Genomic DNA, 57,671 nt, shown 5'->3' on the forward strand with positions numbered 1-57,671 from the left:
TCGGTGTGATAACCAAACCACCCGGCTGGCCCCACCCCCTGTAGGAGCGTCGCCCCCGGCGCGATTGAACCTTCCGGCTACTCCGAGCTGCCGGCAGTATTCGCCCCCGGGGCGGGGGCTCCCACACTATTCCGAGCGATGACCGAACCAGGCTCAGACCACTCAGCGCTCGGGTACCGCCTCTGCCACCTCGGTTTCCGGGCCGCGGGCGTAACGCTCGGCCAGCACCGCACAGACCATCAGCTGGATCTGGTGGAACACCATCAGCGGCAGGATCATCGCCCCCATGCTGCCCCCGGCAAACAGCACCTGGGCCATGGGCACACCGGTCGCCAGGCTCTTCTTCGAGCCGGCGAAAAGGATGGTGATGCGGTCCTCGGTATTGAAACCCAGCCGCCGCGCCAGCTGCTCCACCAGTACCAGCACCACGGCCAGCAGGATGCAGCACGCCAGGATCAGCCCACCCAGCTGCAGCAGCGGAATGGTCTGCCACAGGCCTTCGACTACCGCCGCACTGAAGGCACCGAATACCACCAGCAGAATCGAGCCCTGATCCACATTCTTCAGCCAGTTCTTGTTATCGGCCACCCAGCCACCGATCCAGCGCCGGGCAATCTGGCCGGCAATGAAAGGCAGCAGCAACTGCACGGTGATCTTGCCGATGGCGTCCAGGGTATCGCCGCTGCCCGCATCGGCCCCCAGCAACAGCATCACCAGCAGCGGCGTGACGAAGATACCCAGCAGGCTCGAGGTGGCAGCGCTGCACACCGCAGCGGCGACATTACCCCGGGCCAGTGAGGTGAAGGCGATTGCGGACTGCACCGTAGCCGGCAGGGCGCAGAGAAACAGCATGCCCAGATACAGCTCGTGCCCCATCAGCGGCGCGAGAATCGGCTTGAGCAGCAGCCCCAGTACCGGAAACAGGATGAAGGTGCAGGAAAACACCAGCAGATGCAGTCGCCAGTGGGTCGCCCCGGCCCAGATCGCCTCCCGGGACAGCTTGGCCCCGTGCATGAAGAACAGCAGACCGATGGCCAGGTTGGTGATCCAGCCGAAGACCACCGCCGTCTGGCCCTGCACCGGCAGCACACTGGCAGTGGCCATGGCGCCAACCAGGCACAGCGTGAAGTTGTCGGGCAGGAAACGGGGTCTGGCCATGCGGACTCTCTCCGGATTGCAGCGTTAGCGGAAACCGGAGAGTCTACTGGGATGTGCCGCGCCTGACCAATCGGCGGCAACCAGATGAAAAGCGAAGGCCGGGGGAACCGGCCTTCGCATGCTCAGGGCTTGATGGCGATCTTGAGCACGCCGTCACGCTGGTGGGCGAACAGGTCGTAGGCCGCGACTATGTCATCCAATGCATACTCGTGGGTGACCAGTACGCCCAGATCCAGCCGGTTCGACGCCACCACGTTCATCAGCCGGCGCATGCGTTCCTTGCCACCCGGGCACAGTGCGGTATTGATCCTGTGGTCGCCCAGACCGGCGGCGAAGGCATCCAGCGGCAGCACCAGATCCTCGGAGTAGACCCCCAGGCTGGACAGGGTGCCACCGGGCTTGAGCACCTTGAGTGCCTGGGCGAAGGTCATCTGGGTGCCCAGCGCTTCGATCGAGGCATCGGCGCCGCGGCCTCCGGTCAGCCGCATGACCTCGTCCACCACATCACAGTTGCGGAAGTTCAGCGTGACATCGGCGCCCATCTGCCGGGCGATATCCAGCCGGTGGTCGTTGCCGTCCACGGCAATGATGGTGGTTGCCCCGAGCAACCGGGCACCGGCGGTGGCGCACAGGCCAATCGGCCCCTGGGCGAAGACCACCACGGTATCGCCGATGCGGATATTGGCATTCTCCGCACCCTTGAATCCGGTGGACATGATGTCCGGGCACATCAGCACCTGCTCGTCGGTCAGACCATCGGGAATCGGCGCCAGGTTGGCCTCGGCATCGGGCACCAGCACATACTCGGCCTGGGTGCCGTCGATCAGGTTGCCGAAGCGCCAGCCGGCGGTGGCCTTGTAGCCGTGGCAACCGCAGCGGCCATCGGCGGTCAGATAGCTGCCATCCTGGGACGGTACTCCGTCCTGGGCCGCGTAGGAGTTGAAGTTCGGGCAGATGGCCCCGGCAATTACGCGCTGCCCTTCGCGATAACCCTTGACCGCGCTGCCCAGCTTCTCGATCACCCCCACCGGCTCGTGGCCCACGGTCAACCCCGGGGCAACCGGGTATTCGCCCTTGAGGATATGCACATCGGTGCCGCAGATGGTCGTGGTGGTAATGCGGATCAGGGCATCATTGGGCCCGACATCGGGGATGGGCTTGTCCGCCAGCTCGATACGTCCGGGCTCGACAAACACTGCCGCCCTCATCATCTCAGCCATGGAACACCTCCTGACAGGAAACAGGGAACAGCCTTCTGCAGAGAAGCAGAATCCTCTCCACTGTACTCCCCGCCCGCAGCGGGGTACTGATCAGGATCAATAACGGACGACCGATCAGGGCCGCCCATCGCCACCGGTCAGAGTGCCTGCAACTTGGCGTAGGCCACCATCAGCCACTTGCTGCCTTCATCGTCGAAGTTGACCTGGATGCGCGCCTGGGCGCCGTGGCCTTCGTAGTTGAGCACCACCCCTTCACCGAACAGCGAGTGCACCACCCGCTGGCCGAGGGCGAAGCCGGTGCTCTCGGTGGCTTCCTGGCTGAACATGGCGCCCTTGCCCCGGCCGGGGCCGAAGGGACGGCTGACCTGGTTGCCCAGACGCACTTCGCGGATCAGCTCTGAGGGAATCTCGCGGACGAAGCGCGACAGCTTGTTGAAGGTCTCGCTGCCGTACAGCCGGCGGGTTTCCGCCCAGGTGATGACCAGCTGCTGCATGGCCCGGGTGATGCCGACATAGGCCAGCCGGCGCTCCTCCTCCAGCCGGCCCGGCTCCTCCAGACTCATCTTGTGCGGGAACAGGCCTTCTTCCATGCCGCTGAGGAACACCAGCGGGAATTCCAGCCCCTTGGCGCTGTGCAAGGTCATCAGCTGCACGCTGTCCTCGAAGCGGTCGGCCTGGGTTTCCCCGGCCTCCAGCGAGGCATGGGCGAGGAAGGCCAGCAGCACGTCGCCCTCCTCCTCGAACTCGACCATCTCGTTCTCGAAGGCGCGGGCGGCGGACACCAGCTCCTCGAGGTTTTCCACCCGACCCTGGGCCTTCTCGCCCTTTTCGTTGCGGTGGAATTCCAGCAGTCCGCTGTGCTCGATTACCTGCTGGGCCATGCTGTACAGCGGCACGCCCTCGACCCGCTCAGCCAGCTCCTCGATCATCTGCATGAAGCCCTGTACCGCATTGGCGGCGCGGCCCGGCAGCCCCTTGTGGTCGATCAGGTCGCAGGCCGCCTGCCACATGGACACATCCTGTTCCCGGGCGTGCTGGCGCAGGATCTCCACGGTGCGCTCGCCGATGCCCCGTGCCGGCACGTTGATGATGCGCTCCAGCGCCCCGTCATCGCCGCGGCTGGCGATCAGACGCATGTAGGCCATGGCGTTCTTGATCTCGGCGCGCTCGAAGAAGCGCTGGCCGCCGTAGATACGATAGGGAATGGCCGCGCGCAGCAGCGCCTCCTCCAGCACCCGGGACTGGGCGTTGGAACGGTACAGGATGGCGATCTCGCTGCGCGCCAGCCCCTGACCTATCGCCTCGCTGATGCGGTCGGTGATGTAGCGCGCCTCGTCCTGCTCGTTGAAACCGGCGTACAGGGCAATCGGCTCGCCCTCGTCACCCTCGGTCCACAGCTCCTTGCCCATGCGCCCGGCGTTGTTGGTGATCAGCGCGTTGGCCGCCTTGAGGATGGTCGCGGTGGAGCGGTAATTCTGCTCCAGGCGGATCAACTCGGCGTTCGGGTAGTCCTGATGGAACTGCTGGATGTTCTCGATCCGCGCGCCGCGCCAGCCGTAGATGGACTGGTCGTCATCACCCACCACCATCAGGCTGGGATTGCTGCCGGCGATCAGGCGCAGCCAGGCGTACTGCACGGCGTTGGTGTCCTGGAACTCGTCCACCAGCAGATGCCGGAAGCGCGCCTGATACTGCTCGCGCAGCGAAGGGTTGTCGCGCCACAGCTCCAGCGAACGCAGCAGCAGCTCGGCGAAATCGATCACCCCGGTGCGGGCGCAGGCCTGTTCGTAGGCACTGTAGATGCGCAGCATGGTGGTCAGGTAGAGGTCACCGGCGGGCTGGATGTGCTGCGGACGCAGGCCCTCGTCCTTCTGCCCGTTGATCCACCACTGGGCCTGGCGCGGCGCCCACTGGTTCTCGTCCAGCCCCAGCTCGCGGATCACCCGCTTGACCAGCCGCAGCTGATCGTCACTGTCGAGAATCTGGAACTGCTCGACCAGCCCGGCCTCGCGCCAGTGGGCGCGCAACAGCCGGTGGGCCAGGCCGTGGAAGGTGCCCACCCACATGCCCCGGGGCGAGATGCCGAGCAACTGCTCGATGCGCTCGCGCATCTCGGCCGCGGCCTTGTTGGTGAAGGTGACCGAGAGGATGCTCCAGGGCGAGGCCTTCTCGACCTCCACCAGCCAGGCGATGCGGTGCACCAGTACCCGGGTCTTGCCGGAGCCGGCCCCGGCCAGCACCAGCTGTTGGCCCGGAGCGGCGGTAACCGCCTGGCGCTGGGCATCATTGAGGGAGTTGAGCAGATGTGAAATGTCCATTGGCGGGATTCTACGCCAGTAGCGGGGGAGGTTCGAGGGTCAACCGGCGTTGCCGGGAGAGCCCTCCTCCTACTCCCCACGATACGACAAAGAAACACCGAGCATCCGTTGAGAGAAACGGGAGGTCGGGCATTTGCCCGACCATCCTCGGACTAGTCTATGATGACGCCCTGCTCTACCCACAGGGTCGCTCCTCCCCCCTCGTAGACATTAAAGGTTTTACCCTCCTCTGTTTCCTCCCCTGTATGAGTCCACGCACTCGGATCATCGAGGCTCACCGCGTCCTCTGAATCGCCGAAGATCTTCAGAGTATCGCGGTCGTCGGTCATGGCGAGCACATCCTCGACCTTCAGTCCTTCGATACGGTTTTCTCCCTCGATACTCAGGTCAATCATCTCGATATTGCGCAGGTGGGCTGCCAGGTCAGAACCCTCCAGGCTCTCGCCAAAACGCAGCTGGACGGTATCGTCACCGCCACGCCCGTTAAGGATTCCCTGGCCGGTCCAGAGCAGTTCATCAGCGCCCGAGGTACCGAACTGGGCAGTGATATTGGTGGAGACTGGTGCTCCGGCCCAGACATCATCAGTGCCATGCGTCCAATCCGATGGTTCGACGCCGGCAACAGGCTGGCCTGTGCTTTCATCATACTCCTCGGTCCGCGCACGCACCTGCAGGTTGTTGATATCACCCGCTGCCTGGACGAAGCCCAACTGGTCGAGTTCATCCTGGGTCAGGCCAGTGATGGTGTAGACATCGTTCACCTCATCGTAAGTGACCCGGTCCATGATCAGGTTTCCACCGATATAGATGGCGGCGTGCTCACCCAGCCCTTTGAGCTCAACCGTTGCCCGCTCTACCGACTCATCCGTGGTGCCGGCCTGGCGCAGGTCCTCGAAGCGGGCATTGAGGTTGAGACCGATGATCTCCCCTTCCCTGCCGAAGCTGGGCGTCGGGTTGATGGCAAGCCCATTGGCCACCGGGTTCACCTCCAGGTTGAAGGTACGGGTATCCGTCGCACGGTCGGAGCGACTGCCTTCACCACTGATGACCGTCAACTCCAGATCCTCAAGGGTACCATTCCAGTTCTTCGGCGGCAGGATGGCAATGTACGGCGGCAGGTTGCCATCGGCGCCCGGCTCCAGCACCCAGGTATTGGTTCCCGAGCCACCGGCGTTATTGGCCATCTCCACCTGAATTGCCGAAGCGGCATCCTCACCCACGAAGACCAGGAAGTCATTGGGCAGGTTCTTCAGCAGGATGGCAGTGATACTTTCCGAACCATCATCATCCACCAGCCCGTTGCCCGTGATATTCAACCGGATGGCATGCTCCTTATCCGCTGCTACTGGCGCTTCATCCCCGCTACTGGTGTTGACGTCGAAGTCATAGCCATTGTTGATCGGGTTGACATCACCCTGCTGGGATACCGTGGTCTCAAGCAAGCCGGCAGCCCCGTTTTCCTGCCCGGTGACACTGGCCTCCAGGCTGATACTGCCACTGACGTAAGGACCGGATGGCCGATAAGTCAGGTTGATGGGAGTACCGGGTGTCACATTCTCGATAATGTAACGTCCGTCGGGAGCCGGAATCAGTGGATTGCCGGATGCATCCAGCAACATACCGCCACCGGCACTCATCCCCGACTCGTCCAGCTCCAGGTACAGGTTGCCGTCGATCAGTTCCCAGTCGGGATCATCCGACGGGTTGCTGACATTGATGCTGATGGCCAGGTCATTACCCTCATCCACCGCTGGCATATCAATACTGATGGCAGCGTGATCGGTGACCGGTATCACCGTCTGATCAACCGCCAACTCTGCCTGGGCCAGGCCACCTGTGGGCGTATGGGTTGTCAGTCTGGCGTTATATTCAAATGGCCCTTTATTGCTGTTCCAGTCCAATGGTGGGGTCACCGTTATGCTACTCAGCAGAGACTGCAGTTCAGCGTCGCCCCCTTGCCCGGACACACTCCACACCTCCTCGCCATTAACCATGGTGCGGGTCATGCCGGTCACCTGGGTACCTGGCGGCAGGTCAGTCAAGGTGATGGTGAAGCCACTGTTGGTAACGCCAGTCGCATCGATTTTGGCATCAATGGCCTGGCCAAGATTAAAGGCGACATCCTCGGTCGGCTCGAAAGAGGTCTGCTCCCAGCGCTCGATAATGGCGGGGGCATCTGGACCACCCCCGGCGAAGTTGGTGGTCAGCCCCACCTCCGTACTGGCACGGGACTCCGCACCGTTACCGGCATCCTCGGTCACCACGGTGACCCTGATCTGGTGATCGTTCAGCTCACCAGCCCGACCATACACCTGCAGCGCGATACTGGTCGTCAACAAGCCGGTAAAGCTGCCGCCAGAGGGTATCAGCACCCAGGTGCCATCACCGACAAAATCGACATCGTAGTCGGCCGTCCCCACGACCACCACGCCTTCCGGCACGTGTTCCAGGATGATGCGGGTCAGTTGCTCACTGCCGTCATAGTCAGCGCCGGTATTGCCGATCTCCAGCGTAATACCGGTATTGCCCGGACTGTCCAGGCTGATATCAGCAGGATCCACCAACGTCACCTGGTCGGTTATCGGGTTGACAGTCACTTCATAGGTGCCATCGAAGCCCTCACTGACATCGCTGACTGAACTGTCGAGGGCCGGGTCCCTGATCACATAGTGCACGCCAAAGCTGGCGTCACCATGCCAGTTCTCCCTGCCCTGGGCGTAGACATGGTCGATGGCCACGCCGGTCAGCTTGTACCAGCCATTGTCCAGCACAACGCTCGTGTTACCTGCATCCGCCGCCGCAGCGGCAAGGGATGGCCCATTCTGGCCATAGGTCAGGTTCAGATCACCCAGGGCAGCAAGGGCAGCAAGGTCAGCGGCACTGATCCATACTTCTTCCAACACCTCATCGTTATCACCATTGCGGTGCTGGATGCTGAAGTCCAGCCGAGTGCTGACATCCTCATCGATGCTGGCTTCCAGGTTGATGGTCGCCTCCGGCGAGGGGCTGACCCGCAGTTCCACGCTGTGCTGTTCGGTCAGCGAGTGGTTGTCATCCTCCGTGGTGACCGAGTAGAAGTCGAAGGTCTGGCTACCATTGAAGTTGGGCGGCGTTACCAGCTTGGCGCCAGCCAGCTGCGCCTTGGTCAGCGACCATTCGCGGGCGGTACCGCTGCCACCCATAAAGGTGGCACCCTCGATGCTGAAGCCATCCGGCAGGCCGCTGATCTTGAAGGTCAGGGTCTCGGAGCCGTCATTATCCTTCAGCTCCGCATTGACGATCAGAGCGCTCAGCATGACCCCGCCCGCCGCATCCACATCCGCCTCGGTGAAGGGATCAACACCCGTTATCGGGTCGTCATAATCAATCAGATCAATGATCGCTTCGTCCGCAATCCCCTTGGGTGCGACTGTGATGGTCAGGGGATAATCACTGGAAACATCCCTGTGGGTGATGGGATCCGGCGTACCACCCGGATTGGGGATATGCAGTTCGTCCACCGAGCGAATAGCTATATCCAGGTCGAAAGGCTCGTTGGAATCCTGCGGCGCCCGGATCTCCATTGCAGCGCCCTTGGACGGATCGAAGTCTGTGAACTCGACTTTCCAGGTACCATCCCCATTGTCGGTAATGCTGATGTTCGGCCATGCCGAGGTATCCGCATCGGACGTCAGCTCCACACCGTCATACCAGAGGGTTGCTCCATCTGGAATGCCGTCGATATCCACCTCGAAGCTCTCCGACGGGTCGGATGACTTCGGGCGAATAGACAGCGGCATGCGCTCATCCTCATCGCCCTCTACCCGCGCCGTGACGGTGGCGGTGACGGTATCGGCCTTGGGTGCAATCAGGATATTGGTCAGGGTCGCGTCACCGCTGACCTGCACATCAGCACGGCTTTCATCGCCGGGATAGTCTTCGTCGTAGTCCACGGTTTTGGCCTGGACCTTGATCTCGAACATACCGGAGAAGTGCGGTGCTGCCTTGAACTCCAGGGTGTTCAGATACTCGATGGGTACTTCAATCGGGTCGCCGCCAAACACTTCGCTGAACTGACGGGCACCATCTGGGCCAACCACCGGTCCCCATTGAAATTCCGAACCAGTAGCATCGGCCTGACTGCCATCGCCCGCGATCAGGTTTGGAGTCAGCAGGGCGAAGGTTTGCTCGCTGCCACTACCGGCTGTACCGCCATTCTCCACACCTCGGCCATCTTCGTTGCTCCAGCCATCCTTCAGGTTGAAGCCAGCCTCCTGGCCCAGCATGAACCACTCATCCTCCTCGCCAGGCGTGGTGTAGTCACGGCCCGGGGTCATGGTCAGGTCAGGGTTGTTATTACCATCGGTATCCCGATCAGGATTGCCAATATTCTCGACTCGCTCCCCTTTGGGCGTTACCTCTACCTTGATGGTCAGATCACGCCAGTCCGAATGCGGTACCGAGTTACCACCAACAGTATTGGTATCCGTGCTGGTGACCCGGACGACGATATCCTCATCCTTGCTGCTGTGAGCAGGCGGCAAGACAGTGAAATCACCCAACACCTCCTTCAGGTCTGTGCCGTTCAGAGAACTGATGATGTAGGGGTCAACCGTTGTACCGGAGCCTGTCATCGCCCAGCCAGTGCCCTCGCCCGCAGGCTTGTCAACCAGCACCCAGCCATCGGGCAGGCTGAACTCAACCTCGGTGATGATTTCATTACCAGTGCCGGTATCGGTAACGCGAACATGCTTCAGGAAGGCCACCGCCGTATCTTCTTCGGTGGTGACATCATCGGCTGCCACGTCACCACCCTGTGGATTGATACGCAGATTAAGGTAAACCGAATCCGAAATCTGGGTTCCTAGCGGGTTCGGACCGTCGCTGTCCCTATCCTGCGCGTACAGGGTGACCCGGACACCGTCAAGATCACCGCTGAAGTCCGCCGGCGGCTGGATCACAATGTCCGGCAGGCTGGGTGATGCGCCGTTGTAGTCATTGGGAATATCAACCCGCACCGACTGGCCGACACTGGTGATTTCCGTACCGTTAACGGTCGAACCCACCGGCAACCCCGATACCTCGAACCAACGCTGCTCGCTGCCATCGGTATCAGCACCACTATTGCCATCCCCCGTCTCATCAAGCGTGATCTGCAGATAGTCCTTCAGGTTGATGGAGCCATCTTCATCGAAAGCGGGCAGCGTCACTGCGTTAGCTGTCGAATCCGCATCCACATAGTTGTCATCGCCATTGTGGATTGTCAGGTCGATGCCGTCGGTCACGGCCTGGACATTGACGGTCACGCTGACGGTGGATTCGGCACCATCGATCGGGTCGCCATTCACGTCCGTAGTCAATGGATTACCCGACTCGTCCACCTCATAGCTGATCACGCTGACGTCAACAGTGAAGTTCGCACTGCTTTCAGCCGGAGGCAGTACCTTCAGCGCCTCGTATTGCGCAGTGGTGAGCGTCAATGTGCCGGTAGCACCATTGAAGTGCGGGCCATCTACATTGTCGCTGATGACAATGGTGACCGAGCCAGTACCATCAAAGGTATGCAGGGGGCTATCGCTAACAGTGCCGTCCAGCAATTGCGCACCCGCCGGGAAGCCGCTGAGCGTAATTGGCCCCAGGCGCTCAGGGTTGTCGCCCGCCGTACCAGAACCGTTCTGGTCGTCATCGTCAGTCGTCTTCGGTGCATTCAGACCCAGCGCGATCGCCTCGTCCTCATTCGTGGTTACCGAGCTAGTATCCACGGTCAGCTCCGGCGCATCCGCCACCGGAATGACATTGACGGTAACCTCGATGGTCTGTGAAGTACCATCATCTTCGGTCACGGTGACGTAGAACTTGTCCGGGCTGCCGTGGTTGCTGTAGTCCGGGTTGGGCGTATAGGTAATGCGACCATCCTCATGGACGGTGACGGTACCGTGGTCAACATCGTAGTCCAGGTCATTGCCATTGAGCGTGCCAGAAAGCGCCGGGCCACCAGCCGTCATACTGATGGTGGTGTTGTCCTGGGTCGCATCCGCCGAGGTAGTGAATGGTCCGTTGGCGTCATCTTCATCTACATCGATGGTGATCTTGGTACGCGGCTCGTCATCCTTCACATCCACCCGGAAGGTGCCATTGGCGCGATCACCATCACCGTCCACTGCCTCATAGCTGAAGGTCAGCTCATGGTCCTGGGTGTGACTCCTGTGCAGCAGCGCACCTTTCAGTTCGAAGTGATAGCTGGCCTGGCCGCTGGCATTGACCGTCAGGGTGACGGTAAATATCTCCTGCCCGCCACGGGTTCCGCTCAGCACGTCGGTACCGGTACCAGTAATGGTGATATCGGTGTTACCGCTGGCATCCAGCCAGTTGCGCAGTGCCACCTGATCTTCGGAGAACACCAATGAACCCTGTCCGTCGGAGCCGAAGTCGACATCCAGATCAGCCCCGGTCTCAGTGGACAGGCCAGCGGTTCCATCGCCACTTCCGGTGGTCAGATAGGCTTCGTCCACGACCCCAGGCGCCGGTGCCGCACCGATGGTCGGCCCATCGTCCCTGAAGCTGAAGCGTCCGCCGATATCCACCGAGGCGGAGTCGGTATCGCCGTCGCCATCGGTGGCAGTGGCGGTCAGTTTCAGGCTGCCAGCGGGCAGGGTGAGAACATCGTCATGGTTGTTCGGATCGCTGTGCTTCAGAGGTCTGTTCTGCGTCAGGGTGACCTCTCCGTTGGCATCGACCGAGATGGTGAAGGCCGCCGGACCACTATCATCACCTACATGGCCCGTTACGGTCAGACCATCAGGCGATGCAACCAGAACAATCGGGTCTCCCGTTTCGGTATCCAGCAGACCAGTTGCGGCGGTATCCACCTCCAGGGTGTAGACCAGGCCATCACCGTTATCACCGTCCGCACCGAAGTGATGGGTGAAGGCACCGGAGAAGTCAGCCGAAGCTGAGTCGCCCAGTGTGGTTTCATCCACCTGCACCTCGCCCAGTGCGTTACCGGTCAGGGTGACGCTGGGCACGTCGTCGATGATGGTGATGGTGACGGTGTTGATGACCGTATTGCCGTACTGATCCCTGGCCGTATAGGTGAAGGTATCGGTTTCCTCGACACCGGCAACATCCTCGGTACGGGAGGTCAGCTCATAGCTGTAGCTGCCATCAGCATTGATGGTCAGGGTGCCAATACCGCTTGATTGATTACCTACACTGCTCGGGTCCACAGTCCAGCCATCAGCCAGATTCAGGCTGCCACCGGTGGTTTCCTTGTCCGAGGAGGCATCGGAACCAGCGGGCAGGCCAGCTTCATCAACGGTACCGGTAGTATCACGTGAGATGCCGGTTACGTCGCTGATATTGATGGTCAGGGTAGCCGTGGTCTCATCCCCATCGGCGTCGCGGACGGTGTAGGTGAACACGTCCTGCTCGTCGCCGGTTACCGCATTGGCGCGGGACTCATAGGTGTAGCTACCATCCGGCGCGATAGTCAGAGTGCCGTATTCACCCTGAATCACCAAGACACCGCCTACGGTGCTAGCGGTATTACTCGGCTGGTTATTGCTGGTAACGTCCACCACCGCATTGCCGCTGTCATGCCAGCCGTCCGCGCCGGCAGCGTCATTTTCCAGCACGCCGTTGGCGGCATCCACGGTCAAGGTAGCGCCTTCAGTTACGGTGGCTTGGTCAGGTGCAGCAGTCGGTGTGTCATCGACGATATTGATGACCAGATTACCCGAGGGTGCCGCATCACCATCCTGATCGGTGATTTCCACCGGGAAACTGGCCGAGGTGTTATCCCCGGATGTGGTTTCTTCCAGGGTATAGCTGTAATGGATGGTGCCCTTGCCGGTAACCGGGTCGTACTCGTAGCGGGCGGTCAGGCTGCCTGCGGGGCCGGTGGTGGAGAAGGTCTGGTCGATCTCGGTCAGGGTATGCCCACCCAGGCTGACCGTGCCAAGCCCATCCGCCGAGTTGAATTCGATGCTGCCACTGGTGGTGGCGCGATCGGGAATATTGTCCGAACCATCGGGCAGGCCGGATTCGTGCACGGTGGTAGTCGCACCGCCTGCGGAAGGAATAGTGACCGTCGGCGCGCTGTCAGCGATGCTGATGGTCAGGCTTGCACTGCTGGTGTCGCCGTCACCGTCGGTGATGGTGTACTCGAATACATCCTCCACGCCACCCTCGGTGCCGGGGTTGCGCTGATAGCTGTAGCTGCCGTCGGAATGGATGGTCAGCTTGCCGTAGGCGCCATCGATAACCAGGTTGCCGGTGCCCGGTACTGACGTCACACTGGCGTCGTCTGCATGCTGGATACCGGTGACCCTGGCACCATCGGCGCCCTTGGCATCGTTGTCGAGCACGTTGCCATCCTGCACCAGTTCGAAGGTGCCTGCTGCGACATCAGCAGTGTCATCCGCTGCAGTGGGTACATCATCCACTACCTGGATGGTCAGGGTGCCGTCGACGGTTTCGTTACCCGCATCGGTGACGCTCAGCGGGATATTCAGCAGGACGTCATCATTACCCTGGGTACTGTGAGTACGCTCACCGGTCAGGGTGTAGGTGTATTGCAGGGTGCCGGAGGTCGGCACGCCACCGACGGAAGTTCCGGGCGTAAAGCCGGTCAGCACCAGGGTGCCGCCTTCGACCGCGATGGCTGCCGATGGGCTGCCCGCGCTCAGCGCCTGCAGCTCGGCCAGGGTGAAGCTCTGGCCGCCAATGGTAATGCTGCCCAGGCCATCGCCGGCGCTGATCTGGATGGTGCCATCGACGATATTGCTGCCATCGCCCGCTGTGGAACCTCCCGCCAGGCCGCTCTCATTGACCGTGTTATGGCCGTCGATAGCGCCATTGCCGTTGTCATCCTCCGGCACGATACTCGGGCTGGCATCGGTGCGACCATTGATGGTGATGGTCAACCTGGCTGTATCGCTGTCACCGTCCGTGTCGGTCAGGGTGTAGGTGAACTCCTCAGTCAGCGTCTCGCCATCCTTGAGCTTGTTGACCTCCGCATTGTCATTGTTCAGTACATACTCATATTCACCATTCGGTTGGATGGTCAGGGTACCGTATTCGCCTTCGATCACCAGGTCACCATCAGCATTGGTGGTGGCGGTGCTGGTCGCGTCGTTGTCGCTGACAATGGCGGTGACCGTGGCGCCGTCGGCGCCCTCGGTATCGGCCACATCGCCAGTCATGCTGCCTGCGATGACATTGCCGCTGACGGACGTCTCATCTTCGTCGATGGCGTTGGCATCGTCACGGGCCACCGGGGCGTCGTCGATGATGCGGATCACCAGATCCTGGCTGTCGCTATCGGTATCCCGATCATTGACGGTGATGCGGATAGTGTCGTCGGTATGGACGCCATTGCCACCGGTGTTATCCGGGGCGCTGGTCAGGGTGTATTCATAGTCGATGGTAATGCTGCCATCGGCATTCAGGGTGTAACCGTTGAGGAGCAGCTCACCGTATTCGGTAGTGATGGACTGATTGTTGTTGAGCAGGTCTTCGACCTCGGCCTTGCTCAGGGTCAGACTGTTGCCCGCCACCTCGATGGTGATGGCGGCGGTGTCATCCAGGCCGTCCAGCGCGCTCAGAGTGAAGCTGGATACAACTCGGGTGTCATCCGCATTGGTCGCAGAGCCACCAGCCAGACCGCTTTCGAACACCACATGATCATTCACGTTGCCCCGCGCCGGGTCATTCGGGTCGGCCGGATCGTTGACTGTCGGGTAGTTGGGGTCAGCCGGATCGTTCGGGTCAGGTACGGTGACCGTGACGCCGTCATTGCTGCCGTTGACAGTGATGGTCAGGGTCGCAGTGGACTGGTCGCCATCGGCATCGGTGATGGTGTAGGTGAATACATCGGTCAGCGGCGCATCATCCGGGTGCAGGCCCTGTACCGCCAGGTTGCTGTTGTCCAGCTCGTAGCTGTAGCTGCCATCGGCATTCAGCACCAGGGTGCCGTAGTCACCGATGATATTGCCGGCCACCCCTCCATCGGCCACGTGGCCGCCCCCAGTCTGATCGCCAGCGGTGACGCCGGTTACCCTGGCACCGTCGGCACCCTGGGTATCAGCCACATCACCCGTCGAGCCGTTGGCGATGACGTTGCCGGTCACCGGAACGGCGGTATCTTCATCAATGCCGTTGGCATCGTTGCGGGCCACCGGAGCATCGTCGATGATCCGGATCACCAGATCCTTGCTGTCAGTATCAGACGGATGATGGGCATCGCTATCCCGGACGGCGATATTGATTCTGTCGTCAACATGATCGCCCCCGACCTCCGGCGCACGCTCCAGCGTATATTCATAGTCGATGCTGATGGTGCCATCGGCGTTCAGGGTGTGGCCGTTGAGTACCAGCTTGCCGTACTGGGTATCCACGGTCTGGTTGTTGCTGCCCAGCTGTTCGATCTGTTTTTTGCCCAGGTTCAGGGTGCGGCTTTCACCATTGATATTGGTGTAGGTCAGCACCAGCCCCTGACTGCCGTGCAGGCCGTCCGGTGCGTTGATGGTGAAGCTGGATTCGACCTTGAGGTCGGCTTGGTTTGAGCTCTGGTCCGAGCCGCCGGGCAGGGCGCTCTCGAATACCACATGGTCGTTGGCATTGCCCCGCGCCGGATCATTCGGGTCGGTCGGGTCATTGACTGCCGGGTAGCCGGGGTCGTTCGGATCGTTCGGATCGGGTATGTTTTCCAGCTCCACCGGATCATTCACCGGCGCAACGGTAATGCTCAGCCGAGCCTCGTCCTCACCACCCTCTCCATCACTGATGGTGTAGTGGATATCGGGTACGCTGCCGTTCCAGTCAGGTACCGGGGTGAAGCTGTAGTCACCGTTTTCGTTCAGGGTGATCTCGCCAATGAGATTGCCATCGGCATCCTCAACGGAGACAGGAGTACCATCGGCCGGGTATACGGTAGGGTCATTGCCGATGGTGAAGCTGGTGACCGTCAGATCGTCACCATCCGGATCGCTATCGCTACCATCGACCCCCGGATCGTTGCCTGCCCCGGTCAGCACGTTACCCGTGGCGACCGTATCCTCATCAATGGTCTGGCGGTCATCCCTGGCTTCCGGCTCGGGGTTGGTCACTGTCCAGTCAAAGTCGATGGTGGTCTGGTTACCGACCTTGTCGGTGATGGTAACAGTGACCTTGTATATGCCGTCGTCATCCGGGCCGCCCTGGCTGGCGGAGCGATCGATAGTGCCGGTGATGATGCCGGTATCGGGGTCGAAGCTGAGCCCCGGCGGCAGGCCGGTGACATCGTAGGTCAGATCCTTGCCGTCGACGTTATCTTCAAAGTAGCTACCAAGGTCGAGGCTGATCGACTCCGCGTCCTCGCTGTCCTGGGGAGGCAGGGTGGTTACTTCATCGGGCGGCAGATTATCCACCGGCTTGTCATCCCGGTCCTGGCCGGTATAGCCCCTGGGTGTGGTGACAGTTGCCTCGACGGTGACGTTGCGGTCACCCGGTACCACCGGCACTTCAACGGTGACGCCATTGTCCAGGTCATTCTGGGTAACGGGACGGTCGAGCAGGATATTGCCCTTGCCGTCCTTGATGACCAGCCGATCCCCAACCCGTACCTTGTCATCCAGGGTCACCTCGGCGGGTACTGTGCCATCCGTGCCGATTTCAGCTTCGCTGTAGATACCATCCGGGCCGGCACCCTGCAATTCGACGGTAAGGCCGGGATGGCGTGCCGCTGGTGCGTCTTCATACCGCTCGTCACCACCACGATGCTCACGCCACTCGTCCAGATCATAGACCCGCTCGGGCAGGCTCATGCCCAGCGGGCGCAGGACTTCCTGGATGCGCGCGATGGTCAGCGGGGTGATGCCGTCGGCTTCGATGATTTCGTTGATGCGTACCAGCTGGACGAACTTGTGTCCTTCCGGCTCGACGTCCGCCTGCGCAGGTTGAGCCTGAGGCTGCTGGCGACCCTCGGCCGCCGGGCGCGGTGCGGAGGGTGGCAGCTCGGCCTGGGCGAACTCGATCGCCTCACCAATGTTCTGTTGCTGCTCACCAAGGAAGGTCAGCATCTGGTTGTTGTCGAAATCGAGATCGACCCGGGCACCCGGTTCGGTCACCAGCATCTCATCGCCACGCAGGCGATCACCCTCCTTGAGTTTACGGCGCTGACCGTCAGCGGTCACAGCCCAGGCACGGCCAGTCAGGGTTACTACGGTTGCCAGAGTATTCATAACGACCTCGATCACGATATCAAGACGGCAGTCGCCGCCACCAATAGTTTCAGCGCTCGCTCAAGGCGTTGGCCTTGGCGCGCAACAAGGGTTTGAGCAGATACGACAGAATGCTTTTCTTGCCGGTCATGATGTCCAGCTGTGCGGTCATGCCGGGGATCACCGACAGGCGTTCGATAAAGTCGCCGTCGGTGGTCATGGCCCGCACCAGGTAATAGGTGTTGTCGCGCTCGTCGGTAATGGTGTCGGCGCTGATGTGCTGCAGGGTCGCGGAGACCCCGCCATAGATGGAAAAGTCGTAGGCGTGCAGCTTGATAGTCGCTGGCAACCCCGGCCGCAGGAAGGCGATGTCCTTGGGTGCGATCTTCGCCTCCACCAGCAGGCGGTCGTCGGCGGGGACGATCTCGACCACCGCCGAGCCCGGCTGCACCACGCCACCGATGGTGTTGTACAGCAGCCGCTGCACGGTACCGTTGACCGGGGAGCGGATCTCCGCGTGCTTCACCCGGTCGGCCAGGCCATCGACGTTCTGGCTGAGGCTGTTGAGTTCGGCGTTGGCCTGACTCAGCTCGGCACGCCACTGGTTGCGCATGCTCAGATCTACCTCTGCCATGCGCGCCTCGGCTTCCTGAATCCCGGCTTCGGCCTGGCGGACGCGGGCTGCGGCGGAGCGCCGTTCGCCATCGGCGGCGGCCTGGTCACGCTCAAGACGCAGGATATCAATTTCCGATACGGCGCCGGAGGCCAGCAGCGGACGGGTCACGTTCAGCTCCTGGCTGGACATGCGGTAGGCTTGCTCGGCGGCACGCAGACGCGCGCGGGCCTCGTCCAGTTCCTGGTGGCGCTGGGCATGCTGCTCACGGGCCACCGACAGGCGCTGCTCCAGCTCACCAATGCTGGCATAGTAGTAGTTCTCTTCCTGGGTAAGCACTTGCTGCTGGGCGGCATTCAGGCTGTCGTCGGGAATCACGCCGTAGGGCTGGTCGTTGATCAGCGCGCGCAGCCGGGCGACCTTGGCGCGCAGAGCGAAGGCGCGCATGCTGCCCTCCTGGAAGCTGGCGACGAAGCGGGTTGGATCGATACGCACCAGCACCTCGCCCTGGGCGACCTGCTCGCCTTCGCGGATCAGCACCTCCTGCACCACACCGCCATCCACCGACTGCACTATCTGCAGCTGTTGCGAGGGAATCACCTTGCCTTCGCCACGGGTGACCTCATCAACCTCGGCCAGCGCCGCCCAGACCAGCAATATCAGGCAGACCGCGACAATCACGTACAGCAGGCTACGGGCGCGCAACACCTGCTGCTGCTCGATGGCCTGCTCGGCATCCTGCTGCCAGTCGCGGGACTGCCGGCGGAAGGCGGCGAACAGCGGTGCGAACAGCCGGTCGACACCGCGCTCGCCCACCGCACCGAGCCGGCTCAGCCGCTCGACCTGCTCGAAGCCGTGCTGCTCGGCGAGCTTGCCCTGGTCCTGCTGCTGGCGCTCGGTCATGGCGCGGCCCTCGCGATGCTGCCCTGCTCCAGTGCCTGCAGCACCTTGTGTTTCGGGCCATCGGCGATGATCTGCCCGGCGTCCATGACGATCAGCCGGTCGACCAGCTCCAGCAGGCTGACACGATGGGTGACCAGCAGCAGGGTACGGCCCTGGCTGAACTGCATCAGCGCCTTGCGCACGTGGTTTTCCAGCGCGCTGTCCATGGCGCTGGTCGGCTCGTCGAACAGCAGCATGCTGCTGTCGGCCATCACCGCCCGGGCCACCGCCAGCGCCTGGCGCTGGCCGCCGGACAGCCGGCTGCCGCGCTCGCCCACCGGCATCGACAGGCCATCAGCGTGGTTGCCGACCAGCGCCTTGAGCCCGGCGATATTGATCGCCTGCTGCAACTGCTCACTGCTCGGCTGCTGCAGGCCCAGGGTGATGTTGTCGTACACGCTGCCGCTGAGCAGCTGCACGTCCTGGGGGATGTAGCCAATGCTGCGGCGCAGCTCGGCGGGGTCGATCTGCTGCAGATGCACGCCATCGACCAGCACCTGGCCGGAGGTGGGCTGATACAGGCCGAGGATGAGTTTCTCCAGGGTGGTCTTGCCCGAGCCGTTGCAACCGAGGATGCCGACCCGCTCGCCGGCGCGGATATGCAGGGAGACCCCGCTGAGCGCGTTGCGCTGCTCACCCGGGTAGGCGAAGCAGACGTTGCGCAGCTCGATCTCGCCGCGCAGCCGCGGCCGGCTGATGAGCTGGCGACCGGGCTTGCGTTCCTGCTCGTTGGCCATCAGCTGCTCCACCGACTCCAGTGCGGTGGCCGCCTGGTAGTACTGAGTCAACAGCGAGGCGGTCTGCGAGATCGGCGCCATCGCCCGGGACGACAGCATGTAGGCGGCAATCAGGGCGCCCTGGCTGATCTGCCCGTCAATCACCAGGTACACACCGACGATGATCATGCTTACCGCCACCAGTTGCTGGACCCAGGAAGCCAGCGCACCGACCGACATGCCCAGCAGGCGCTGCTTGCCGGCGCAACCGGAGAGAAAGCGCGTGGCCTGCTCCCAGCTGCTCTGCATGCGGCTGGTGGCATTGAAGCTCTTCAGGGTTTCCAGGCTGCCCAGGCTTTCGATCAGCCCCGAATTACGCTGGGCGCTGGCCTGGTTCATGGTCTCACTCAGGTGGCGCATGCGCGCCTGCACCGACAGCGCGTAGACCACAATCAGCGCCGCACCGACCAGCACCGGAATCACCATCGGCCAGGCGATCAGCAGGATGATCAGTGCGAACAGCAGGAAGAAGGGCAGATCGATCAGCGCGGTGACCGTCATCGAGCCGATGAACGAGCGCACCGACTCGAAGGACTGCACGTTGGCGGCGAAGGAGCCGACCGAGGCCGGGCGATGCTCCAGGCGCATGCCGAGGATGCGCTGCATGATCCGCGCCGATAGCTTGATATCGGCACGGCTGGCGGCCAGTTCGACGAACCAGCTGCGCAACAGGCGCAGCAGCAGGTCGGCACAGACGATGATCGCCGCGCCCAGCGCCAGCACCCACAGGGTATCGGTAGCCTGGTTGGGCACCACCCGGTCATACACGTTCATCACGAACAGCGGCATGGCCAGGGCGAACAGGTTGATGAACAGCGCCGCCAGCAGCACATCGCGGTAGACCGGGCGGTTGGTACGGATCACGCTCCAGAACCAGTGTCCGCGGGTATCGTCCTCGACATCGGTGATGGTGTCGCCGTTCTCGGCGCGGAAAGCCGGACGGCAGTAGATCAGCAGCCCACTGTAGCTGGTATTGAACTCCTCCAGGGTCAGTTGCTGAGGCTGCATGCCCAGCTCAGGCCACAGCACTTCAACCTGACTGCCCCTGGTATCCAGCTGGCGTAGAATGCAGGCGCGATTGTCCTTGAGCAGCACCACGCAGGGCAGCAAAAGCTGGTTCAGGCGCGCCAGCGGCTGTCGCGCGACGCTGGCTACAAGGCCAACGCGCTGCGCCGCTTCGGCAAAGAGTGAAGGCGACAGGCGGCCGTCCACCAGCGCGAGGCCATCAACGATGGCATCCCTGCTGGTGGTCACTCCATGCCTGCTGGCCAGCCATGACAGGCAGGTGGCCAGCGCGTCGTCAGGTAATGTGTCCATGCTCACCCTATCGCCGCGAGACGCGGCCCTCATCAAAAACGGGGTGTCGAGCACCCGCTTGACGACGGCCCTGTGCGGTGCTGCAGGCGTAGCGCAGGCGCGCTACACCCCGTTTTGCTGCACGACAGCCCGCCGCTGCAGACGGGACCCGTTCAGAGGACCAGCTGCTTATTCGGCGCGATTGATATGCAGCTCGACCCGGCGATTTTCTGCCCGGCCTTCAGCAGTGTTGTTGCTGGCCACAGGGCGATCGGCACCAGCGCCGGCCACCGTGATCATCGTCCGCTCGACGCCCTGCTGGATCAGGAACTCGCGCACCGATACCGCCCGCGCCAGCGACAACTCGCGGTTCAGGCTGGCCGAGCCCGTACTGTCGGTATGCCCAACGATGGTGATCGAGCGTAGCTCGCCCTGCTCCTGTACGCGCTGCAGCAGGTTCTGCAGGCGGGCTTCGGTGCCCGGACGGATCGCCGCGCTGCCGACATCGAACAGGACGTCACCACTCAGGTTGACCACCTGCTGGGCACGTTGGGGCTGCAGGTACTGGTCGATATCCAGCACACCACCGGCAACCACTTCGCAGTAGCGGCTGGCCGCGTCATGGGCCGGGGTGGCGCGCAGATCTTCCAGCGGCGGGATGGCGTCGCTGGACAGCGACAGGGTATTCATCAGCTCGCCCATGCTGTGCAGGGTATACAGCCGGGCGATCTGCAGGTCGTACCGGCCGTTGGTATAAGCGCGCTCGGCCTGGAAGGCTTCGTTCTCGGAGTCGAGTACGTCGAGCAGCGAGCGACGGCCGATATCGAACTGTTCGCGGTAGGCGACCAGTACCGCGGCGGAAGCGGTGCGATGCCGCTCCAGCGAAGCCAGGCGGCCCTGCAGGTTGAGCACATCGCCAAACGCGATAGTCGCCGTCTGGCGCAGGTCGACGCAGGTCTTGTCTCGCAGGCTTTCGGCCTGACTGATGCGCTGCCAGGCAGCGCGCTCGGCGGCGCGGTCGCTACCACCGCGGTACAGATTGTAGCGAGCGCGCAGCTCGATGATACTCTCGTCTCCGTAGGAGCTGGGGTCAGTGCGGTTGTCGAAGCTGTTGTTGTTCTTGTAGGTACCGTGGCGCATGCCCAATTCAAGCGTCGGGTAACGGTTGGCCTTGGTTTCGCGCAGCGCCGCCTGGGCCACCTCAGTGTTCTCGAAGGCGGCATACAGCGCCGGGTTGTTAGCGTAGACGTTTCTCAGCACCTGGCCGAGCTCCGCTGGTATCCGCGCCGCTGGAACCTCATAGGGCTGCAGTTGCTCGGCTGGCAGCTGGCCGACCAGGCGCTGGTAGCGAGCGGTCACACTCTGCAGGTTGGCCACTTCGGTCATCAGGTTGGAGCGCGCCAGTGACAGGCGGCCCTCAATCTGCTGCAGGTCGGCGCGGTTGCTGACGCCACGCTCGGCGCGCTGGCCGACATGCTCATAGACACGCTGGTGGTTGGCCAGGTTGTCCTGCGCCAGCTTCACCAGCTCGCGGTGACGTTGCACGCTGAGATAGGCCTCACTGGCCTCAAGGGCCTTGGTCTCGGCTTCATCGAGCAGCTCGTAGTAACGCACACGGCTGGTGTGGTCCGCCTTGGCCAAGGCGTTGCGCACACGGAAGCCGTCGAACAGCATCTGAGTCAGCGAGATTTCTGCGTAATTGCGGGAATAGTCACTGCGGTTGTCGAACTGCCGGTTGGCCTGACCTACAGAGGCGCTCAGGTCGATGCTCGGCAGGTAGCCTCCGAACACTTCCCGGCGATCCTCGGTCGAGGCATGGAAGGCATCCAGGTGTGCGCGCAGCTCGGGGTTGGTATCCAGCGTGGTCTGGACCACGGACAGCAGATCGGTACTCTGCTCCGCAGCCGGAGCCATCATGGGGGCTATCCCGAGGCAAACTGCAAGTGCCAGACGGACGAAGGGAGCTTCCTTATGCATGCTTTCCTCTCAATTGACTCGAGTTACGTGTTCTGTCACCGATGACCCGGCAGCCGGGCGGCCGCTGAAACCGGTATTGGAGCAAAAAGAGTGCACCGCCACTTTTGGCGGAGCGGATAATGTCTTTGCGCGAGGGCCCGAAACCCTGTGCCCACTGCGGTGTTACGGATCATGGCCGTCAAGCGCCCCCCCACTGCTTCATCTCGCGGATCTGTTTGCGAAAGACACTTGGCGTCATCCCCGTACGCTCGCGGAAAGACGTGGCAAAATTGGCCGCGCTGCGAAAGCCGATCAGATCGGCGATGTCCTGGATGGTTGCGTTACTGCTGGCCAGCAGCTCCTGGCTCTTGCGCAGGCGCTGCTCGCGGATATAGGCATATACCGTCACACCCAGATAGCGACGGAAGATGGTCGTCAACCGTTTGCCATGGGTGCCGACCAGCCGCGCTATTTCCCTCAGCGGCGGCGGGGCGTCCAGTTGCTGGTCGATCAGACGCATGGCAGCACGCAGGGTGATTTCATCGGCGTCCTGCGGGAGTTGCTGGTCAGGCGGGTCCCGCTGTTCGGTACGCTGCACGCCCCGAGCCAGATGGATACAGATGCGAGCCATGACTTCTTCCGGGACGAAAGGCTGGGTAACGTAGTCGACAGCACCCAGAGCGAAACCCTGCAGACGATCTTCAACCGTCGAGACCGTGCTGAGAAAAATGATGGGGATATGCCGCGCGGCGGGGGTTTCGCGCAATAGCCGGCATAGCGTCAGGCCATCCATCTTCGGCATCTGCACATTGAGCAGAATCAGATCGGGAGGCAGCGCCTGTGCACGCTGCAATCCCTGCTGAGATGTGGTCGCCATGGATATCCGTACCCCGGCGGACTGCATCTGGCTCAACAACACACGCAGTTCTTCCGGTCGGGGATGTATCAGCAAGATATGGGATTCTTTTAGAGTCCTGGTACCGCCCATCGACCCGTCCCCAAATCAATCAACCGATCTGAAATTGACACGTCTCGATAGCCAGACATGCCGGCCGTCGCAATTTTTCCACAAGAAGCTGGCAGGAACCTTTGGTAGAGAGCCTCATTCTTTTGGCTGAGGGCACAACCCTGCTACAGCGAGACGGGAATCACTGCTGCTCGCTCTGGACTCGCTTACGAAAGGCAGTAGGCGTCATACCGGTTTTCTCGCGAAAAGCAGTAGCGAAGTTGGCGGGACTGCGAAAACCGACCAGTTCGGCGATATCCTGGATGCTCAGATGACTGCCGGCCAAAAGCTGCTGGCTCTTGCGCAAACGCTCCTCACGCAGGAAGCCGAACACGGTGATACCCAGTTACCGCCGGAAGATGGCGGACAGCTTCTTGTCATGCGTGCCAACCTGCCGGGCGATGTCTGACAATGTCGGCGGCGCATCCAGTTGCTGGGCAATCAGTCGCATGGCGGCATGCAGGATGACCTGATCAGGGTCTCGCACCGCCTCCCCGTAGTCGACATTGACCTCGGCCGGGCTATCCCGCCGCGCCAGTTGTACATGGATCCGGATGCGCGCCAGCACCTCCTCCGGGGCGAACGGCTTGACGACATAGTCCACGCCGCCCAGGGTCAAGCCCTGCAGGCGCTGCTCGACGGCCACGGCCGACGTGAGGAAGATGATTGGGATCTGCCTGGTCTGCGGCGCCTCCTGCAGCAGGCGGCATACGGCGAAGCCATCCATCTGCGCCATGTGCACATCCAGCAGGATCAGATCCGGGCGCAATGCCTGGGCCCGTTGCAGCGCCTGCCGCGGCTCGGTCAGCAGGGACAGCCGCATGCCAGCCGAACGAATCAGACCCGACAGCGGCCGAAGCGTTTCCGGACAGTCATCGATGATCAGGACATGGATACCCTGGGGAGGCACTGTATGGCTCATGGCTGCAACCTGTCCTTGTACCCCTGCCGAGGATGGCGGGCATCCCGGCCCGGCTCGCCACACGCTGGTGCCGGGACAGGCGTCTGGTTCAGAGTACTGTCAATCAAGCGTAACAGTCTATCGGTCCGGGCCGGCTTCAGTATCGAGGCATCGAATGCCAGATGGCGATATTCATCCGGTGGCCTTGGCGGCGAAGCCGAATGCAGAATGACCGGCAGCTCAGGTCGGTGCTGCCTGATCCAGTCCAGCAGCACCCAGCCACTGGACAGCGGCATGTACTGGTCACAGAGCACCAGGTCGGGGGACTCCCCGGCCAGCCAATCCAACGCCTGGTCGACATCGGCACAGGCCTGCACCTCATAATCGTAGCCACACAGCAACTCATGGATCAGCTCCCGGCTGAGGTCAGCATCGTCCACCACCAGAATGCACTTACCCTCTCCATTCACGCTGAGCAGATGACTTTCCTGCATGACCGTGTCCAGCTCCTGCTCCGCCGCCAGCTCCAGCTGAAGGGTGAAGCTGAAGCGGCTGCCACCACCGGCCGGACAGGCGATGTGCAAACGGCTATCCATCCGCTCCAGCATCTGCCGGACGATATACAGACCCAGCCCGACACCCTCGTGCCGCGCCGCGTTGCTGGCACGCTGGAAGGGCTCAGTCAACTGCGCCATTTCCGCCGGAGGAATGCCGATACCGCTGTCCTGCACACTGAAATCGAGCAGTACCCACCCGTCTTCGCTCTGGACGCCCCGACTGACGCGGAGCGTGATGGTACCGTTGAGGGTGAACTTCCCGGCATTGGCCAGCAGGTTGACCAGTATCTGGCGCAACCGCCGGAAGTCGGCATTGACCAGCAACGGCAGGTCGTCGGCCAGCAGGCAAGTAAAATGATTGTGGTTGCGCTGGGCGAGAAAGTGACCGATCTCCTCGATCTCCCGCAGGAAGCCGAACAGGTAACCCGGTGCCATCAGCAACTCCATCTGCTGCAGCTCGCTGCGGGAAAACTCCAGCAGCTCGTCGATCAGCTCCAGCTGCAGCCTCGCGTGCTGTTCGATATACCGGGCATGTTCCTGTTCGGCACCCTGTATCCGTCTGGCGCTGTCGAGGATGCCCTGCATCGGGGTGCGCAGGTCGTGGCTGATGCGCGCCAGCAGGTGGTTCTGCGCCGACAGGGCGTCACGCAGCTGGCTGGTGCGCACGGTGACAGTGTGTTCGAGCCGCTCCCTTTCAGTCTGCTTCAACTGGTCGATATCCAGCAGCGCGCGCTTTTCCCGCTGACGCCCCCACTGCACTTGACTGATCAGGGTGTACATCAGCAAGAGTGCATTTGGCAACACGGACATCGAATACCAGCTGAACTCGTAAGTCGACATCTGCCACAGCTGCAACACGAAGCCCCCCTGTATTATTATCTGCAGTGCCAGCAGAGAGGGGAACAGGTAGCAGAACCAGTTATAGCCCAGCCGAAGGTGGTGCCCGTACCAGGTCACCAGCAGCATGAGCAAGGCCGATACACCACTGACCGCCCAGCTCAGGGTATTGTCCAGCCACACCCCGCCCAGCCCAACCTGTCCCAGTCCGTACAACACCAGCAGGGCCTGCCAGCCACTGAGCAGATGACCACACCAACGCGGAAACCGGCGCACCTGCAACAACAGGCGAAGATAGCCGACCACCGCCACGCCCATGGCGGCGCGCAGCAGGATGATCAGATTACTGTCCAGCCGCGGCGCATCCGGCCACAGATGGACAAAGCCATAACCAGCACGCAAGGCGACGTACAATACATACAGCATGACTACCAGAGCGTGGGCAATCAGCAGCGGCCAGCGATAGATTGAGCCTACCACCAGGCACAGCAGCACCAGCAGCCCGGCGATACCGAACACCATACCGTCGGCAGTGCTCTCGGCCATGCGGATGCGCGACAGGCCCTCGTGCGACAGCACCATCGGCTGCATGGCCAGTGGCGGCGAATTGCTCATGCGCAGGACGAAGGTGCGGGACTGCCCTGCCGGCAACTGCAGCTCGAAGGCCGGCAGGCGCAGTGGCGAATCCCAGCTCTGCAATGGCCAGTCGGCGCCCGCCACACGCTGCTGCCATTGCTCCTCGTGCTTCTGGAACAGCCGCATATCACGGGCCCGGGGCGCACCGGGAAACAGCCACATGCGACAATTCTCAGAGCCCGTGTTGACCACATCGAAGCGCAGCCATAACGCCGCGCTGGCCAGGTTCGGACGCAGGTGCGGCAGCTCCATCGAATCCAGCTCCACGGTGTTGAGAACGCCATCCAGCGTCTGCTCACCGTAGACATCTTCGTACACCTGCAGCCAGGGCTGCAGGTCTATACGCTCGCTATCGCAAGACGCCAGCTGCAATGCCTTGGCCTGGGCCAACGCAGGCAGCCAGAGCAGGACGAGCCACACAAGGGCAAGGGGTAACGGCACGGGCATATAAAATCACGACAAGAAGACATGCTGGCGGAAGTCATGCTGATGATACCCGCAAAATCGCTGTATCGGGGCTGCTCCCGCCAGCGATCGGGGGATGTGCCGGGGCGCATCTCTGGTGTATGGTTTGCAGCTGGAACACCACCACATCATGGAAGAGTAATGACAACCCGGGACGCCCCGCCCTTTTGCAGGTTGATGCCAGCATGAGCTACAGCGAGCGACGCATTACCGCTGCGGCAGCTGATCAGCGCCTGCACCAGATAGACCTGCTGTTTCTCTATTCTCGACTATCCCAGTGGTTGGTGTTGCTGGCGGCGGTGGTAATAGCGGTGCTGACCTGGGAGCATACTTCCCACTCCTTGGTGTTGAGCTGGCTGGCGGCTATCTTTGGCCTGGCCCTGCTGCGGGTGCGTATCGCCCACGCCTATCAACGCAGTTCGGTGGAACAACGTCTGCGTCCTTACTGGGTCGCCCTGCTCTACACCGGCAATTTCTTTTCCGGGTTGGCGCTGGGTCTGATTCATGTATTGCTGGTCCCGGCAGACAGCTTTGCTGTGCAGGCCAGCACCTATGCCGTGGCTGGGGGGGTGATGATCTGCGTCAGCATCATTCACGCACATCGCTTCAGCGCCTTCCTCAGTGTGGCCCTGCCCGGCTGGTTGCTGCCATCGCTGTTCCTGCTGCTGCAGAAGGACGCCAGCAGTCCCTACTGGGGACTCATGGGGATCACCCTGTTCGGTTGCATCCTGCTGGCGGCGGCCTACCTCAATCATTCGGCGAACCGGGCCCTGCAGAGCAACCTGCGCAACCAGGCGCTGCTGTTCCGGCTGGACGAGGCCCGTCAGCAGGCGGAGGCGCTGAACCTACAGCTGACCGGCGAGATCCAGCGCCGCCGGCAGGCGGAGCAGGAGCTGCGCAACAGCCACGATGCCCTGGAGCACCGGGTGGCACAGCGCACCACCGAACTGCAGCAGACCCAGGCCCGCCTGAGCATGGCGCTGGAGGCCAGTGCCCTGGGGCTGTGGGACTGGGATCTGCGGACCGATATCGTCTACCACTCCCACCTCGAGGAGATCTTCGGCCTCGAGCAGAGCCAGGTCACCATGCTCGGCGACCTCAGACCCAGGGTGCATCCGGATGATCTGGGCCGGGTGCGCGAGGCGTTGATCCGTCACTTCAAGGACGGCACGCCCTATTGCATTGAATACCGGGTCCGCCATCAGCAGGGCCACTGGGTCTGGGTGGAGGACAACGGGCGCGCCGTGGACCGGGACATCAACGGCCGGGCCCAGCGCATGATAGGCACCCGGCGCGACATAACCGCCCGGCGCCAGCGCCATGACCTGGACCGGCTCGCCGCGACCGTATTCGAAGCCACTTCCGATGGCATCTTCATCCTCGACCCGACCTTACGGGTGCTGGCGGTCAACCAGGCCTTCAGCGTCATCACCGGCTACGCCGCCAGAGACATACTCGAGCAGCCGCTGTTCAGCCTGAGCAGCGATCCGGAAACCCTGGACACCTATGCCCGCATGCGCGCCGCGCTGCGCAACCAGGACCGCTGGGAGGGCGAAGTGATAGAGCAGCGCCGCAGCGGTGAACGCTATCCCCAGTGGCTGCAGCTGACCGTGGTACGCAACGAGCTGAACGAGATCACCCACTACGTCGGGTTCTTTGCCGACCAGACCATTCGGCGCAAGACCGAGGAACAGCTGCGCTACCTGTCCGATCATGATCCCCTGACCCAGCTGGCAAACCGCAGTCTGTTCACCCACAGTCTGGAAGAGGCAACCGCCGCCGCCCGAGCCCAGGGCCAGCACCTGACCCTGTTGCATATCGACCTGGACCGCTTCAAGTACATCAACGATACCCTGGGGCATATCCAGGCCGATGCCCTGCTGTGCGAGGTCGCCGACCGCCTCCGCAGCCTGCTGCCCGACGCCTTTATCCTGGCCCGCCTGTCCGCCGACGAGTTTGTGGTGGTCGAGCAGAACCTGTCCCAGCTGCAGACCAGGGCGCTGGCCGAAAAGCTGCTGCAGATACTGGCCGAACCCATCGTCCTCGGCGACAACGAACTCATCGTCTCGGCCTCCATCGGCATCAGCCTGTTCCCGGACAATGCCCGCAACAGCCTGCAGCTGATCAACAGGGCCAACCAGGCCATGCAGCATGCCAAGCGCATGGGCGGCAACTGCTTCAAGTTCTATTCCGCCGATCTGCCCAGTCCCAAGGCTGATCGTCTGCAGCTGGAGAACGAGCTGCGCAAGGCCATCACGGAGGAGCAGCTGCAGGTCCATTACCAGCCCAAACTGCACCTGAGCTCCAATCTGATCACCAGTGTCGAGGCCCTGGCCCGCTGGAAACATCCGACCCGGGGCATGCTGCCGCCCGCCGAATTCATCCCCATCGCCGAGGAAACCGGCCTGATACTGCAGCTGGGCAATCTGGTGCTGCGCCAGGCCTGCTCCCAGGCCAGCCAGTGGCTGCACGCGGGCCCCACGCCGATACGGGTGGCGGTGAACATGTCGGTGCAGCAGCTGCGCCAGCCGCGGTTCGCCGCCGAGGTGGCGGAAATACTGCGCGAGGCAGATCTGCCCGCCCATCTGCTGGAGCTGGAGCTGACCGAGAGCATGCTGCTCGAACAGAGCAGCGCGGTGGCCAACAACCTCAACGCTCTCGAGGAACAGGGGGTCAAGCTGTCGGTGGACGATTTCGGCACCGGCTATTCATCCCTGGCCTACCTCAAGCATTTCCCGATTCACAGCCTGAAGATCGACCGCGCTTTCATCAGCGAGCTGGATGAGCATTCCCGGGACTCGGCCATAGTGCGCGCTATCATCGCCATGGCGCACAGCATGAACCTGCAGGTGGTGGCCGAAGGGGTGGAGCAGGACAGCCAGCTGGCGTTCCTGCGTAATCAGGGCTGTGATGAGGTGCAGGGCTATCTGATCAGCAAACCGGTGCCGGCTCAGGTGCTGACCCAACTGCTGCAGCGCCGCCACGGAACCGGCAAGGCCGACCTTTCCTCGAGCGCCCGCTAGGGCGCGGGATCAGTCGCCGCGCTCATCAAACCAGGCGTGTCCGGCCCGCTCCAGCAGACTGTCGGCAGCCTCCGGCCCCCAGCTGCCTGCGGCGTAGCGTTTGGGCGAGCGGTACACCTCTTGCCAACCACCAATGATGGGGTCGACCCAGCGCCAGGCCGCCTCGATCTCGTCACGTCGCATGAAAAGTGTTGCATCGCCCTCGATTACATCCAGCAGCAAACGTTCGTAGGCATCCCAGCGGCGGCGCTTGAAGGCCTCGTCGAAATGCAGATCCAGCTCCACCTCCTGCAGCGCCATGCCGCGCCCCGGCGACTTGGCCATCAGTGACAGACTGATGCTCTCGTCCGGCTGCAGGCGGATGACCAGGCGGTTGCCCTCCGGCGTGGTGCCGGGGAACAGCCGGTGGGGTACCGACTTGAACTGGATGACGATCTCCGACTTGCGCTGGGCCAGGGACTTGCCGGTGCGCAGGTAGAAAGGCACGCCGGCCCAGCGCCAGTTGTCGATCTCGGCGCGCAGCGCGACATAGGTTTCGGTATTGCTGTCGTGATCGACACTCTTCTCGAAGTAGTAGGCGGGCAAGGTCTCGCCGGCGCGCCGGCCTCTGGAATACTGCCCGCGCACGGTCTGATCCTGCACATCCATGCCGGTGATCGGCCGCAGCGCCTCGAGTATCTTGAGCTTCTCGTTACGCACCGCCTCCGGCTCGAAATGCACCGGCGCCTCCATGGCCACCAGACACAGCAGCTGCAGCAGATGGTTCTGCACCATGTCGCGCATGGCGCCGGCCTGATCGTAGTAGGCGCCGCGGTTTTCCACGCCCACGGTCTCCAGTACGCTGATCTGTACATGATCAATGTGGCCGTTGCGCCACAGCGGCTCGAACAGGGCATTGCCGAAGCGCAGGGCCAGCAGGTTCTGCACCGCTTCCTTGCCGAGAAAATGATCGATGCGGAACACCCGGGACTCGTCGAACACGCTGCCGATCTGATCATTGACCCGCCGGGCGGTGGCCAGACTTTCGCCCAGGGGCTTCTCCAGCACTATGCGCGCCTGATCATCGACCAGACCGGCGCCGTGCAGATGCAGCGCCGTGGGGGCGAACAGATCGGGCAGCGTGGCCAGATAGAAGACCCTGACCCGCCCCGGGCTGTCGCCCAGATGGCGCGCCAATCTGGCAAATTCCAGCCGCTGACTGATGTCCAGGGGCATGTAGTCCAGACGTGCGGAGAAACTTCCCCAGCTGTCCTCGCTGAAGTCGGCGCTGGCCACATGCTGGCTGACATGCCGGCGCACCAGCCTGCGATAGGCCTCGGGTTCATGCCGCGCCCGGGCCAGGGCGAGAATGCGGGTCTGCGGATGCAGATGACGATCCCGATGCAGGTAATACAGGGCTGGCAGCAGCTTGCGCATGGCCAGATCGCCGGTGCCACCGAAAACCACGATATCGCAGGCATTGCCCCAACGCGCAGTCACTGGAGTCCTCCTCGGAAAAGCGGAGGGGCGTTTTTTGTAGTATAACTACAAGACATAAGCACGCCCCGATCCGCAGACTAACATGAAGCCACCGTGAATTTGCTCCAACATATTGCAGGCAATCGCGACTCCCTCCGCAAGTCGGAGCTGAAGGTTGCCGACCACGTTCTCAACCATGCCGCCCAGGTGATGCATTCATCCATGGCCGACCTGGCGCGGGAAGTGGGCGTCAGCGAGCCGACCATTGTGCGCTTCTGCCGGGCCATCGGCTGCAGCGGTTTCCAGGATCTCAAGCTCAAGCTGGCCCAGAGTCTGGCCGCCGGCGCCAGTTTCGGTCAGTTTTCGATCAGCGAGGACGACAGTATCGAGGAGCTGTCGCACAAGATCTTCGATACCACCCTGGCGACCCTGATGGATGTGCGTGAAAGCCTGGATGCCGATGCCATGGAGCAGGCGATCCTGGCCATGGCCGAGGCACGGCGTGTGGAGTTCTACGGTTTCGGTGCCTCCGGCGCCGTGGCCAGTGATGCCCAGCACAAGTTCTTCCGTCTGCAGGTCTCCACCGCTGCCTATTCCGACCCGCACATGCAGGCCATGTCGGCGGTGACCCTCGGCCCCTATGATGTGGCGGTGGCCATCTCCCAGACCGGCCGAACCAAGGACCTGCTGCATTCCGCCTCGCTGGTGGTGGAAACCGGTGCGACCCTGATCAGCCTGTGCCCGAGCAACACCCCGCTGGCGGAGCTGGGGCGCATTCATATCCCCATCGATGTTATCGAGGACACCGACATCTACACCCCGTTGTCCTCGCGTATCGCCCATCTGGTGGTGATCGATGTACTGGCCATGGGCATGGCCATGCGCCGCGGGCCCGAGCTGGTGAACCACCTGAAGAACGTCAAGCGGAGCCTGCGCGGATTACGGTTGTCAAACAAGGCTGGACAACGCCAGAACGACAATCAGGATTGATCCATGCATGACGTCGAGCGTGGCCCCGCTCCTGCCGAGCGGTCAGCCGTCCCGCTTGCCCGCGATCCGGGCCAGTCCCTGCGCTTCGCCGACCACTGGGTGCCGCCGACACCGGTCTCGGGCATCAACGTGCAATGCCGCCTGCGGCATTTCGCCATTGTCAGTTATGCGGTGGACCCGGAACCCCTGCGCGGCCTGATACCGCCACGCTTTCGCCTGGATACGGTACGTATCGACGGTCGCGATCAGGCGCTGGTCTCGGCAGTCCCTTTCCTCAATGTGGATTTCGGACTCGCTGCCTATCCGTCACCGACGCTGGAGATGGCCCAGGTGGACTACCGGGCCTATGTCATCGACCAGCACAGCGGCGAGCGCGCGGTCTGGTTTCTCGGCACCACCCTGGACTCCTGGACGCTGCCGCTGCCGCGCTACCTCTGGCAGCAGCCCTGGCACCCGGCACGCACCCGGTTCGACTGTGAACTCGAGCCCGGCGGCCAGTTCTACCGCCACTATCGCATGCATTCCGCCTCGGCCTGGGGCAGCGCCGAGCTGAGCCTGCGCCAACCGGTACAGCAGGCGCCGACCTATCCCGGCTTCGCCGACGAGGAGACCGCGCTGTTCTGCCTGACCCACCCGCTGGTAGGCTTCTATCACCGCCTGCGCGACCGCCGTCTCGGAGCCTACCGGGTCTGGCATGACCGCCTGGCAGTGCAGCCGGCGGAGCTGCTGAGCGCCCGATTCGCGCTGTTCGACCGCCTGGGACTGGTAAACTACGCCCGGCAGCAGTTCCCGCACAGCGTCCTGGTGCAGCCGATCAACGACTTTACCGTCTACCTGCCACCGACACGCCTCGAGTAAGGAGTCACCCCATGCCCGTTGCCATGGCCCGACACATTCTGGTCAAGACCGAGGATGAAGCGCTGGCGCTGAAGAAGCGTATCGCCGCCGGCGAAGCCTTTGATGTACTGGCCAGAAAGCACTCAACCTGCCCGTCAAAGAAGCGCGGCGGCGATCTGGGCGAGGTACGCCCGGGGCAGATGGTCCGGGCGATCGACCAGATCATCTTCAAGAAACCGCTGAAGGTGGTCCACGGCCCGGTCAAGACGCAGTTCGGCTGGCATCTGGTGCAGGTGTTCTACCGGGACTGACGCCGCCCACGGTCGGCAGCGTCAGATCAGGTCCCCGGACGGAGCCTCAGATAACGCCGCAGGCCAGACGCGCGCCACCGCCGCCGAGTGGTTCGGGGTGGTCGGCATGGTTGTCACCGCCGGCGTGGATCATCAGCGCGCGGCCGCTGATCTGATCAAGCTTGCTCAGACGCGGGGCCAGCACCGGGTAGTCCGCCACACCCTCGCCATTCACATACAGCGCAGGCAGATCGCCCAGATGACCATCACCCCAGGGGCCAGCATGCTCACCCGTCCCCTGGGGATCGAAATGACCGCCGGCGGCCTGGGCGGGGACCCTTTCGCCGTCCTTCTCCGCCGGGTCGCAGCTGCCGTTCTCATGCACGTGGAAACCGTGCAGGCCCGGTTCCAGGGACTTCAGTGCCGGGGTAAACAGCAGTCCATACCGGGTTTCGCTGATCTCGATATGGCCGATTTCCTGCTGCTGCCCCTGGGCATCCACCAGGTGAATGGTCACCTGCTGCGAAGCAGCCTGGGCGCCAATCGCCGCCAGACTCAGAGCGCCGGCGAGCAGCAGTCTTGTAGGCGTGTTCATGTGGCTCTCCTCTGATGGGAATGGTCGGATATCCACATCATCGGACAGACACCAGGCCGGCTTGTTCAGGCTTTCAGCCGTGCCGGGCCGGGCGACGGAACAGGCGGCTCCCCAGACCGACCACCGCAAAGATCAGCGCCCCGGCGAGGATGCCGACCCCGGCGGACATCACCGTGGGCAGCAGGCCGCCGAGGACCGAGCCGATCCAGGGGAGTTCCAGACTGTGTTCGGCGGTGTTCTCGATCCAGTGGCCGAGGGCGTGGAAGCCGTGGGTGAGAATGCCGCCGCCCACCATGAACATCGCCGCAGTACCCACCACCGACAGGGTCTTCATCAGCCAGGGCGCCAGCCACAGCAGGGCACCACCGAGCTTCTGCGAAAGGCCGCTGCCACGCTGACACAGGGCCAGCCCGGCGTCGTCGAGCTTGACAATGCCCGCTACCAGTCCATAGACACCAACAGTGACGGCCAGGGCAATTGTCGACAGCACCAGTACCTGGGTGGTGAAGGTGGCGGCGGCGACCGTACCCAGGGTAATGGCGACGATCTCCGCCGAGAGGATGAAATCGGTACGCACGGCGCCGCTGATCTTGTCCTTCTCGAAGGCCACCAGATCCACCTTGGGGTCGCTCAGCGCCTGCAGCTTCTCTGCATGCCGTTCACTGTCGTCATGCAGGAAGCGGTGCGCCAGCTTCTCGAAACCCTCGTAACAGAGAAAGGCGCCACCCAGCATCAGCAGTGGCGTTATCAACCAGGGAATGAAGGCGCTGATCAGCAGGGCCCCCGGGACCAGAATCACCTTGTTGCGCAGCGACCCCTTGGCCACCGCCCAGACCACCGGCAGCTCCCGCTCGGCGCGAACGCCGGTGACCTGCTGGGCATTCAGCGCCAGGTCATCTCCCAGCACCCCGGCGGTCTTCTTCGCCGCCACCTTGCTCATCAGGGATACGTCGTCGAGCAGGGTGGCAATATCGTCAAGCAGGGCCAGCAGACTGGAAGCCAAGGGGGACACCTCATCGTATCGGGATACCCTGCATTATTGTCGCCGGCAGGGGTTTCAGCCAATCATTGATCAGAACGCACTGCGCCCCCGAAGTGGGGGCGCAGTAATGGTGCCGGCAGTAATGGTGCCGACGGGGTTACAGCATGCGCCGCAGCACGCCGTCCTTCTTCACCAGCTGATGCAGCAGGGCCATGCCGACGTGGCCCACCACCAGGATAAGCAGGGTCCAGGCAATCAGCGAATGGACGCTGCCCAGGGTTGCCATCCATTCGATGTCGGTGGCCCCACGGGCCACCAGCTGCTTGCCGAACGGGGACCAGCCGTAGCCATTGCCAATCATGATCATCAGCCCGGTGATCGGCAGCAGCATGCACAGGTAAAGCAACCCGTGGCCGGCCTTGACCAGCAGAGCGGTCGCCGGATCCTGCTCGGGTCGGTTTTTCCTCTGCCCGACGGCCCAGAGAATGCGCAGTACTATCAATACCAGCAGCAGCGAGCCGATGGAGATGTGCCAGGGCACCAGTGTCTGGCCGACCCAGTGCTCACCGTCGTTGATGCGGTCGAAGAACTTGAGGAACTGCCAGACGATCAGCAGCCCCATGCCCCAGTGGAAGAACCGGGTTAAAGCGCCATAGCGCTCCTTCGAATCATTCATGTCCTGCTCCTAGTCATCACTTCAAAGTCCGCTGCCGGAGTATATCCGCACAGGTCATCGGATATATATGGCGACTCAATCAAAACGGAACGCGGAAATGGTGGTCTGCATCACCCGTTCCGAATAGATCTTCTGCCCCGGCGCCGCGCCCCCCGCTCCGGCAGCCACCAGCAGCGGAATCAGGTGTTCCTCATGACCCCGGGGGTGACACTGGTAGGCCTGGGGCGCGGCGGCCCAGTCGGTGAGCAATCGCTCGCGCTCGGCCGCCGGGCTCTGCACCGCACGGGTCAGCCAGTCATCGAACTCGTCGGACACCGGCCCGAAGCGGGCATCGCCATAGGCCCGCATGTTATGGAAGCTCATGCCGCTGCCGATGATCAGGATATTGCGCTCGCGCAGCGTCTCCAGCGCGCGGCCCACAGCCAGATGCGTCGCCGGATCCAGATCGCTGCGCAGGGACAGCTGCAGCACCGGAATGTCCGCTTCGGGAAACACCAGCTTGAGCGGGATGAACATGCCATGGTCGTAGCCACGCTCGGGATCCACCTGCGCCGGCAGCTGTGCCGCATTCAGCAGCTCTGCCAGCTCGCCGGCCAGGGCCGGCGCACCCGGTGCCGGATAGGTCAGCTCATAGGTAGGCTGAGGAAAGCCGTAATAGTCATAGATAAGTTCCGGCCGGGGATGGCCGGTCAGCCGGAACTGCGGTTCGAGCCAGTGCGCCGAGACCATCACGATGGCACTCGGACGCTGGGGCAGGGTGCTGGCCAGGCCCCGCAGAAAACGCCCCATGCCGGCCCAGGTATCCGCCGGGTTCCAGTCCATGAAGAAACAGGGACCGCCGCCATGGGGAATGAACAGCGTCGGCTGACGCGTATCTTGTTGACCGTGCATGGATATACCCTCCAACTCTGTAGGCCGCCAGTATGGCTGCCCACCATGGGCATGAGAACAGGCTAATATGATCTGACACTTATGACTGATAGTAGGAAATGGGATGGATCGTGTTACCAGCATGCGGGTTTTCGTACGTGCCGCCAGCACCGGCAGCCTGTCTGCTGCGGCGCGCCATCTGGGCATGTCCCCGGCCATGGCAACCAAGCATGTGAATGCACTGGAAGCCCGGCTGGGGGTCAAGCTGTTTCACCGCACCACAAGGCGCCTGAGCCTGACCGAGGCGGGCAGCAATTATCTGGACGCCTGCCAGCGCATCCTGCCGGAGATTGACGAGGCGGAAGCCGCCGCAGCCTCCCAGCGCGTCAAGGCCAGCGGCCTGCTGCGCATGAACGTGCCGCTGTCCTTCGGTACGCGTTTTATTGCCCCGCTGCTGCACGGCTTCAGTCAGCAGCACCCGGAGGTCAGGGTGGAACTGGGCCTGAGCGATGCACTGCTGGACCTGATCGATGGCAACTGGGACCTGGCCATCCGCATCGGCCGGCTGGCCGACAGTCCGCTGCAGACCAGACAGCTCGGCGACAGCTGCATGAAGGTCTGCGCCGCCCCGGCCTATCTGGACAGGCGTGGCGTGCCGCGCACCGTGGCGGACCTGGCCCAGCACAACTGTCTGAGCTATACCCTGTCGGCCATGCAGAGCAGCAGTCACTGGGCATTCGGAGTCGAAGGAGAGCTGCGCGTCGCCGTCAGCGGGGATCTGCTGGCCAACAATGGCGATGCCCTGCTGGCGGCGGCCGTCGCCGGTCAGGGCATCATCTACCAGCCGGATTTCATCGTCAGTGAGGCGCTGCAACGGGGTGAGCTGCTGGAGCTGACGCTGGACAAACCGGTGGTCGAGCTGGGCGGCATCCATGTGCTCTACCCACCGGATCGCCGACCTCCGGCCAAGGTGCGGGTGATGATCGACTATCTGGCCCAGGTGTTCGAGCACGCGCCGTCGTGAAAGGGGGGATGCCGTAGCGCAGGGGCGCCATAGGTATAACCCCCATTGATCAAAATACAAGCAGCTCCGGCTATTCCTGTGAGGCCGCAGCCTTTACAATGCGCCGCCGTCCTTCCAGGCGGTTCACTCCATTTCTACCTCAGGTACCTGTCTTGATCTCCACCGCCAACATCACCATGCAGTTCGGCGCACGCCCGCTGTTCGAGAACGTCTCCGTCAAATTCGGTAACGGCAACCGTTACGGCCTGATCGGCGCCAACGGCTGCGGCAAGTCGACCTTCATGAAGATCCTCGGTGGCGAGCTGGAACCCTCCGCCGGTCAGGTGATGCTCGAGCCCAACACCCGGCTGGGCAAGCTGCGTCAGGATCAGTTCGCCTATGAAGACTTCAGTGTGATCGATACCGTGATCATGGGCCATGCCGAGCTGTGGCAGGTCAAGGCCGAGCGCGACCGCATCTACTCGCTGGCGCAGATGAGCGAGGAAGACGGCATGGCGGTGGCCGAGCTGGAGGTGCAATTTGCCGAGATGGACGGCTATACCGCGGAATCCCGCGCCGGTGAGCTGCTGCTCGGGCTGGGGATCCCGCTGGAGCAGCACTTCGGACCGATGAGCGAGGTGGCACCGGGCTGGAAACTGCGGGTGCTGCTGGCCCAGGCGCTGTTTTCCGATCCGGATGTACTGCTGCTCGACGAGCCCACCAACCACCTGGACATCCACACCATCCGCTGGCTGGAAGGGGTGCTACGCGAGCGCAGCAGCACCATGATCATCATTTCCCACGACCGCCATTTCCTCAACAGCGTCTGCACCCATATGGCGGATCTGGATTACGGCGAGCTGCGTCTGTTCCCCGGCAACTACGACGAGTACATGACCGCCGCCACCCAGGCCCGGGAACGTCTGCTGTCGGACAACGCCAAGAAGAAGGCGCAGATCGCCGAGCTGCAGCAGTTCGTCAGCCGCTTCTCGGCCAATGCCTCCAAGGCCAAGCAGGCCACCAGCCGGGCGCGGCAGATCGACAAGATCCAGCTCGAGGAGGTCAAGCCCTCCAGCCGGGTCAGCCCCTTCATCCGCTTCGAGCAGCACAAGAAGCTGCATCGCCAGGCGGTGACCCTGGAGCAGGTCAGTCAGGGTTATGACGGCCAGGTGCTGTTCAGGAATCTCAGCCTGCAGATCGAGGCCGGCGAGCGCGTGGCCATCATCGGCCCCAACGGGCTCGGCAAGACCACCCTGCTGCGCACCCTGGTCGGCGAAATGGCGCCCATGGCCGGCGAGGTCAAGTGGGCGGAAAGCGCCGATATCGGCTATTTCGCCCAGGACCATGCCGACGACTTCCGGGACGACTGCAGCCTGTTCGACTGGATGGCCCAGTGGACCCAGGGCGGGGAACAGCTGGTGCGCGGCACCCTCGGCCGCATGCTGTTCTCCAACGACGAGATCCAGAAGTCGGTGAAGGTGATTTCCGGGGGTGAGCAGGGGCGGATGCTGTTCGGCAAGCTGATCCTGCGCCGCGCCAACGTGATGGTCATGGACGAGCCGACCAACCACCTGGACATGGAGTCCATCGAGGCTCTGAACCTGGCGCTGGAGAACTATCCCGGCACCCTGATCTTCGTCAGCCATGACCGGGAGTTTGTCAGTTCCCTGGCCACCCGCATCATCGAACTGTCGGCCGACGGGGTGACCGATTTCAGCGGCAGTTACGACGACTACCTGCGCAGCCTGGGCGTACCGGCCTGATCAGCCGAGCACGGGCGTCAGCCAGTGCCAGAGAAAGCGCCCGTCCAGCACCAGTCGGTCCAGCCAGATCAGCTGGTGCAGGCCGATGATGGCCCACAGGGTCACCAGGTAGCTGGTCTTGCGGGTCTTGTGCCGGAACAGCTGCTGGGCGATCAGGGTACCCGGCCAGCCGCCCAGCAGTTCCACGCCATGCAGGGTCTTCTCCGGCGTACGCCAGCGACCCTTCTGCGCGCTGTGCTTGTCCGACCAGAACAGCAGCAGGCTGGTGACGCTGGCCAGCAGATAGGCGGCCAGTACCCAGACCACCCCTTCCCTGAGCAAACTCCAGCTGCCCACCAGGGGCAGGGTCAGCAATACCGCCAGTACCGATAACTTGAAACGCACGGCAAGAATGGCCGGCGGCCGCCGGGACTGGCGTTGACCACGCACAGCGGCCGCCGGCTCCTGCCGCCGTTGCTCACGGGGTTTTCGCCGTATCGCCGGCCGATCCACCGCCAGCCCCACAGCGCGCATATGCTCGGCGCGGGGACGGCCATCGGCATCCCGCCCGGCAACAAAGAGGACACGCTCGCCCTGCGCCGGGCGCTGCGCACCCCGGACCGCGGAGATATGCACGAACACGCGGCTGCCGCCATCATCGGGCTGGATGAAGCCAAAGCCCCTGTCATCGTTCCAGCTCTGCAGCACACCGGGCTGTTCCATCAGACCTCTCCGGGATCAGTAGAAAGATCCCGGTATTGTGCGGCAATCGACGATCGGGAGATAGTCGCAGCGCCTGCTGAATGCCAGCAAGGCTGCCTGTCAGTTGAGCAGGGTGCTGGTCGTCTCGACGAACACCTGGCCCTTCTCCCTGACCACCTCGGGCTTGTTGGTTTCCGAGGCGATATGGACCTCTTCCAGCACCTCGGCGGTCTGCTCGAGATCAGCCTGGATCTTGTGCAGGGCGTTTTCCAGCGTGTAGGTCAGCATGTGAACTTCATGCAGTTCCATCGCACCCAGCTCCTCCTTGTCCAGCAGAGCCTGGAGCTTCTCGCTGTATTCACCCAGATTGGTAACGGCCTGCTGCAGGGTCTCGGCCGGCTCACCCTTGGCGTGGGCGGGGCGATCACTGTCTGCCCAGCTGGCCGCGCTCAGACCTATCGCGATGATTCCGACAAACAGACGCATTCTTTGCTGCATGGGGATTCTCCCTGGTAGTGCCCGACATGGGCGAGGTACAGAAAATACTACCATTGATAATCATTCGCAATTGTTAATACATCTGAATGCGGCTTTTACACCGCTAGGGTGCGTGAAGGTTCAGCGGGAGGCCAACCGCCACAGACGGGCAATGTCCTCGGATCGGGCACTGAGCAGCTGCTCCGCATTGCTCATTGCCTGCTGCAGACTGAGGGGGCCGGGTGCCAGACTGAAGGCCGCCTGGATACCAGCGTCATACAGCTGCTGATAGCCCTCGCCCAGGCTGCCCGCCAGGGCAATGACCGGGACGCCGGCGGCGGCGGCGATTCGCGCGACGCCCACCGGGGTCTTGCCATGCAGGCTCTGGCCGTCCAGCCGGCCCTCCCCGGTAATCACCAGATCAGCACCACGCACCGCCTGCTCCAGCCCGGACAGCTCGGCTACCATTTCGATACCGGGGCGGAAGGCCGCGCCGAGGACGGCACGCAGGGCAAAGCCCAGACCGCCGGCGGCGCCCACGCCGGGCACATCGCGCTCGTCGCGCCCCAGCGTCTGCGCCATGATATCGGCGTAATGCGCCAGCGACCGGTCCAGCTCGGCGACCTGCTCCGGGGTTGCGCCCTTCTGCGGGCCGAATACATGGGAGGCGCCGCGGGGACCGCACAGGGGATTGTCCACGTCCGCGGCGACCAGAATCTCGACCCCGGCCAGTCGGGGATCCAGCCCCTGGAGATCGATCCGGGTCAGCTGCTGCAGGGCAGCGCCGCCGCGTTCCAGGGGACGCCCCCGGGCGTCCAGCAGCCGTGCCCCCAGCGCCTCCAGCAGCCCCGCACCGCCGTCGTTGGTGGCACTGCCGCCGATCCCCAGAATGATCCGCCGGGCACCGGCATCCAGCGCCGCCAGTACCAGCTCGCCGGTGCCGAAGGTGGTGGTCATCAGGGGATTGCGCTGCGGCGGGGCGACCCAGTGCAGGCCGCTGGCTGCGGCCATCTCGATCACTGCCTGGCCGTTGCCCAGCCAGCCCCAGTGCGCCAGTACCGGCTCACCCAGGGGACCGCATACCGGTTGTTCCCGGCGCTCGCCCCCGGTAGCGGCAAGCAGGGCATCGACCGTCCCCTCACCCCCATCGGCCATGGGACACAGATGCAGCAGGGCATCGGGGAAGACCCGCCGCCAGCCCGTGGCTATGGCCGCCGCCACCGCTTCGGCGGGCAGACTTTCCTTGAACGAATCCGGGGCAATGACCAGTTTCATCACAGCAGCACCAGACTGAGCAGCCACACGGTAATGATACCCACCACACCCTGGATCAGGGTCGCCATGGTCTGCGCCTGATAGGCGGTAGCCACCTTCATCCGACTGAACTGGGTGACCACCCAGAAGAAACTGTCATTGGCATGGGATACCGTCATGCCACCGGCACCGATGGCCATGACGGTGAGTACCCGGCCCATCTCGCTGTCCAGACCGAGCTGGCCGAGCATGGGCGCCACCAGCGCCGAGGTGGTCACCAGAGCGACGGTAGTGGACCCCTGGGCGGTCTTCAGCGCGGCGGCAACGACAAAGGGCATGAACAGACCTATGCCCAGCGCGGACAGGGTCTGGCCAAGATAATCGCCCAGCGGGGTGGCGGTCAGCACGGCGCCGAAAGCGCCGCCGGCACCGGTGATCAGCAGGATGGGCGCCGAGGCGACGATGCCCTCGGCTACCCGGTCATGGAACTCCTGACGCTTGTCATCGGACTTGAGCAGAGTGCAGGCCAGCGCCAGACCGACTGCCAGGGCGAAGATCGGCTGGCCGAGGAAAGCGATGACCGAATACAGGGCCCCCTCGCCCAGCGGCCGACCCGGAAGGGCGGCGATGGTACCCAGGCAGATCAGCAGGATGGGCACGAAGATGGGGGCGAAGGCGCGCAACGGGCTGGGCAGCTCCCCATAGCTGTCGCGCATGGCCTGATAGCTGTCGCTGTCCATGATCGGCGCACCGTCATCCTCCAGCTCGATATCCTTGCCGATGAAACGGTTGGCCCAGAGCATGCCGGCCATGGCGGTGATGAAGGCCACGACCAGGCCGACGAGTATGACCAGGCCCAGACTGGACTCCAGCCCGAGGTTGCCGGCGGCGGCGATGGGCCCCGGAGTCGGCGGCACAAAGGTATGGGTGGCATACAGCCCCGTCGCCAGGGCCACGCTCATGGCTACCACCGAGACCTTCATGCGGGCCGCCAGGGCGTTCTTCAGCGAGTTGAGAATGACATAACCGGAGTCGCAGAACACCGGAATGGAAACCAGATAGCCGATGATGGAAATGGTCAGCGTGGGAAAGCGCTCACCGAGCAGGCGGATGACGCTCTCGGCCATGGTGATGGCCGCGCCGCTGCGCTCGAGTATCACCCCGATGATGGTACCCAGGGCGATGACAATTCCGATGCCGCCGAGGATGCCGCCAAATCCGCGGGTGATGTGTCCGCCGATTTCCAGCAGCGGCAGCTGATAGGCGAGTCCGGCCAGCAGGGCGGCGCCGAGCAGGGCCAGGAACGGATGCAGTTTGAGCTTCGTCGTTACCAGCACGATGAAGACGATCAGGGCGGCCAGAATCAGAACCAGAGCCATTATGGTGTTTCCTGTATGAATGGTTGCAGGACCCAGCGGTGCTGGAAGTCTGCCTTTATTCAAGCACAGCTGCGGCTATCGCGGAAAACTCCCTAACCGAAGGGCGCTGCCAGTTGCTTGATCAGCGCCCGCTCCTCGCGCAGGAAGGCAAGGAAGGCCTCTGCCACCGGACTCAGGCGCTTGCCCCGGGCATGTACCGCGCACCAGCTGCGGAACAGCGGCAGGTCGCTGAAATCCAGCTGCACCAGCTGACCGGAACGCAGCCAGGCCGAGGCGCTGTGCGCAGCCACCAGCCCGATGCCCAGCCCGGCAATGGCCGCCTGTACCACCGTCTCGCCGGAACCCATCTCCATGACCTGCTGCAGATGCACGCGCTTCTGCTGGAAGAACTCGTCACAGGCCTTGCGCACCCCCGAGCCCGCTTCGCGCAGCAGTACCGTCTGGGACTCCAGTTCGGCGAGTTTCAGTTGCCGGCGCCCGACCAGCGGATGATCCGGTGCGGCCACGGCGATCACGGGATTGTTGAGAAAGGGAAAGAAGTCCAGGGCCCGGTCCGCCGGCACCATCTCCATCAGCACCAGGTCGTCCAGGTTGTCGCGCAGCCGGCGTATCACCTCGGCGCGGGTACTGACCTCCAGCCGGAAGCTCACCTGGGGATGGCGCTGGCGAAAGGCCGCGAGCAGGTGCGGGGTCAGATACTGGATGCTGCTGGCTACCGCCAGGCGCAGCTCACCATGCAAGGTGCCCTGCAGGGCCTCGAGCTGCATATCGAGGATATCCAGCCGGTTGAACATATCCGTGCTGGCCGCCAGCAGCAGATTCGCCGCCTCGGTCAGGTACAGCTTGCGGCCGACATACTCGAACAGCGGCTGGCCCACCAGCTCTTCCAGCTGGCGCATCTGCAGACTGACCGCCGGCTGGGTCAGCGCCATTGTCTCTGCCGTCCGGCTGTACGACAGGTTACCGCACAGAGTACGGAAAACCTGCAGCTGGCGCAGGGTAATTCGCTGCAGTTCCTTGCGCATGCAGGTCAGTTGCCCTCACATTGATGAAAGATGCTTTTAGTATTAGTTAATACTTATGCCAAATCCAATAATTATTCATTTTTCAGTCTTGCGGTTCCGGCCTACTGTTGAATCACCCCCGATCACCAACAGAGGAAAGGGACGTGATCAAGAAAATCCTGATTGCCAACCGTGGCGAGATTGCCGTACGCATTGTCCGCGCCTGCGCGGAAATGGGCATTCGCTCGGTGGCCATCTATTCGGACGCCGACCGCTACGCCCTGCACGTCAAAAGGGCAGACGAATCCTATAACGTCGGCAGCGACCCGCTGGCGGGCTATCTGAACGCTCGCCAACTGGTGAACCTGGCAGTGGAGACCGGCTGCGATGCCCTGCACCCGGGCTATGGCTTCCTGTCGGAGAACCCCGAACTGGCACGCATCTGTGCCGAGCGCGGTATCCGCTTCATCGGCCCTTCGGCGGATGTGATCGCACGCATGGGCGACAAGACCGAAGCCCGCCGGGCGATGATCGCAGCGGGGGTACCGGTGACCCCCGGTTCCGCGGGCAATCTGGACAGTCTGGAAGCTGCCCTGGAGGAAGCCGATCGGGTCGGCTATCCGGTGATGCTCAAGGCCACCTCCGGTGGTGGCGGTCGCGGTATCCGCCGCTGCAACAACTCGGAAGAGCTGCAACAGGCCTGGCCCCGGGTGATTTCCGAGGCAACCAAGGCCTTCGGCAGCGCCGATGTGTTCCTCGAGAAATGCATCGTCAATCCCAAGCACATCGAGGCCCAGGTGCTGGCTGACAGCTTCGGCAACACCGTGCACCTGTTCGAGCGCGATTGCTCGATCCAGCGCCGCAACCAGAAGCTCATCGAGATCGCCCCCAGCCCGCAGCTGACGCCGGAACAGCGCGCCTACATCGGCGATCTGGCGGTGCGCGCGGCCCAGGCAGTGGGTTACGAGAATGCCGGTACCGTGGAGTTTCTGCTGGCGGACAACGAAGTCTACTTCATGGAGATGAATACCCGGGTCCAGGTAGAGCACACCATTACCGAGCAGATCACCGGTATCGACATCGTCCGCGAACAGATCCGTATCGCCTCGGGCCTGCCGTTGTCCATGAAACAGGAAGACATCGAGCACCGCGGCTTCGCCATCCAGTTCCGGATCAACGCCGAGGATCCGAAGAACGGCTTCCTGCCGTCCTTCGGCAAGATCACCCGGTATTACGCTCCCGGCGGCCCCGGTGTGCGGGTGGATACGGCGATCTATACCGGCTACACCATTCCGCCCTACTACGACTCCATGTGCCTGAAGCTGATCGTCTGGGCGAGCAACTGGGAAGACGCACTGGATCGCGGGTACCGCGCGCTGGACGACATGCATCTGCACGGGGTCAAGACTACCGAGCTGTATTACCAGGAAATCCTCAGGAACCCGGATTTCCGCAGTGGCGTGTTCGACACCAGCTTTGTCGATACCCACCCCGAGCTGATCGACTACTCGGTCAAGAACAAGCCCGAAGCGCTGGCCCTGGCCATTGCCGGCGCCATTGCCGCCTACGCCGGTCTTTGATTTCGAGCCGCGAGCCCTACGCTTGCCGCTGATGAGGAATGCACCATGAGCAAGAAACGCATCAACGTAACCGACACCATCCTGCGCGACGCCCACCAGTCCCTGCTGGCGACCCGCATGCGCACCGAAGACATGCTACCGATCTGCCCCAAGCTGGACCAGGTCGGCTACTGGTCACTGGAAGTCTGGGGTGGCGCCACCTTTGACGCCTGCGTGCGCTTCCTCAAGGAAGATCCCTGGGAGCGTCTGCGCCAGCTGCGCGCCGCGCTGCCCAATACCCGCCTGCAGATGCTGCTGCGCGGCCAGAACCTGCTCGGCTACCGCCATTACAGTGATGACGTGGTGCGCGCCTTCGTCGCCAAGGCGGCGGTCAACGGCATCGACGTGTTCCGCATCTTCGACGCGATGAACGACGTACGCAACCTGCGCACCGCCATCGCGGCGGTCAAGGCGGCCGGCAAGCATGCCCAGGGCACCATCTGCTACACCACCAGCCCGGTGCACACCGTGGAGCTGTTCGTCGAGCAGGCCAAGGCCCTGGAAGCCATGGGCGTCGATTCGCTGGCCATCAAGGACATGGCCGGCCTGCTCACCCCCTTCGCCACCGGCGAACTGGTCGCCGCGCTCAAGGCCGCCACCAGCCTGCCGGTATTCATTCACTCCCATGACACCGCCGGTCTGGCCGCCATGTGCCAGCTCAAGGCCATCGAATGCGGCGCCGACAACATCGACACCGCCATCGGTTCCATGGCCTGGGGTACCAGTCACCCCGGTACCGAATCCATGGTCGCCGCGCTCAAGGGCACGCCCTACGACACGGGTCTGGACCTGGAGCTGATTCAGGAAATCAGCATGTACTTCATGGAAGTGCGCAAGAAATACCACCAGTTCGAGAGCCCCTTCACCGGCGTGGATACCCGGGTGCAGATCAACCAGGTACCGGGCGGGATGATGTCCAACCTGGCCAACCAGTTGAAGGAACAGGGTGCGCTGAACCGCATCAACGAGGTGTTCGACGAGATCCCGCGGGTACGCGCCGACCTCGGCTACCCGCCGCTGGTCACTCCGACGTCACAGATCGTCGGCACCCAGGCCGTATTCAATGTGCTGGCCGGCGAGCGTTACAAGACCATTACCAACGAGGTGAAGCTGTATCTGCAGGGGCGCTACGGCCAGGCGCCGGGCACCATCAACCCCGAAGTACAGGTCCGCGCCATCGGTGATGAGGAAGTGATCGACGTGCGCCCGGCGGACCTGCTCAAGCCGGAGATGGATCGCCTGCGCGGTGAGATCGGCAATCTGGCCAAGAGCGAGGAAGATGTACTGACCTACGCCATGTTCCCGGATATCGGCCGCAAGTTCCTCGAGGAGCGTGCCGCCGGCACCCTGCAACCGGAGGTGCTGCTGCCGATCCCCACCGGCGACGAGCGCCCGGCCAAGGCGGAGGGCGTGGCCACCGAGTTCATGATCGATGTGCATGGCGAGAGCTACCGCATCGACATCACCGGGGTCGGCGTCAAGGGCGATGGCACCCGGCATTTCTACCTGAGCATCGATGGCATGCCGGAAGAAGTGGCCCTGACCGAGCTCAACCAGTTCGTCGGCGGTGCCGGCAAGGCGCGCGAGCGCGCCAGCAAGCCCGGACATGTGACTACCAGCATGCCCGGGAACATCGTAGATGTGCTGGTCGCCGAGGGCGACAAGGTCAAGGCCGGTCAGGCCGTGCTGGTAAGTGAGGCGATGAAGATGGAAAGCGAGATCCAGGCTGCCATCGATGGTACCGTCAAGGCCGTGCATGTGGCCAAGGGCGATCGCGTCAACCCGGGCGAAATCCTGATCGAGATCGAGGGCTGAGCCTATTGCGGGGAGCCCGGCTCCCCGCCAACCGCAGACAGAGAGCGAGCATATGCCATACAGAAAACTGAAGGGCGCCGACGACGCCATCTCCCAGATCGTTGATGGCTACATGCATTTCCATGAGGTGGTCTATCCCGACCAGCAGGAGCTGTTCCACAAGCTGGCCTTCGAGCAGACCCCAAAAGCGATGTTCATCACCTGTGCCGATTCCCGCGTGGTACCGGAACTCATCACCCAGAGCTCGCCGGGTGATCTGTTCGTTACCCGCAACGTGGGTAACGTGGTACCGCCCTATGGCCAGATGCTCGGTGGTGTCTCCACCGCCATCGAATATGCGGTGGTGGCGCTGGGGGTCAAGCACATCATCATCTGCGGGCACTCCGACTGCGGCGCGATGAAGGCGGTACTCAACCCCGAGCAGCTGCGCAACATGCCGACGGTACGGGCCTGGCTGCAGCACTCGGAGGTGGCCAAGATAGTGGTGCAGGAGAACTGCTGCGACAAGCATGGCGACACCCTAGGCGTGCTGACCGAGGAGAACGTCGTCGCCCAGCTCGGTCACCTGGCCACCCACCCGTCGGTAGCATCACGCCTGGCCCGGGGCGAGCTGTTCATCCACGGCTGGGTCTACGACATCGAGACCAGCCAGATCCGCGCCTACGACATGGAAACCGGGGAGTTCCGCCGCATCGGAGACGGCCCCCTGCCGATGGCCAGCCCGAAGCCCCGTTATTGACAGTCCATCGGCTGCAGGCTGGTTCAGCCGGCGGTTTGCGTTATAATCGCCGGTTTCCGGCCATTGGCCTGCATTTCACTTCGAGCCACGCCCTGCCGCGTGGCTCTTTATTTTCAGTCATCAAGAGGCACGAAAATGACCGCACTGGTTGGCGTGATCATGGGCTCGAAGTCCGATTGGTCCACCATGAGCCATACGGCTGACATGCTGGAACAGCTGGGCATTCCCCATGAGGTGAAGGTAGTCTCCGCCCACCGCACCCCCGATCTGCTGTTCGACTATGCCGCCTCGGCAGCCGACCGTGGTATCGAGGTGATCATTGCCGGCGCCGGTGGTGCTGCGCACCTGCCGGGCATGTGCGCGGCCAAGACTCACCTGCCGGTGCTCGGCGTGCCGGTGCAGTCCTCGATGCTCTCCGGCGTCGACTCGCTGCTGTCGATAGTGCAGATGCCCGCCGGGGTTCCGGTCGCTACCCTGGCCATCGGCAAGGCCGGTGCGGTGAATGCCGCGCTGCTGGCCGCCAGCATCCTCGGCGCCCGCCATCCGCAGTTCCATCAGGCGCTGAAGGAGTTCCGCGCCACCCAGACCGATACCGTGCTGGATAACCCGGACCCCCGTCAGGCTTGAGGAGATCACCATGAAGATCGGCATCATAGGCGCAGGCCAACTCGGACGCATGCTGGCTCTGGCCGGCACCCCGCTGGGCCAGGATTTCGTCTTTCTGGATCCGGCGACTGACGCCTGCGCCGCCGCTCTGGGCGAGCATCTGTGCGCCGGTTATGACGACCGCGAACAGCTCCGGCGCCTGGCCGAGGATGTCGATGTGGTGACCTTCGAGTTCGAGAACGTGCCCGCCGAGACCGTGGATTTTCTCGCCCAGTACGTTCCCGTCTATCCCAACGCCGAGTCCCTGCGCATCGCCCGGGATCGCTGGTTCGAGAAATCCATGTTCCAGGAGCTGGATATCCCCACCCCGGCCTTCGCCGATGTGCTGTCCCAGGCCGAGCTGGAGTCCGCGGTGCAGCTGATCGGCCTGCCGGCTGTGCTCAAGACCCGCACCATGGGTTATGACGGCAAGGGGCAGAAGGTGCTGCGCCAGCCCCAGGATGTGGCCGACGCCTTTGCCGAACTGGGTTGCGTACCCTGCATTCTCGAAGGCTTCGTCCCCTTCACCGGGGAAGTCTCGCTGATCGCGGTACGCGGTCGCGACGGCGATACCCGTTTCTATCCGCTGGTGCACAACACCCACAAGGACGGCATCCTGCGCCTGTCGGTGGCCAGCAACGCGCATCCGCTGCAGGCCCAGGCCGAGAACTACGCCCTGCGGGTGCTGGACAAGCTCAACTACGTTGGCGTGCTGGCCTTCGAGTTCTTCGAGATCGATGGCGGCCTGAAGGCCAACGAGATAGCGCCGCGGGTGCACAACTCCGGTCACTGGACCATCGAAGGGGCCGAGTGCAGCCAGTTCGAGAACCACCTGCGCGCCATTGCCGGGCTGCCGCTGGGCTCCACCGCCAAGGTCGGCCAGAGCGCCATGATCAACTTCATCGGCGAGGTGCCGGCCATCAGCAAGCTGGCCGCCATCGCCGACTGCCACCCCCATCACTACGGCAAGGCCTTCAAGCCCGGACGCAAGGTCGGTCACGCCACCGTGCGCTGCGCCGACAGTGCCAGCCTGCAGAGCCGGATCGCTGAAGTTCAGGCACTGACCGACTGAGGCCAGCCGATGACTCGGGAGACGACCATGCTGCGCCTGCTGTCCGTTCTGCTCCTGAGTCTCGGGCTGGCCCTGCCGGCCGTCGCCGCCCAGGTGGTGGACTGGTTGGACCTGCTGCCCGAGGAAGACTACCAGGCCATGCTCGACATGCCCGAGATCGGCCACGACTGGGGCGAGGAGGCACCGGGGGACTTCACCAGCAATCTGCGCAATCAGGACCGGGACCTGCCCGAGGTGATGTACTCCACCCGCGTGGTCGAGGCGATGCACGACCGGGCCATCCAGATCGGCGGTTATCCGGTACCCCTGGATACCGATGCCCGGGGCCGCTATACCAGCTTCTTCCTGGTGCCCTGGCCGGGCGCCTGCATCCATGTTCCGCCACCACCGCCGAACCAGATCATCCTGGTGGATTACCCCGCCGGCTTCGCCATCGAGGACATCTACGAACCGCTCTGGCTGACCGGGCAGTTGAGGGTGGAACAGACCAGCAATGCCCTGGCCGACGCCAGCTACCGCCTGCGTGCCGATGAGGTACGTCCCTACCAGGGCGAGTGATGCCAATAGCGCTCGCCCACACGGGTGAGCGCTGTATTTCGGGGGTTCCGGTAAGCTCGTTGCCATATTCATTCATGCAAGGGAGGCATGATGGCGGGCTATTTCGGATTGGGACTGGTACTCTTGGGCCTGGGTATCGGCCAATACTGGCTGCAGGTACGCCCGGTGCCCTCTCCGCCGCAGATAACCATGGCTGCAGACATCTATCCGGTCGGCGAAGGCTGGATCCTGCATCGCCGGGTTTCCGAGCCGCGGGCAACCGTCGTCGTCATGCACGGCCTGCTGGAAAACCCGCTGTACTTCACCCGCTACTATGAAGATCCCGAGCTGGAACTGATCATGATCGGGGCCACCGGCTATCAGTTGCCCGTGACCTCCGCCGACCGTCCGGAGGCTCCCTGGGATCTCCCGCCCGCCGGTACCCCAGGTACCATCGCCGCCGATGCCCAGCTGCTCAACCTGGCCCTGGAACATCTGCCCGGCACCCGAAACGTCCGGGTCCACGGGCATTCCCGTGGCGGCGCGGTGATCCTCCAGGCCGCCAGTGAACGACCGGATCTCTTCAGTCAGGTGGAGGTCATTCTCGAGGCCCCGGTACTGCCCCAGGGGCAGCCCTATCGGCCATCCTCCGCCATCAGTCGCCTGTTGCTGCCATCCCTGCACCTGCTGTGGCAGCGACGCCCGGACATGCTGCTTGAGCAACCCATCTGGGGGCCGCTGGACGACCCGGACAAGCGCGAATTGATCCGGGCCATGCCGTTCAACCCGCGCAGCAGCGCCCTGCTGCTGACCAATGTCCGGGATCTGCTGGGGTGGATGGACAGCAGCAGTACGGAGATCTACCGTCACGTGCAACGGGGTGCCATACTGGTGCCCGGCCGGGACAGGGTGCTGAACAGCGCCGCGATGCTCGACAGCGCCCATCAGGCCGAGAACCTGCAGATAGTCGAAGTGCCCGAGGGCAGCCATTTCGTTCTGCTGGATAATCCCGAGTCGATACCGCCGTTACGGAACCCTTGATGTCCTACAGCTTCGAACCCATTGGCGTTGTCCGTTCCTGTTTTGCCGAGAAGTTCGCCATTCCCCGCCAGCCCCGGCTGGCGCCGGCCGCCACCGGCGTGCTGGAGCTGTTTCCCCCCTATGACCGCCCGGAGGCCATCGCCGGGCTGGAACAGGTAAGCCATCTCTGGCTGCTGTTCGTGTTCCATGCCGCCGCCAGTGGCCCGGAGCACATCCGGGTGCGGCCACCGCGTCTGGGCGGGAACCAGCGCATCGGCGTCTTTGCCAGCCGCGCCACTCACCGACCCAATCCCCTGGGCCAGTCGGTGGTGCGCCTGGACGGAATAGAAGCCGGACGCCTGCATGTATCGGGTATCGACCTGCTCGACGGCACACCGCTGCTGGATATCAAGCCCTATGTCCCCTATGCAGACAGCGTCTGCGAGGCGACCAACGACCTCGCCCCGGCCCCGCCTGTATTACTGCCGGTCAGCTGGTCCAGCGCGGCCCTGGACCAGGCACGCATGCATGCCGGGCGCCTGCAGCAACCGGTATTGGAGCTGATCGATCAGTGCTTGGCGCAGGACCCCAAACCGGCCTACCAGCAACCGGATGCCAGTCGCGAATATGCCGCCCGGTTCTGGGACATCGACGTGCGCTGGCACTATCCGGAGCCGGACCGCATCCACGTACTGTCGGTGACCCGTCATGGTGATTGATCTGGGACATGTCGCCCTGATGCTGCTGGTCGCGGCCATCGGGGCCTGGATCTGGCGCGGCATGGGGTTGCATGACCAGGCACTGTCGATCGCCCGACGGCACTGCCGGCAGGCCGGCGTGCAGCTGCTGGATGAGAGTGTGGCCCTGACCCGTCTGCGCCCTGCCCGGGGCCGCTGGGGCCGGCCGGGCCTGCGGCGACGCTATGCCTTCGAATTCACCGTCACCGGCGAGCGTCGCTACGCCGGCTTTGTCGAGATGCAGGGTCGGCATCTGTTCCGCGTCGAGCTGGCTCCCCACCCCTTTCCCGGGGGCAAGGATGACGAGACGGCGTTTCCCCCGCGGCTCGGGTGAACACCGCTTCGTTTCACGTGGAACACCTTGCCTCGGCCTCAGGCGGGCATTAAGGTAGGTCAACCCCTGTCGGAACGTGAATCATGCGTCTTGCCTCCCTCCTGCTGCTTGCCTGCCTGAGCATGGACGTGCTCGCCGAAGCCTGCCTGATCGAGTCCAGTGATGACCAGCTGCCGGTACGCATGTGCCAGCAGAACATCAGCATTCCCGCCAATCTGTTCCGTGACAGCTTCTGCCAGCCGCAGATTCCGGACCGCAGCTTCGAGGTAAGTTTCGTCGAGCGCTGCCCCGAGGGCGCCTACGGTATCTGCGACAGTGCCCGCAGCGAGGGCGTGGCCTACCGGCAATCGATCCACTACTACAGCGAGCCGGACGACCGGCCCCTGCTGCAGACCTGGTGCGAGCAGTTCAATGACGGCCAGTGGCGCACGCCCGATTCAGAATGAGGGGGCCGGCGTGCGTTCGCGCCCGCCCAGGTCCAGCACATCCCCCACCTGCAGACCCAGTCGATCCGCTGTCCCGGCGGGCAGTTCGATGACGAAGCGCAGGGGGTGTTGCTCCTGGTAGATCTCGCAAGGCAGCTCCTCGCAGGGGGGCACCGAGTGGAAGATCCGCTGGATGGCGGCCTGCCCGTCGACAAACAGCAGATCCAGGGAGATGCGCATGTTGCGCATCCAGATCGCAGGGGTGGCACCGGAAGGAAAGTCGAACAGCATGCCGCTTCCGGCAGGCAGCGCTTCGCGCTCCATGAGCCCCTGGCGCCGGCTGTCCGGGTCAGCGGCCAGTTCCAGCCGGAACAGCTCGTCCCCGATCCGGGCCTGGATCAGCTCCTGCGCTGCCAGCGGCAGAGCGGTCAGACAGCAGAACAACCCGGGGATGAACCGTCGCAGTAAGGTCACGCCTTCTCCTTGAGCATGTTCCGGTGACGAAGAATATCAGATGGCCTGCATCCGCCAGGGCGGTTCACCGGTAGATGTCATCCCGGGTCCAGGGCACATGGTGGCTGCCATCGGCGTGGGGTTTGACCGCCAGTATCTGGTGAATGTTCATCCAGTTGCGGCGGAACCCGTAGGCGCAGCCGGCCAGATAGATGCGCCAGATCCGCAGTGCCTTGTCCGACACCAGCTCGGCCGCCTCCTCCAGCCGCTGCTCGAGATTGCGGCTCCAGTGCTCCAGGGTCCTGGCATAGTGCAGCCGCAGCCCCTCCACGTCCAGCACCTCCAGTCCCTGCTCGCTCATGCTGGCAATCGCCATGGACAGGTGCGGCAGCTCCCCGTGGGGGAACACGTAGCGCCCGATGAACTTGCCTGCCCCCTGCCCGACCTGGCGTCCGTCCACATGCTTGGCGGTGATGCCATGGTTCATCACCAGTCCGCCGGGTTTGACCTGCTCGTGCAGGATGGCGAAGTAGCGGTCCAGATTGCGGTGGCCGACATGCTCGAACATGCCGACACTGACGATCTTGTCGAAATTCTCGCGGCCCGGCAGATCGCGATAGTCCAGCAGCTCCAGTCGGACCCTGTCCTCCAGCCCGGCCTCGGCCGTGCGTCGATTGGCCAGCTCGAGCTGCGCCTTGCTCAGGGTAATGCCATGGACCTCGACATCATAGAAACGGGCCGCGTGGCGGGCCAGTCCGCCCCAGCCACACCCCACATCCAGCAATCGCTCGCCGGGTTTGAGCCGCAGCTTGCGGCACAGGTGATCGAGTTTCTGGGTCTGGGCGGTGGCCAGACTGTCCTCGGGATTGCGGAAGTAGCCACAGGAATACACCATCTGCGGATCCAGCCACAGGGCGTAGAAGTCGTTGGACAGGTCATAGTGATAGGAAATGGCTTCGGCATCCATCTGCCGATCATGCTCGGTGCGTTCCACCGGCGGACTGGCCAGTTCGCCGAGCAGCCCCTTGCTCAGCCGATCCGCGACCTCGATGACATCCATGATGTCGCCCTGGATATCCATGCGCTGGCTGACGTAGGCGTCGCCCAACTTGTCGAGGGTAGGGGCCTGCATGTCACCGAGCAGGTTCGGATCATTGATGAGCAGGGTAACCCGGGGATCCTCGGTGAGATCGAGAGTCGGTCCCCCCTTCACCACCACCCGCAGAGGCAGCTGCAGTCCAGCCAAGGTTTCGGAAAATTGCGCGAACATCCACCCATCTCCTGTATCCAGTGATGAAAGACTCAGATCACTATAGGACAGATGGGTGGAGTCTGCCGCCGCCGGCGGTTCAGTCCTTAGGCTGCTTGACCGGGCGCTTCCAGCCTTCCACATTGCGCTGACGGGCGCGGCCGACGCCGAGAGTGGCCTCGGGCACATCCTGAGTGATGGTCGAACCGGCGGCGGTGGTTGCCATGCGGCCCACCGAGACGGGTGCCACCAGCGCGGTGTTGGAGCCGATGAAGGCACCGTCACCGATCCGGGTGACGAACTTGTTCACCCCGTCGTAGTTGCAGGTAATGGTGCCGGCACCGATATTGGCGCCCTCACCGACCTCGGCATCGCCGACATAGGACAGGTGATTGATCTTGGAGCCGGCACCGACCACCGTCTTCTTGGTCTCGACGAAGTTGCCGACCTTGGCCTTGCGCTGAAGTACGGTACCGGGGCGCAGCCGCGCGTAGGGCCCGACGTCACAGTTCTCGCCGACCTCGGCGCCCTCCAGGTGACTGAAGGCCTTGATCACGCTGCCGGCCTTGATCACCGAATCGCGGATCACGCAGTGGGCTTCAATGGTGACATCGTCCTCGATCACCACCCGGCCTTCGAGCACCACGTTGACGTCGATGCGGATATCACGGCCTATGCTGACTTCACCGCGTACGTCCAGTCGCGCCGGATCCGCCAGGGAGGCGCCCTGGACCATCAGCCGCTCGGCTTCACGGGCCTGCCAGGCACGCTCGAGCACCGACAGCTGCTGGCGGTTGTTGGCGCCCATGACCTCCAGCTCATCGCTGGCCTGCACCACGCTGACCTCTACCGCCTGGCTGACCGCCAGCTCGACCACATCGGTGAGGTAGTACTCGCTCTGGGCGTTGTTGTTCGACAGCCCGGTCAGCCATGCCTGGATGCGGCTGCCCGGCAGCAGCATGATGCCGGTATTGCCCTCGCGGATCTGCAGCTGTTGCGGACTGGCATCCTTCTGTTCGACGATGGCCTGCACCTGCCCCTCGGCGTTGCGCAGGATGCGCCCGTAGCCGGTGGGATCGCCCAGCAGCACGGTGAGCATGCCGAGGCTGTCCACCGGAGTCTGCTCGATCAACGACTTGAGGGTGTTCACGGTCAGCAGCGGCACATCACCATAGAGCACCAGCACCTGATCGGCGCCATTGATGTGCGGCAGGGCCTGGGCCACCGCATGGCCGGTGCCCAGCTGCTCGCTCTGCAGTACCCAGTTCAGATCCACCGCGTCCAGCGTCTCCCGCACCTTCTCCGCACCATGGCCGATGACCACATGGATGCCCGCCGGAGCCAGCGCCCGCGCACTGTCGATCACATGCTCGAGCATCGGCTTGCCTGCCACCGGGTGCAGTACCTTGGGGAGTGCCGAACGCATGCGGGTGCCCTGACCGGCGGCGAGAATGACAACGTGCAGATTCATGAACGGGATCCTGGAAATTATCGTGGAGGGGGATGATAGAAGTTCACCAGCCGGGGCTGCAAGCCTGGCTTGGGGGAGGGTAGAAGTGCAAACAAAAAAGGCAGCCGGAGCTGCCTTTTCTGCGGTTTACCGGTTGTTGATCGCCGGACCACCGTACTTCTTGCGCAGTTCCTGCACTGTCCGCAGCTGGGCTGCAGCCTCGGCAAGACGAGCGGAGGCGGAACCGTAGTCGAACTCGGAACCCTTCTCGTTGAGGGCCTTTTCCGCGGCCTTCTTCGCTTCTTCTGCAGCTGCTTCGTCGATGTCACCGGCACGGATAGCCGTGTCGGCAAGCACCTTGACCATGCTCGGCTGAACTTCCAGGAAGCCACCGGAGATGTAGAACACCTCTTCGGACTTGTCCTGCTTGATCACCCGAACCGGGCCCGGCTTGAGATCGGTCAGCAGCGGGGTGTGACCGGGCAGGATACCCAGATCACCCATGTTGCCGTGTGCCACGACCATCTCGACCAGGCCGGAAAACAGCTCTTCTTCCGCGCTTACGATATCGCAATGCACTGTCATAGCCATTCAAGTTGCCTCGGTTCTGCGCCCGCTTGCGCGGGCGCGGCCCATTACATGTTCTTCGCTTTCTCGACCGCTTCGTCGATGGTGCCAACCATGTAGAAAGCCTGCTCCGGCAGGTGATCGTAATCACCATTGAGGATGCCCTGGAAGCCACGGATGGTTTCCTTCAGGGGCACGTACTTGCCGGGCGCACCGGTGAAGACCTCGGCCACGTGGAAGGGCTGCGACAGGAAGCGCTGGATCTTACGAGCGCGGGCTACCAGTTGCTTGTCTTCCTCGGACAGCTCGTCCATACCCAGGATGGCGATGATGTCCTTCAGCTCCTTGTAGCGCTGCAGAACGTACTGAACGCCGCGGGTCACTTCGTAGTGCTCCTGACCGATCACCAGCGGATCCAGCGAACGGCTGGTGGAGTCCAACGGATCCACCGCCGGGTAGATACCCAGGGAGGCGATGTCACGGCTCAGTACCACGGTCGCGTCAAGGTGAGCGAAGGTGGTGGCCGGAGACGGGTCAGTCAGGTCGTCCGCAGGTACGTATACGGCCTGGATGGAGGTGATGGAACCGGTCTTGGTGGAGGTGATACGCTCCTGCAGAACACCCATCTCCTCGGCCAGAGTCGGCTGATAACCTACGGCCGACGGCATACGACCCAGCAGCGCGGATACTTCGGTACCGGCCAGGGTGTAACGGTAGATGTTGTCGATGAACAGCAGTACGTCCTTGCCTTCCTCACGGAATTTCTCGGCCATGGTCAGACCGGTCAGGGCCACGCGCAGACGGTTACCCGGCGGCTCGTTCATCTGGCCGTAGACCATCGCTACCTTGTCCAGAACGTTGGAGTCC

General features: G+C 63.1%; 42 protein-coding genes (1 of these 42 only partly in view). 16 read left to right on the forward strand and 26 right to left on the reverse strand.

Annotated features, from left to right (window positions below; all coding sequences use genetic code 11):
• Window positions 1-162: 162 nt before the first annotated feature.
• The 11 genes from BM046_RS10795 to BM046_RS10840 all read right to left on the reverse strand — a co-directional run bounded on the left by BM046_RS10795 (window position 163) and on the right by BM046_RS10840 (window position 26,842).
• Window positions 163-1,158 carry a bile acid:sodium symporter family protein gene (locus BM046_RS10795; RefSeq protein WP_090539368.1) on the reverse strand — a complete coding sequence of 332 codons (996 nt, stop codon included), beginning with the start codon at window positions 1,156-1,158 and terminating at the stop codon, window positions 163-165.
• 122 nt (window positions 1,159-1,280) lie between these two features.
• Complete coding sequence (locus BM046_RS10800; RefSeq protein ID WP_090539370.1) at window positions 1,281-2,378, reverse strand: NAD(P)-dependent alcohol dehydrogenase; 1,098 nt, start codon at window positions 2,376-2,378, stop codon at window positions 1,281-1,283.
• Window positions 2,379-2,515: 137 nt separating this feature from the next.
• Window positions 2,516-4,696: a DNA helicase II gene (gene uvrD / locus BM046_RS10805; RefSeq protein ID WP_090539372.1), complete on the reverse strand. Its 2,181-nt coding sequence runs from the start codon at window positions 4,694-4,696 to the stop codon at window positions 2,516-2,518.
• 152 nt (window positions 4,697-4,848) lie between these two features.
• Window positions 4,849-16,896, reverse strand: a complete 12,048-nt coding sequence (locus BM046_RS10810; RefSeq protein ID WP_090539375.1) for a DUF5801 repeats-in-toxin domain-containing protein — start codon at window positions 16,894-16,896, stop codon at window positions 4,849-4,851.
• 49 nt (window positions 16,897-16,945) lie between these two features.
• Complete coding sequence (locus tag BM046_RS10815) at window positions 16,946-18,391, reverse strand: HlyD family type I secretion periplasmic adaptor subunit (RefSeq protein WP_090539376.1); 1,446 nt, start codon at window positions 18,389-18,391, stop codon at window positions 16,946-16,948.
• Complete coding sequence (locus BM046_RS10820) at window positions 18,388-20,523, reverse strand: type I secretion system permease/ATPase (protein WP_090539378.1); 2,136 nt, start codon at window positions 20,521-20,523, stop codon at window positions 18,388-18,390. Before BM046_RS10820 ends, BM046_RS10815 begins: the two co-directional genes overlap by 4 nt.
• A 168-nt stretch (window positions 20,524-20,691) precedes the next feature.
• The gene (locus tag BM046_RS10825; protein WP_177197844.1) at window positions 20,692-22,419 is read right to left on the reverse strand and encodes a TolC family outer membrane protein; all 1,728 of its coding nucleotides are present in this window, start codon (window positions 22,417-22,419) and stop codon (window positions 20,692-20,694) included.
• A 238-nt stretch (window positions 22,420-22,657) separates the two neighbouring features.
• Complete coding sequence (locus BM046_RS10830) at window positions 22,658-23,446, reverse strand: response regulator transcription factor (protein WP_090539383.1); 789 nt, start codon at window positions 23,444-23,446, stop codon at window positions 22,658-22,660.
• A 160-nt stretch (window positions 23,447-23,606) separates the two neighbouring features.
• On the reverse strand, window positions 23,607-23,798 hold the full coding sequence (locus tag BM046_RS16405; protein ID WP_235818627.1) for a helix-turn-helix transcriptional regulator: 192 nt from the start codon (window positions 23,796-23,798) through the stop codon (window positions 23,607-23,609).
• Between the two features lie 12 nt (window positions 23,799-23,810).
• Window positions 23,811-24,386, reverse strand: a complete 576-nt coding sequence (locus BM046_RS10835; RefSeq protein WP_235818628.1) for a response regulator — start codon at window positions 24,384-24,386, stop codon at window positions 23,811-23,813.
• A complete protein-coding gene (locus BM046_RS10840; RefSeq protein WP_090539384.1) occupies window positions 24,383-26,842 on the reverse strand; it encodes an ATP-binding protein in 2,460 nt (819 codons plus the stop codon). Before BM046_RS10840 ends, BM046_RS10835 begins: the two co-directional genes overlap by 4 nt.
• A 203-nt stretch (window positions 26,843-27,045) precedes the next feature.
• Here BM046_RS10840 and BM046_RS10845 point away from each other — a divergent pair, with 203 nt between their 5' ends.
• Window positions 27,046-29,883 (forward strand): putative bifunctional diguanylate cyclase/phosphodiesterase, encoded by a 2,838-nt coding sequence (locus tag BM046_RS10845; protein ID WP_090539590.1) that lies wholly within the window; start codon window positions 27,046-27,048, stop codon window positions 29,881-29,883.
• 9 nt (window positions 29,884-29,892) lie between these two features.
• On the opposite strand, the gene zwf is transcribed toward BM046_RS10845, so the two are convergent.
• A complete protein-coding gene (zwf, locus tag BM046_RS10850; protein ID WP_268875176.1) occupies window positions 29,893-31,362 on the reverse strand; it encodes a glucose-6-phosphate dehydrogenase in 1,470 nt (489 codons plus the stop codon).
• A gap of 93 nt (window positions 31,363-31,455) precedes the next feature.
• On the opposite strand from zwf, the gene hexR reads away from it, so the two are divergent.
• The 3 genes from hexR to BM046_RS10865 are packed head-to-tail and all read left to right on the forward strand — an operon-like array spanning window position 31,456 to window position 33,479.
• Complete coding sequence (gene hexR, locus BM046_RS10855; RefSeq protein ID WP_090539386.1) at window positions 31,456-32,331, forward strand: transcriptional regulator HexR; 876 nt, start codon at window positions 31,456-31,458, stop codon at window positions 32,329-32,331.
• 3 nt (window positions 32,332-32,334) lie between these two features.
• On the forward strand, window positions 32,335-33,189 hold the full coding sequence (locus tag BM046_RS10860) for a DUF2071 domain-containing protein (protein ID WP_090539388.1): 855 nt from the start codon (window positions 32,335-32,337) through the stop codon (window positions 33,187-33,189).
• A gap of 11 nt (window positions 33,190-33,200) precedes the next feature.
• Window positions 33,201-33,479: a peptidylprolyl isomerase gene (locus tag BM046_RS10865; RefSeq protein WP_090539390.1), complete on the forward strand. Its 279-nt coding sequence runs from the start codon at window positions 33,201-33,203 to the stop codon at window positions 33,477-33,479.
• A gap of 46 nt (window positions 33,480-33,525) precedes the next feature.
• Here BM046_RS10865 and sodC read toward each other — a convergent pair whose 3' ends face one another.
• The 4 genes from sodC to BM046_RS10885 all read right to left on the reverse strand — a co-directional run bounded on the left by sodC (window position 33,526) and on the right by BM046_RS10885 (window position 36,602).
• Window positions 33,526-34,053: a superoxide dismutase family protein gene (sodC, locus tag BM046_RS10870; RefSeq protein ID WP_090539392.1), complete on the reverse strand. Its 528-nt coding sequence runs from the start codon at window positions 34,051-34,053 to the stop codon at window positions 33,526-33,528.
• Between the two features lie 73 nt (window positions 34,054-34,126).
• On the reverse strand, window positions 34,127-35,056 hold the full coding sequence (locus tag BM046_RS10875) for a DUF808 domain-containing protein (RefSeq protein ID WP_090539393.1): 930 nt from the start codon (window positions 35,054-35,056) through the stop codon (window positions 34,127-34,129).
• A gap of 136 nt (window positions 35,057-35,192) precedes the next feature.
• On the reverse strand, window positions 35,193-35,711 hold the full coding sequence (locus tag BM046_RS10880; protein ID WP_090539395.1) for a cytochrome b: 519 nt from the start codon (window positions 35,709-35,711) through the stop codon (window positions 35,193-35,195).
• Between the two features lie 75 nt (window positions 35,712-35,786).
• Window positions 35,787-36,602, reverse strand: coding sequence for a DODA-type extradiol aromatic ring-opening family dioxygenase (locus tag BM046_RS10885; protein WP_090539397.1), 816 nt, complete (start codon window positions 36,600-36,602; stop codon window positions 35,787-35,789).
• 103 nt (window positions 36,603-36,705) lie between these two features.
• Between BM046_RS10885 and BM046_RS10890 the strand changes: the two genes are divergently transcribed.
• Both BM046_RS10890 and BM046_RS10895 read left to right on the forward strand, forming a co-directional pair.
• Window positions 36,706-37,605, forward strand: coding sequence for a LysR family transcriptional regulator (locus BM046_RS10890; RefSeq protein ID WP_090539398.1), 900 nt, complete (start codon window positions 36,706-36,708; stop codon window positions 37,603-37,605).
• Window positions 37,606-37,757: 152 nt separating this feature from the next.
• Complete coding sequence (locus BM046_RS10895) at window positions 37,758-39,347, forward strand: ABC-F family ATPase (protein WP_090539400.1); 1,590 nt, start codon at window positions 37,758-37,760, stop codon at window positions 39,345-39,347.
• Here the strand turns inward: BM046_RS10895 and BM046_RS10900 are convergent, their stop codons facing one another.
• The 5 genes from BM046_RS10900 to BM046_RS10920 all read right to left on the reverse strand — a co-directional run bounded on the left by BM046_RS10900 (window position 39,348) and on the right by BM046_RS10920 (window position 44,163).
• Window positions 39,348-40,049 (reverse strand): DUF1294 domain-containing protein, encoded by a 702-nt coding sequence (locus BM046_RS10900; RefSeq protein WP_090539403.1) that lies wholly within the window; start codon window positions 40,047-40,049, stop codon window positions 39,348-39,350.
• A gap of 99 nt (window positions 40,050-40,148) precedes the next feature.
• Window positions 40,149-40,526 carry a DUF6746 family protein gene (locus BM046_RS10905; protein WP_143084181.1) on the reverse strand — a complete coding sequence of 126 codons (378 nt, stop codon included), beginning with the start codon at window positions 40,524-40,526 and terminating at the stop codon, window positions 40,149-40,151.
• Window positions 40,527-40,646: 120 nt separating this feature from the next.
• The gene (locus BM046_RS10910) at window positions 40,647-41,780 is read right to left on the reverse strand and encodes a glycerate kinase (RefSeq protein WP_090539407.1); all 1,134 of its coding nucleotides are present in this window, start codon (window positions 41,778-41,780) and stop codon (window positions 40,647-40,649) included.
• A complete protein-coding gene (locus BM046_RS10915) occupies window positions 41,780-43,138 on the reverse strand; it encodes a GntP family permease (RefSeq protein WP_090539409.1) in 1,359 nt (452 codons plus the stop codon). Before BM046_RS10915 ends, BM046_RS10910 begins: the two co-directional genes overlap by 1 nt.
• A 92-nt stretch (window positions 43,139-43,230) precedes the next feature.
• A complete protein-coding gene (locus tag BM046_RS10920; RefSeq protein ID WP_090539412.1) occupies window positions 43,231-44,163 on the reverse strand; it encodes a LysR family transcriptional regulator in 933 nt (310 codons plus the stop codon).
• Window positions 44,164-44,306: 143 nt separating this feature from the next.
• Between BM046_RS10920 and BM046_RS10925 the strand changes: the two genes are divergently transcribed.
• The 10 genes from BM046_RS10925 to BM046_RS10970 all read left to right on the forward strand — a co-directional run bounded on the left by BM046_RS10925 (window position 44,307) and on the right by BM046_RS10970 (window position 53,106).
• A complete protein-coding gene (locus BM046_RS10925; protein ID WP_090539414.1) occupies window positions 44,307-45,722 on the forward strand; it encodes an acetyl-CoA carboxylase biotin carboxylase subunit in 1,416 nt (471 codons plus the stop codon).
• Between the two features lie 45 nt (window positions 45,723-45,767).
• On the forward strand, window positions 45,768-47,576 hold the full coding sequence (gene oadA / locus BM046_RS10930) for a sodium-extruding oxaloacetate decarboxylase subunit alpha (RefSeq protein ID WP_090539417.1): 1,809 nt from the start codon (window positions 45,768-45,770) through the stop codon (window positions 47,574-47,576).
• A gap of 52 nt (window positions 47,577-47,628) precedes the next feature.
• A complete protein-coding gene (locus BM046_RS10935; RefSeq protein ID WP_090539419.1) occupies window positions 47,629-48,315 on the forward strand; it encodes a carbonic anhydrase in 687 nt (228 codons plus the stop codon).
• A gap of 135 nt (window positions 48,316-48,450) precedes the next feature.
• Window positions 48,451-48,942 (forward strand): 5-(carboxyamino)imidazole ribonucleotide mutase, encoded by a 492-nt coding sequence (gene purE / locus BM046_RS10940; RefSeq protein ID WP_090539421.1) that lies wholly within the window; start codon window positions 48,451-48,453, stop codon window positions 48,940-48,942.
• Between the two features lie 10 nt (window positions 48,943-48,952).
• Window positions 48,953-50,032: a 5-(carboxyamino)imidazole ribonucleotide synthase gene (locus tag BM046_RS10945; protein WP_090539424.1), complete on the forward strand. Its 1,080-nt coding sequence runs from the start codon at window positions 48,953-48,955 to the stop codon at window positions 50,030-50,032.
• Window positions 50,033-50,059: 27 nt separating this feature from the next.
• Window positions 50,060-50,590 carry a DUF3299 domain-containing protein gene (locus BM046_RS10950; protein ID WP_090539426.1) on the forward strand — a complete coding sequence of 177 codons (531 nt, stop codon included), beginning with the start codon at window positions 50,060-50,062 and terminating at the stop codon, window positions 50,588-50,590.
• 90 nt (window positions 50,591-50,680) lie between these two features.
• Entirely contained in the window at window positions 50,681-51,610 is a 930-nt protein-coding gene (locus tag BM046_RS10955) for an alpha/beta hydrolase (RefSeq protein WP_177197845.1), read from the forward strand.
• The gene (gene tsaA / locus BM046_RS10960) at window positions 51,610-52,308 is read left to right on the forward strand and encodes a tRNA (N6-threonylcarbamoyladenosine(37)-N6)-methyltransferase TrmO (RefSeq protein ID WP_090539431.1); all 699 of its coding nucleotides are present in this window, start codon (window positions 51,610-51,612) and stop codon (window positions 52,306-52,308) included. The genes BM046_RS10955 and tsaA overlap by 1 nt, the downstream gene beginning before the upstream one ends.
• Complete coding sequence (locus tag BM046_RS10965; RefSeq protein ID WP_090539594.1) at window positions 52,298-52,660, forward strand: DUF3301 domain-containing protein; 363 nt, start codon at window positions 52,298-52,300, stop codon at window positions 52,658-52,660. The genes tsaA and BM046_RS10965 overlap by 11 nt, the downstream gene beginning before the upstream one ends.
• 83 nt (window positions 52,661-52,743) lie before the next feature.
• The gene (locus tag BM046_RS10970; protein ID WP_090539432.1) at window positions 52,744-53,106 is read left to right on the forward strand and encodes an NADH:ubiquinone oxidoreductase; all 363 of its coding nucleotides are present in this window, start codon (window positions 52,744-52,746) and stop codon (window positions 53,104-53,106) included.
• On the opposite strand, the gene BM046_RS10975 is transcribed toward BM046_RS10970, so the two are convergent.
• From BM046_RS10975 to atpD, 5 genes are all read right to left on the reverse strand, one after another.
• Window positions 53,098-53,559: a DUF192 domain-containing protein gene (locus tag BM046_RS10975; RefSeq protein WP_090539434.1), complete on the reverse strand. Its 462-nt coding sequence runs from the start codon at window positions 53,557-53,559 to the stop codon at window positions 53,098-53,100. The genes BM046_RS10970 and BM046_RS10975 overlap by 9 nt on opposite strands.
• Window positions 53,560-53,623: 64 nt before the next feature.
• Window positions 53,624-54,808, reverse strand: coding sequence for a C17 cyclopropane fatty acid synthase CfaB (gene cfaB, locus BM046_RS10980; RefSeq protein ID WP_090539436.1), 1,185 nt, complete (start codon window positions 54,806-54,808; stop codon window positions 53,624-53,626).
• 79 nt (window positions 54,809-54,887) lie between these two features.
• A complete protein-coding gene (glmU, locus tag BM046_RS10985) occupies window positions 54,888-56,258 on the reverse strand; it encodes a bifunctional UDP-N-acetylglucosamine diphosphorylase/glucosamine-1-phosphate N-acetyltransferase GlmU (protein ID WP_090539438.1) in 1,371 nt (456 codons plus the stop codon).
• A gap of 126 nt (window positions 56,259-56,384) precedes the next feature.
• Window positions 56,385-56,828: a F0F1 ATP synthase subunit epsilon gene (locus BM046_RS10990; RefSeq protein ID WP_090539440.1), complete on the reverse strand. Its 444-nt coding sequence runs from the start codon at window positions 56,826-56,828 to the stop codon at window positions 56,385-56,387.
• A gap of 44 nt (window positions 56,829-56,872) precedes the next feature.
• Window positions 56,873-57,671: the 3' portion of a F0F1 ATP synthase subunit beta gene (gene atpD / locus BM046_RS10995; protein WP_090539442.1), read on the reverse strand. 578 nt of this gene lie beyond the right edge of the window; only the last 799 of its 1,377 coding nucleotides appear in the window; its start codon lies off the right edge, out of view; its stop codon occupies window positions 56,873-56,875.

This window comes from Halopseudomonas formosensis, from assembly GCF_900115905.1.
Taxonomy (GTDB): Bacteria; Pseudomonadota; Gammaproteobacteria; order Pseudomonadales; family Pseudomonadaceae; genus Halopseudomonas; species Halopseudomonas formosensis.

Coding starts and splice junctions, on each gene's coding strand:
- BM046_RS10795 (WP_090539368.1), bottom strand. CDS start 1,158: ATGGCCAGACCCCGTTTCCTGCCCGACAACTTCACGCTGTGCCTGGTT.
- BM046_RS10800 (WP_090539370.1), bottom strand. CDS start 2,378: ATGGCTGAGATGATGAGGGCGGCAGTGTTTGTCGAGCCCGGACGTATC.
- uvrD (WP_090539372.1), bottom strand. CDS start 4,696: ATGGACATTTCACATCTGCTCAACTCCCTCAATGATGCCCAGCGCCAG.
- BM046_RS10810 (WP_090539375.1), bottom strand. CDS start 16,896: ATGAATACTCTGGCAACCGTAGTAACCCTGACTGGCCGTGCCTGGGCT.
- BM046_RS10815 (WP_090539376.1), bottom strand. CDS start 18,391: ATGACCGAGCGCCAGCAGCAGGACCAGGGCAAGCTCGCCGAGCAGCAC.
- BM046_RS10820 (WP_090539378.1), bottom strand. CDS start 20,523: ATGGACACATTACCTGACGACGCGCTGGCCACCTGCCTGTCATGGCTG.
- BM046_RS10825 (WP_177197844.1), bottom strand. CDS start 22,419: ATGATGGCTCCGGCTGCGGAGCAGAGTACCGATCTGCTGTCCGTGGTC.
- BM046_RS10830 (WP_090539383.1), bottom strand. CDS start 23,446: ATGGGCGGTACCAGGACTCTAAAAGAATCCCATATCTTGCTGATACAT.
- BM046_RS10835 (WP_235818628.1), bottom strand. CDS start 24,386: ATGAGCCATACAGTGCCTCCCCAGGGTATCCATGTCCTGATCATCGAT.
- BM046_RS10840 (WP_090539384.1), bottom strand. CDS start 26,842: ATGCCCGTGCCGTTACCCCTTGCCCTTGTGTGGCTCGTCCTGCTCTGG.
- BM046_RS10845 (WP_090539590.1), top strand. CDS start 27,046: ATGAGCTACAGCGAGCGACGCATTACCGCTGCGGCAGCTGATCAGCGC.
- BM046_RS10860 (WP_090539388.1), top strand. CDS start 32,335: ATGCATGACGTCGAGCGTGGCCCCGCTCCTGCCGAGCGGTCAGCCGTC.
- BM046_RS10865 (WP_090539390.1), top strand. CDS start 33,201: ATGCCCGTTGCCATGGCCCGACACATTCTGGTCAAGACCGAGGATGAA.
- sodC (WP_090539392.1), bottom strand. CDS start 34,053: ATGAACACGCCTACAAGACTGCTGCTCGCCGGCGCTCTGAGTCTGGCG.
- BM046_RS10880 (WP_090539395.1), bottom strand. CDS start 35,711: ATGAATGATTCGAAGGAGCGCTATGGCGCTTTAACCCGGTTCTTCCAC.
- BM046_RS10885 (WP_090539397.1), bottom strand. CDS start 36,602: ATGCACGGTCAACAAGATACGCGTCAGCCGACGCTGTTCATTCCCCAT.
- BM046_RS10890 (WP_090539398.1), top strand. CDS start 36,706: ATGGATCGTGTTACCAGCATGCGGGTTTTCGTACGTGCCGCCAGCACC.
- BM046_RS10900 (WP_090539403.1), bottom strand. CDS start 40,049: ATGGAACAGCCCGGTGTGCTGCAGAGCTGGAACGATGACAGGGGCTTT.
- BM046_RS10905 (WP_143084181.1), bottom strand. CDS start 40,526: ATGCAGCAAAGAATGCGTCTGTTTGTCGGAATCATCGCGATAGGTCTG.
- BM046_RS10910 (WP_090539407.1), bottom strand. CDS start 41,780: ATGAAACTGGTCATTGCCCCGGATTCGTTCAAGGAAAGTCTGCCCGCC.
- BM046_RS10915 (WP_090539409.1), bottom strand. CDS start 43,138: ATGGCTCTGGTTCTGATTCTGGCCGCCCTGATCGTCTTCATCGTGCTG.
- BM046_RS10920 (WP_090539412.1), bottom strand. CDS start 44,163: ATGCGCAAGGAACTGCAGCGAATTACCCTGCGCCAGCTGCAGGTTTTC.
- oadA (WP_090539417.1), top strand. CDS start 45,768: ATGAGCAAGAAACGCATCAACGTAACCGACACCATCCTGCGCGACGCC.
- BM046_RS10935 (WP_090539419.1), top strand. CDS start 47,629: ATGCCATACAGAAAACTGAAGGGCGCCGACGACGCCATCTCCCAGATC.
- purE (WP_090539421.1), top strand. CDS start 48,451: ATGACCGCACTGGTTGGCGTGATCATGGGCTCGAAGTCCGATTGGTCC.
- BM046_RS10945 (WP_090539424.1), top strand. CDS start 48,953: ATGAAGATCGGCATCATAGGCGCAGGCCAACTCGGACGCATGCTGGCT.
- BM046_RS10950 (WP_090539426.1), top strand. CDS start 50,060: ATGCTGCGCCTGCTGTCCGTTCTGCTCCTGAGTCTCGGGCTGGCCCTG.
- BM046_RS10955 (WP_177197845.1), top strand. CDS start 50,681: ATGGCGGGCTATTTCGGATTGGGACTGGTACTCTTGGGCCTGGGTATC.
- tsaA (WP_090539431.1), top strand. CDS start 51,610: ATGTCCTACAGCTTCGAACCCATTGGCGTTGTCCGTTCCTGTTTTGCC.
- BM046_RS10965 (WP_090539594.1), top strand. CDS start 52,298: ATGGTGATTGATCTGGGACATGTCGCCCTGATGCTGCTGGTCGCGGCC.
- BM046_RS10970 (WP_090539432.1), top strand. CDS start 52,744: ATGCGTCTTGCCTCCCTCCTGCTGCTTGCCTGCCTGAGCATGGACGTG.
- cfaB (WP_090539436.1), bottom strand. CDS start 54,808: ATGTTCGCGCAATTTTCCGAAACCTTGGCTGGACTGCAGCTGCCTCTG.
- glmU (WP_090539438.1), bottom strand. CDS start 56,258: ATGAATCTGCACGTTGTCATTCTCGCCGCCGGTCAGGGCACCCGCATG.
- BM046_RS10990 (WP_090539440.1), bottom strand. CDS start 56,828: ATGGCTATGACAGTGCATTGCGATATCGTAAGCGCGGAAGAAGAGCTG.